This window comes from Rhizobium sp. Root274 (genome assembly GCF_001429245.1).
Taxonomy (GTDB): Bacteria; Pseudomonadota; Alphaproteobacteria; order Rhizobiales; family Rhizobiaceae; genus Allorhizobium.
This window is the reverse complement of sequence record NZ_LMJE01000007.1, coordinates 1,175,755-1,233,147: the sequence shown is the minus strand read 5'-3', so window position 1 is coordinate 1,233,147 and position 57,393 is coordinate 1,175,755. Positions and strand designations below refer to the sequence as shown.

53 protein-coding genes (2 of these 53 cut by a window edge) are annotated in these 57,393 nt (G+C 62.2%); 20 read left to right on the top strand and 33 right to left on the bottom strand.

Going from position 1 to position 57,393, the window contains the following annotated elements; genetic code table 11:
- The 12 genes in view from ASE36_RS14870 to idi are tightly spaced (at most 56 nt apart) and all read left to right on the top strand, a layout consistent with a single transcriptional unit that may run on beyond the window.
- Window positions 1-3,313: the 3' portion of a magnesium chelatase subunit H gene (locus ASE36_RS14870; RefSeq protein ID WP_062280967.1), read on the top strand. 461 nt of this gene lie to the left of the window's left edge; the window shows 3,313 of its 3,774 coding nt (coding positions 462-3,774); its start codon lies beyond the left edge, outside the window; it ends in the stop codon at window positions 3,311-3,313.
- Between the two features lie 41 nt (window positions 3,314-3,354).
- Window positions 3,355-4,239: a ferredoxin:protochlorophyllide reductase (ATP-dependent) iron-sulfur ATP-binding protein gene (gene bchL / locus ASE36_RS14865; RefSeq protein ID WP_156378682.1), complete on the top strand. Its 885-nt coding sequence runs from the start codon at window positions 3,355-3,357 to the stop codon at window positions 4,237-4,239.
- Between the two features lie 10 nt (window positions 4,240-4,249).
- Window positions 4,250-4,963 carry a magnesium protoporphyrin IX methyltransferase gene (gene bchM / locus ASE36_RS14860; protein WP_062280961.1) on the top strand — a complete coding sequence of 238 codons (714 nt, stop codon included), beginning with the start codon at window positions 4,250-4,252 and terminating at the stop codon, window positions 4,961-4,963.
- A 47-nt stretch (window positions 4,964-5,010) separates the two neighbouring features.
- Complete coding sequence (locus ASE36_RS14855; protein WP_062281459.1) at window positions 5,011-6,402, top strand: BCD family MFS transporter; 1,392 nt, start codon at window positions 5,011-5,013, stop codon at window positions 6,400-6,402.
- 36 nt (window positions 6,403-6,438) lie between these two features.
- Complete coding sequence (puhA, locus tag ASE36_RS14850; protein WP_062280958.1) at window positions 6,439-7,218, top strand: photosynthetic reaction center subunit H; 780 nt, start codon at window positions 6,439-6,441, stop codon at window positions 7,216-7,218.
- The gene (gene puhB, locus ASE36_RS14845) at window positions 7,215-7,883 is read left to right on the top strand and encodes a photosynthetic complex putative assembly protein PuhB (protein ID WP_062280955.1); all 669 of its coding nucleotides are present in this window, start codon (window positions 7,215-7,217) and stop codon (window positions 7,881-7,883) included. Before puhA ends, puhB begins: the two co-directional genes overlap by 4 nt.
- Before the next feature lie 9 nt (window positions 7,884-7,892).
- Window positions 7,893-8,387, top strand: a complete 495-nt coding sequence (gene puhC / locus ASE36_RS14840) for a photosynthetic complex assembly protein PuhC (RefSeq protein ID WP_062280952.1) — start codon at window positions 7,893-7,895, stop codon at window positions 8,385-8,387.
- Complete coding sequence (locus tag ASE36_RS14835; protein WP_082511090.1) at window positions 8,384-8,689, top strand: hypothetical protein; 306 nt, start codon at window positions 8,384-8,386, stop codon at window positions 8,687-8,689. Before puhC ends, ASE36_RS14835 begins: the two co-directional genes overlap by 4 nt.
- Window positions 8,690-8,745: 56 nt before the next feature.
- The gene (gene acsF, locus ASE36_RS14830) at window positions 8,746-9,795 is read left to right on the top strand and encodes a magnesium-protoporphyrin IX monomethyl ester (oxidative) cyclase (RefSeq protein WP_156378681.1); all 1,050 of its coding nucleotides are present in this window, start codon (window positions 8,746-8,748) and stop codon (window positions 9,793-9,795) included.
- Window positions 9,796-9,805: 10 nt separating this feature from the next.
- Window positions 9,806-10,702, top strand: a complete 897-nt coding sequence (puhE, locus tag ASE36_RS14825; protein WP_062280946.1) for a putative photosynthetic complex assembly protein PuhE — start codon at window positions 9,806-9,808, stop codon at window positions 10,700-10,702.
- Entirely contained in the window at window positions 10,702-11,919 is a 1,218-nt protein-coding gene (hemA, locus tag ASE36_RS14820; RefSeq protein ID WP_062280945.1) for a 5-aminolevulinate synthase, read from the top strand. Before puhE ends, hemA begins: the two co-directional genes overlap by 1 nt.
- 49 nt (window positions 11,920-11,968) lie before the next feature.
- Window positions 11,969-12,502, top strand: coding sequence for an isopentenyl-diphosphate delta-isomerase (gene idi / locus ASE36_RS14815; RefSeq protein WP_062280942.1), 534 nt, complete (start codon window positions 11,969-11,971; stop codon window positions 12,500-12,502).
- Between the two features lie 268 nt (window positions 12,503-12,770).
- Here idi and pufC read toward each other — a convergent pair whose 3' ends face one another.
- The 12 genes from pufC to ASE36_RS14755 form a co-directional block, all read right to left on the bottom strand.
- Window positions 12,771-13,943 (bottom strand): photosynthetic reaction center cytochrome PufC, encoded by a 1,173-nt coding sequence (pufC, locus tag ASE36_RS14810; protein ID WP_062280940.1) that lies wholly within the window; start codon window positions 13,941-13,943, stop codon window positions 12,771-12,773.
- An 11-nt stretch (window positions 13,944-13,954) separates the two neighbouring features.
- Window positions 13,955-14,914 carry a photosynthetic reaction center subunit M gene (pufM, locus tag ASE36_RS14805; RefSeq protein ID WP_156378680.1) on the bottom strand — a complete coding sequence of 320 codons (960 nt, stop codon included), beginning with the start codon at window positions 14,912-14,914 and terminating at the stop codon, window positions 13,955-13,957.
- Between the two features lie 16 nt (window positions 14,915-14,930).
- On the bottom strand, window positions 14,931-15,776 hold the full coding sequence (pufL, locus tag ASE36_RS14800) for a photosynthetic reaction center subunit L (protein ID WP_062280936.1): 846 nt from the start codon (window positions 15,774-15,776) through the stop codon (window positions 14,931-14,933).
- Between the two features lie 99 nt (window positions 15,777-15,875).
- The gene (gene pufA / locus ASE36_RS14795) at window positions 15,876-16,073 is read right to left on the bottom strand and encodes a light-harvesting antenna LH1, alpha subunit (protein ID WP_062280933.1); all 198 of its coding nucleotides are present in this window, start codon (window positions 16,071-16,073) and stop codon (window positions 15,876-15,878) included.
- Between the two features lie 11 nt (window positions 16,074-16,084).
- The gene (gene pufB / locus ASE36_RS14790; protein ID WP_062280929.1) at window positions 16,085-16,306 is read right to left on the bottom strand and encodes a light-harvesting antenna LH1, beta subunit; all 222 of its coding nucleotides are present in this window, start codon (window positions 16,304-16,306) and stop codon (window positions 16,085-16,087) included.
- Between the two features lie 115 nt (window positions 16,307-16,421).
- A complete protein-coding gene (locus tag ASE36_RS14785) occupies window positions 16,422-16,658 on the bottom strand; it encodes a hypothetical protein (RefSeq protein ID WP_062280926.1) in 237 nt (78 codons plus the stop codon).
- A gap of 46 nt (window positions 16,659-16,704) precedes the next feature.
- Complete coding sequence (bchZ, locus tag ASE36_RS14780) at window positions 16,705-18,156, bottom strand: chlorophyllide a reductase subunit Z (protein WP_062280923.1); 1,452 nt, start codon at window positions 18,154-18,156, stop codon at window positions 16,705-16,707.
- The gene (bchY, locus tag ASE36_RS14775) at window positions 18,150-19,736 is read right to left on the bottom strand and encodes a chlorophyllide a reductase subunit Y (protein WP_082511089.1); all 1,587 of its coding nucleotides are present in this window, start codon (window positions 19,734-19,736) and stop codon (window positions 18,150-18,152) included. Before bchY ends, bchZ begins: the two co-directional genes overlap by 7 nt.
- A gap of 14 nt (window positions 19,737-19,750) precedes the next feature.
- Window positions 19,751-20,758 carry a chlorophyllide a reductase iron protein subunit X gene (locus tag ASE36_RS14770; RefSeq protein WP_062280921.1) on the bottom strand — a complete coding sequence of 336 codons (1,008 nt, stop codon included), beginning with the start codon at window positions 20,756-20,758 and terminating at the stop codon, window positions 19,751-19,753.
- Window positions 20,755-21,699, bottom strand: coding sequence for a chlorophyll synthesis pathway protein BchC (bchC, locus tag ASE36_RS14765; RefSeq protein WP_062280918.1), 945 nt, complete (start codon window positions 21,697-21,699; stop codon window positions 20,755-20,757). Before bchC ends, ASE36_RS14770 begins: the two co-directional genes overlap by 4 nt.
- A gap of 104 nt (window positions 21,700-21,803) precedes the next feature.
- Window positions 21,804-23,000: a methyltransferase gene (locus tag ASE36_RS14760; RefSeq protein ID WP_082511088.1), complete on the bottom strand. Its 1,197-nt coding sequence runs from the start codon at window positions 22,998-23,000 to the stop codon at window positions 21,804-21,806.
- Window positions 23,001-23,005: 5 nt separating this feature from the next.
- On the bottom strand, window positions 23,006-23,875 hold the full coding sequence (locus ASE36_RS14755; RefSeq protein WP_062280915.1) for a polyprenyl synthetase family protein: 870 nt from the start codon (window positions 23,873-23,875) through the stop codon (window positions 23,006-23,008).
- Between the two features lie 108 nt (window positions 23,876-23,983).
- On the opposite strand from ASE36_RS14755, the gene crtD reads away from it, so the two are divergent.
- Window positions 23,984-25,567 (top strand): 1-hydroxycarotenoid 3,4-desaturase CrtD, encoded by a 1,584-nt coding sequence (gene crtD / locus ASE36_RS14750; protein ID WP_274533379.1) that lies wholly within the window; start codon window positions 23,984-23,986, stop codon window positions 25,565-25,567.
- Window positions 25,564-26,415, top strand: a complete 852-nt coding sequence (locus ASE36_RS14745) for a hydroxyneurosporene synthase (protein ID WP_062280912.1) — start codon at window positions 25,564-25,566, stop codon at window positions 26,413-26,415. Before crtD ends, ASE36_RS14745 begins: the two co-directional genes overlap by 4 nt.
- A gap of 44 nt (window positions 26,416-26,459) precedes the next feature.
- Here the strand turns inward: ASE36_RS14745 and ASE36_RS22625 are convergent, their stop codons facing one another.
- The 10 genes from ASE36_RS22625 to ASE36_RS14700 form a co-directional block, all read right to left on the bottom strand.
- Window positions 26,460-26,627 carry a hypothetical protein gene (locus tag ASE36_RS22625; protein WP_156378657.1) on the bottom strand — a complete coding sequence of 56 codons (168 nt, stop codon included), beginning with the start codon at window positions 26,625-26,627 and terminating at the stop codon, window positions 26,460-26,462.
- Window positions 26,620-27,792 (bottom strand): phytoene/squalene synthase family protein, encoded by a 1,173-nt coding sequence (locus ASE36_RS14740; protein WP_082511087.1) that lies wholly within the window; start codon window positions 27,790-27,792, stop codon window positions 26,620-26,622. Before ASE36_RS14740 ends, ASE36_RS22625 begins: the two co-directional genes overlap by 8 nt.
- Window positions 27,789-29,357 (bottom strand): phytoene desaturase, encoded by a 1,569-nt coding sequence (locus ASE36_RS14735; RefSeq protein ID WP_062280909.1) that lies wholly within the window; start codon window positions 29,355-29,357, stop codon window positions 27,789-27,791. Before ASE36_RS14735 ends, ASE36_RS14740 begins: the two co-directional genes overlap by 4 nt.
- Window positions 29,354-30,262: an alpha/beta fold hydrolase BchO gene (gene bchO, locus ASE36_RS14730; RefSeq protein WP_062280906.1), complete on the bottom strand. Its 909-nt coding sequence runs from the start codon at window positions 30,260-30,262 to the stop codon at window positions 29,354-29,356. The genes ASE36_RS14735 and bchO overlap by 4 nt, the downstream gene beginning before the upstream one ends.
- Window positions 30,259-32,151, bottom strand: a complete 1,893-nt coding sequence (locus tag ASE36_RS14725) for a VWA domain-containing protein (protein ID WP_162244220.1) — start codon at window positions 32,149-32,151, stop codon at window positions 30,259-30,261. The genes bchO and ASE36_RS14725 overlap by 4 nt, the downstream gene beginning before the upstream one ends.
- A complete protein-coding gene (gene bchI, locus ASE36_RS14720; RefSeq protein ID WP_062280900.1) occupies window positions 32,144-33,181 on the bottom strand; it encodes a magnesium chelatase ATPase subunit I in 1,038 nt (345 codons plus the stop codon). The genes ASE36_RS14725 and bchI overlap by 8 nt, the downstream gene beginning before the upstream one ends.
- 160 nt (window positions 33,182-33,341) lie before the next feature.
- Window positions 33,342-36,587 (bottom strand): efflux RND transporter permease subunit, encoded by a 3,246-nt coding sequence (locus ASE36_RS14715; protein WP_062280897.1) that lies wholly within the window; start codon window positions 36,585-36,587, stop codon window positions 33,342-33,344.
- On the bottom strand, window positions 36,584-37,504 hold the full coding sequence (locus ASE36_RS14710; RefSeq protein WP_244474752.1) for an efflux RND transporter periplasmic adaptor subunit: 921 nt from the start codon (window positions 37,502-37,504) through the stop codon (window positions 36,584-36,586). The genes ASE36_RS14715 and ASE36_RS14710 overlap by 4 nt, the downstream gene beginning before the upstream one ends.
- Before the next feature lie 67 nt (window positions 37,505-37,571).
- Window positions 37,572-37,772, bottom strand: coding sequence for a DUF2892 domain-containing protein (locus ASE36_RS14705; protein WP_062280891.1), 201 nt, complete (start codon window positions 37,770-37,772; stop codon window positions 37,572-37,574).
- Between the two features lie 108 nt (window positions 37,773-37,880).
- Window positions 37,881-38,177: an ArsR/SmtB family transcription factor gene (locus ASE36_RS14700; protein ID WP_413813656.1), complete on the bottom strand. Its 297-nt coding sequence runs from the start codon at window positions 38,175-38,177 to the stop codon at window positions 37,881-37,883.
- A 248-nt stretch (window positions 38,178-38,425) separates the two neighbouring features.
- On the opposite strand from ASE36_RS14700, the gene ASE36_RS14695 reads away from it, so the two are divergent.
- The 6 genes from ASE36_RS14695 (at window position 38,426) to ASE36_RS14670 (ending at window position 43,411) form a co-directional block, all read left to right on the top strand.
- Window positions 38,426-39,484 (top strand): aromatic ring-hydroxylating dioxygenase subunit alpha, encoded by a 1,059-nt coding sequence (locus ASE36_RS14695; RefSeq protein WP_062280883.1) that lies wholly within the window; start codon window positions 38,426-38,428, stop codon window positions 39,482-39,484.
- Window positions 39,465-40,229, top strand: a complete 765-nt coding sequence (locus ASE36_RS14690; protein WP_062280880.1) for a GntR family transcriptional regulator — start codon at window positions 39,465-39,467, stop codon at window positions 40,227-40,229. The genes ASE36_RS14695 and ASE36_RS14690 overlap by 20 nt, the downstream gene beginning before the upstream one ends.
- Before the next feature lie 48 nt (window positions 40,230-40,277).
- A complete protein-coding gene (locus tag ASE36_RS14685; protein ID WP_062280877.1) occupies window positions 40,278-41,258 on the top strand; it encodes a PDR/VanB family oxidoreductase in 981 nt (326 codons plus the stop codon).
- A 130-nt stretch (window positions 41,259-41,388) separates the two neighbouring features.
- Window positions 41,389-42,294 carry a hypothetical protein gene (locus tag ASE36_RS14680; RefSeq protein ID WP_062280874.1) on the top strand — a complete coding sequence of 302 codons (906 nt, stop codon included), beginning with the start codon at window positions 41,389-41,391 and terminating at the stop codon, window positions 42,292-42,294.
- 185 nt (window positions 42,295-42,479) lie between these two features.
- Entirely contained in the window at window positions 42,480-42,950 is a 471-nt protein-coding gene (locus tag ASE36_RS14675) for a chemotaxis protein CheW (protein ID WP_062280871.1), read from the top strand.
- A gap of 233 nt (window positions 42,951-43,183) precedes the next feature.
- Window positions 43,184-43,411 carry a hypothetical protein gene (locus ASE36_RS14670; protein ID WP_062280868.1) on the top strand — a complete coding sequence of 76 codons (228 nt, stop codon included), beginning with the start codon at window positions 43,184-43,186 and terminating at the stop codon, window positions 43,409-43,411.
- A 9-nt stretch (window positions 43,412-43,420) separates the two neighbouring features.
- Here the strand turns inward: ASE36_RS14670 and ASE36_RS14665 are convergent, their stop codons facing one another.
- The 11 genes in view from ASE36_RS14665 to ASE36_RS14615 are tightly spaced (at most 56 nt apart) and all read right to left on the bottom strand, a layout consistent with a single transcriptional unit that may run on beyond the window.
- Complete coding sequence (locus ASE36_RS14665) at window positions 43,421-44,509, bottom strand: alginate lyase family protein (RefSeq protein ID WP_062280864.1); 1,089 nt, start codon at window positions 44,507-44,509, stop codon at window positions 43,421-43,423.
- A gap of 4 nt (window positions 44,510-44,513) precedes the next feature.
- Entirely contained in the window at window positions 44,514-47,261 is a 2,748-nt protein-coding gene (locus ASE36_RS14660; protein WP_062280861.1) for a tetratricopeptide repeat protein, read from the bottom strand.
- 29 nt (window positions 47,262-47,290) lie between these two features.
- Window positions 47,291-47,926, bottom strand: a complete 636-nt coding sequence (locus ASE36_RS14655; protein ID WP_062280858.1) for an alginate O-acetyltransferase AlgF — start codon at window positions 47,924-47,926, stop codon at window positions 47,291-47,293.
- The gene (locus ASE36_RS14650; RefSeq protein WP_062280848.1) at window positions 47,923-49,308 is read right to left on the bottom strand and encodes an alginate O-acetyltransferase AlgX-related protein; all 1,386 of its coding nucleotides are present in this window, start codon (window positions 49,306-49,308) and stop codon (window positions 47,923-47,925) included. The genes ASE36_RS14655 and ASE36_RS14650 overlap by 4 nt, the downstream gene beginning before the upstream one ends.
- Window positions 49,305-50,090, bottom strand: a complete 786-nt coding sequence (locus ASE36_RS14645; protein WP_062280845.1) for a hypothetical protein — start codon at window positions 50,088-50,090, stop codon at window positions 49,305-49,307. The genes ASE36_RS14650 and ASE36_RS14645 overlap by 4 nt, the downstream gene beginning before the upstream one ends.
- The gene (locus tag ASE36_RS14640) at window positions 50,083-51,225 is read right to left on the bottom strand and encodes an alginate O-acetyltransferase (protein ID WP_062280842.1); all 1,143 of its coding nucleotides are present in this window, start codon (window positions 51,223-51,225) and stop codon (window positions 50,083-50,085) included. Before ASE36_RS14640 ends, ASE36_RS14645 begins: the two co-directional genes overlap by 8 nt.
- A 13-nt stretch (window positions 51,226-51,238) precedes the next feature.
- The gene (locus tag ASE36_RS14635) at window positions 51,239-52,687 is read right to left on the bottom strand and encodes an MBOAT family O-acyltransferase (protein ID WP_062280838.1); all 1,449 of its coding nucleotides are present in this window, start codon (window positions 52,685-52,687) and stop codon (window positions 51,239-51,241) included.
- Window positions 52,688-52,690: 3 nt separating this feature from the next.
- Window positions 52,691-54,211 (bottom strand): right-handed parallel beta-helix repeat-containing protein, encoded by a 1,521-nt coding sequence (locus ASE36_RS14630; protein WP_062280835.1) that lies wholly within the window; start codon window positions 54,209-54,211, stop codon window positions 52,691-52,693.
- A gap of 9 nt (window positions 54,212-54,220) precedes the next feature.
- A complete protein-coding gene (locus tag ASE36_RS14625; RefSeq protein WP_062280832.1) occupies window positions 54,221-55,633 on the bottom strand; it encodes a mannose-1-phosphate guanylyltransferase in 1,413 nt (470 codons plus the stop codon).
- Window positions 55,634-55,689: 56 nt separating this feature from the next.
- On the bottom strand, window positions 55,690-56,811 hold the full coding sequence (locus tag ASE36_RS14620) for an HlyD family efflux transporter periplasmic adaptor subunit (RefSeq protein ID WP_062280830.1): 1,122 nt from the start codon (window positions 56,809-56,811) through the stop codon (window positions 55,690-55,692).
- Window positions 56,812-56,829: 18 nt separating this feature from the next.
- Window positions 56,830-57,393, bottom strand: partial view of a glycosyltransferase gene (locus ASE36_RS14615; protein WP_062280828.1) — the final stretch only. It continues 912 nt past the right edge of the window; 564 of the gene's 1,476 nt are visible here — the last part of the coding sequence; its start codon lies off the right edge, out of view; its stop codon occupies window positions 56,830-56,832.

Sequence of the window (57,393 nt, the reverse complement as noted above, 5' to 3'; positions counted from 1 at the left end):
GCTTGCCATGCTGCGCCGCCTGCCGCAGTTGCTGCGCTTCATTCCAGGCACCGCCCAGGACGTGCGCAACTATTTCCTGACGCTGCAGTATCGCATCGCCGCGTCTGACGAAAACATCGCCAACATGGTGCGGCTGCTGGTCGGCAAATATGCCAAGGGGGAGCGCAAGGCCTTGACCAGCCGGCTGACCGTTGGCGATCCCGTCGACTATCCAGAGGTTGGCGTCTACCATCCTGGCCTCAAGCCAAGAGTGACAACCCGTGTTTCTGATCTGCCCTCTACGCCTGGCGCGCGCGGCACGATCGGCGTGTTGTTGATGCGGACCTATATCCTGTCGGGTGATACCGGGCATTATGACCGCGTCATTCGCGAACTTGAGATCCGTGGCTTCAACGTGGTGCCGGTGTTCTGCAGCGGGCTCGATATGCGCGGCGCGATCGAGCGCTACATGCTGCCGGAAAATGGTGGCGTCGCGATCGATGCGCTCTGTTCGCTCACCGGCTTTTCGCTGGTTGGCGGTCCTGCCTATAGCGATGCTGCGGCTGCTGCCCGGACGCTGGAGGGGCTGGACGTTCCCTATCTCTCGGCTTTCGTCACCGAATTCCAGACCAAGGAAGCCTGGCTTTCCTCGTCGCAGGGCCTGACGCCGATCGAAACCACGCTGATGGTCGCCATTCCGGAACTCGATGGTGCGACCGGCTCCATGGTCTTCGGCGGTCGCTCCGACGGCGGCGGCAAGCCCCAGGCTTGCATCTGCTCGCGGGAGCTTGGTGTCTGTCCGTCTGGTCGTTCCTGCATGCAGCCCGATGCGGAACGCGTCGAGCTTCTGGCTGATAGGCTGGCGGCGATGGTGGATCTCCGCCGCAAGATGCGGTTCGAGCGGCGGATCGTGATCACACTGTTCAACTATCCGCCGAACAGCGGCAGTATCGGGACAGCGGCCTATCTTTCGGTCTTCGAGAGCGTGTTCGAGACCATGCGCCGGCTGAAATCGGAAGGGTACGATGTCGCGCTGCCGGCGGATGCAGAAGCGCTCAAGGTTGCACTGCTTGAAGGCAATGGGCCGCTTTATGGCACGGAAGCCAATGTGCACACGGTCATCCCGGCCGATCAGCATGTGCGTCATGAGCAGCATCTGGCCGAGATCGAAAAGCAGTGGGGTCCGGCGCCGGGTCGGGTGCTGAGCAACGGCCGCGGCATCTTCGTGTTCGGGCAGCAGTTCGGTAAGTTGCTCGTCGCGATCCAGCCGCCCTTCGGCTACGAAGGCGATCCGATGCGGCTGCTGTTCGAAGGTGGCTTTGCGCCGAACCATGCCTTCGCCGCCTTCTATCGTTATCTGCGCGAGAGCTACCGCGCCGACGCTGTGCTGCATTTCGGCACGCATGGCGCTCTCGAATTCATGCCTGGCAAGCAGGTCGGGCTGTCGGGCACCTGCTGGCCGGACCGGCTTTTGGGGTCCCTGCCGAACTTCTATCTCTATGCTGCCAACAATCCATCCGAAGGCACGATCGCCAAGCGCCGTTCGGCTGCGACCCTGATCTCGTATCTGACTCCGCCGATCACCCATTCCGGTCTCTACAAGGGTCTGAGCGACCTCAAGGGCAGCCTCGACCGCTATCGTGGCGCGGCGCCGGAGGCTCTGGTCGAGCGCGAACGGCTGTTCCAGCTCATCCAGGTTCAGGGGCAGCAGTTGGAACTAGGCAAGGATACGCTGGGGCTCGCCGAAGCCGATGTGATCCGGCATCTCGTCGCCGAGGTGGCCGAGGTCGAATATGCGCTTATTCCACATGGCCTGCACATTGCCGGTCACGCCATGGACGAGGCCGAACGGCTGGAGATGATCGAGCATGTTGCCGCCAACATGCCAGCGGTCGGGCGCGATGGTCGTCAGGCGAGCCTTTTGCCCGCCATCGCCCGGATGGATGCAGCCACCATCACCCGGATGGTGAAGGACGCCGATGCCGAGTTGCAGGATTGTGTCGCCAAGCTTTCGACCATGAACCTGGAACTCTCCCGCAATGGCGAGATCGACGGTCTTGTTCGGGCGCTCGATGGCCGCTTCGTGATGCCGTCGCCCTCAGGCGACCTGTTGCGGACGCCGGAACTGCTGCCGACCGGTCGCAACATCCATGGTTTCGATCCCTTCGGCATTCCGAGTGCCTTCGCAATCCAGGACGGAGAGCGCCAGGCAGCCAAGGTGCTCGACCGTTATCTTCTGACCGATGGGCGGCTTCCCGAGACGGTCGCCGTCGTGCTGTGGGGCACCGATAATCTGAAGACCGGCGGCGCGCCGCTCGCTCAGGCCATGGCACTGATGGGGGCGCGTCCGAAGCTCGACGCGTATAACCGTGTCTGTGGTGCGGTTCTGGTGCCACTAGAAGAATTGAAGCGTCCGCGCATCGATGCTGTCATGACGCTGTCTGGCATCTTCCGCGACCTCCTGCCGATCCAGGCCAGCATGCTGGCGGAAGCGAGCTATCTCGCCGCCATTGCCGACGAGCCGGTCGAAATGAACTTCATCCGCAAACATGCGCTCGTCTATTGCGCGGCGCATGGCTGCGACATCGAAGCGTCTGCGTACCGCGTCTTCTCCAATGCCGACGGCGCCTACGGCTCGAATGTGAACATGCTGGTCGCGTCCTCTTCCTGGAGCGACGATGAGGAAATTGCCCAGACCTACAGCAACCGCAAGAGCTTCGCGATCAATCGCCGGGGCAAGACCAGCCAGCAGGTCGATGTCTTCGACGCGATGATCGGGCAGGTCGATATGGCCTATCAGAACCTCGATTCCGTCGAGATCGGGGTCACCACCATCGAGAACTATTTCGATACGCTGGGCGGGCTGACCAAGGCGGTATCACGCGCCAAGGGCGGCGCTTCCCTGCCGGTATTCATTTCCGACCAGACCCAAGGCGAGGGTCGGGTCCGGACGCTCGGCGAGCAGGTGGCGCTTGAAACGCGCACCCGCACGCTGAACCCCAAGTGGTTCGAGGGCATGCTGAAGCATGGCTATGAGGGCGTGCGCAACATCGAGACGCAGGTGACCAACACCTTCGGCTGGTCCGCAACGACGGGTGATGTCGACCCCTGGGTCTACCAGCAGATCACCGAGACCTTCGTGCTCGACGCCGCCATGCGCGAACGGCTGGCGACGCTCAATCCCGCGTCGGCTGCGCGTGTGACCGCGCGTCTGATCGAGGCCCATGAACGCAATTACTGGCAGCCCGATGCAGACACCATCGCTGCTTTGAAACAGGCCGGCGAGGAGCTGGAAGACCGGCTCGAAGGCCTGGTCAGGGAGGCTGCCCAATGAACATCTACACGCACGGCAAGACGGCGGAACGCGATGCGAGGATGGCCGAAACGCTGCGGCAGCGCGCCGATGGCGACGGCAGCGTCCAGGTCCATCTCGATCCGACGATGGAGATCGACGGGGCCAAGGTATTTGCCATCTATGGCAAGGGGGGCATCGGCAAGTCGACGACCTCGTCCAATCTCTCGGTTGCCTTCTCCAAGATCGGCAAGCGTGTCCTGCAGATCGGCTGCGACCCCAAACATGATTCCACGTTCACGCTGACCAAAAGCCTGATCCCGACCGTCATCGACGTCTTGGAAAAGGTCGATTTCCACACCGAGGAATTGCGGCCCGAGGACTATATGGTCGAAGGCTATAACGGGGTTCAGTGCATCGAAGCGGGCGGACCGCCGGCTGGCACCGGCTGCGGCGGCTATGTTGTCGGCCAGACCGTCAAGCTGCTGAAAGAACATCACCTGCTCGACGACACCGATGTGGTGATCTTTGATGTCTTGGGCGACGTCGTTTGCGGCGGGTTCGCCTCGCCCCTGCAACATGCAGAGCGTGCCGTGGTGGTGGCTGCCAACGACTTCGATTCTATCTTCGCGATGAACAGGATCGTCGCTGCGATCAAGGCGAAGTCGAAGAATTACGAAGTGCGGCTCGGTGGCGTCATTGCCAATCGCTCGCGCGAGACCGATCAGATCGATCGTTACAATGATGCGATCGGGCTGAAGCGGCTGGCGCATGTGCCTGACAGCGACCATGTGCGGCTGAGCCGCCTGAAGAAGGCCACCCTTTTCGAGATGGGCGATAGCCCCGAGATCATCGCCATCCAGAATGAATATCTGCGGCTTGCCGAGGTCCTTTGGGCCGGCACGCCGGCGCTGGAAGCCGAGCCGATGAAAGACCGGGATATCTTCGAATTTCTCGGGTTCGAGTGAGGAGCGGGTCATGAGCCAGGCCGATTACATCCGCAGAACCGGTGAAATCGAACACTATTTCGATCGCACCGCACTCGATGCCTGGAAGCGGCTGACCGGTGACCAGCCGGTGAGCGGAATCCGAGCGACCGTGCGCAAGGGGCGTGAAGAGATGCGCCGGACGCTGGTAAACTGGCTGCCGCAGGATCTGACCGGGTGGCGTATTCTCGATGCAGGCTGCGGATCTGGCGTGCTTTCTTTCGAGCTGGTCGATCGCGGCGCCGAGGTGGTCGGCGTCGATCTCTCCGCCCAGATGATCGCCCATGCGCGGCAGCGGGCACAGGAATTTGCCGGTCTTGCGGGGCGTGGTCATGGCTCGCTCACCTTTCACAGCGGTGACATGCTGGATCCGCGTCATGGCCGCTTCGATGCGGTGGTCGCGATGGATGTGCTGATCCACTACCGGCCTGCCGATGCGGTGCGTGCCTTGCACACTCTGGCGGAGCGGACCTCGCGCAGCATGATCTTCACGCTTGCGCCTGGCTCCCGCTTGCTGCGCGCCATGCTTGCCACGGGCAAGATCTTCCCGCGTGGCAATCGGGCGCCGGCCATCTATCCCGTCCAGCCGGAGCGGTTGGTGGCGGAGATGATGCACAATCCAGGATTTGCAGGCTGGACGAGCGGCCGCAGCCATAAGGTTGGCGTCGGCTTCTACACCTCGCAGGCCATGGAGGTGATCCGGTGATCAAGCTCTCCGCCGCCAATCGCAAACTGATCGGCTTCTGGCAGAAGATGGGAACGCGCTACATGCCGTTCGCCGACGCTGCCTCGGTGGAGATGCCTCTGTCACGCCTGCTGCGGCTGTCGCTGTTCCAGGTATCGGCCGGCTTTGTTATGGTATTGCTGACTGGCACGCTCAACCGTGTGCTGATCGTCGAGCTCGGCGTCTCCGTGGCGCTGGTGTCGGCCGTCGTTGCCATCCCGGTGCTGGTCGCACCGCTGCGGCTCTTCTTCGGATACCGGTCTGATACGTACAAGTCCGTGCTCGGCTGGCGGCGTGTGCCCTATATCTGGCTTGGTTCGCTTTTGCAGTTCGGCGGTCTCGCCATCATGCCCTTTGCGCTGCTGGTCCTGCAGTCGCAGACCGTCGGCCCGGAATGGGCGGGAGCCGCCGGCGTCGGGCTTGCCTTCATCCTTACCGGCTTCGGCATGCATATGGCACAGACGGCAGGGCTCGCACTTGCCAGCGATCTCGTGCCGCAGGAAAAGCGGCCGCGCGTCGTGGCGCTCCTCTATTTCATGCTGCTTTTCGGCATGATCGGCGCCTCGACCTTCTACAGCTATTTTCTCGTCGACTTCAGCCCCAAGCTGCTGATCCAGGTCATCCAGGGCACGGCCCTCACGACCATGATCATCAATCTTATCGCCATCTGGAAGCAGGAGGCTCGGGATACCGGCCGCAGCGCGCCGGATCGCGATCTGGTGAGCTTCTTCGACGCCCTGGACGAGTATCGCAGCGATCCGGGCGTGCTGCGCCTGTTGATCGCGGTCGCGATCGGGTCTGCCGCTTTCTCCATGCAGGACATTCTGCTTGAGCCTTATGGCGGTGAAATCCTCGGCCTCAGCGTCGGTGAGACAACACGGCTGACGGGGATCTGGGCTGCCGGCACCATGGCAGGCTTCGCCTGGGCGGCGCACAGCCTGCAGCATGGCGCGCCGATTTTCCGGGTTGCTGCGCGCGGGATCCTGATCGGCATCGTCGCTTTCTCCTGCGTGATCTTTGCCTCGCCGCTGGGGCTGACCGGGCTCTTCTATGCGGGGGCAGCTGGAATTGGGCTCGGCGGCGGATTGTTTGCCGTCGGCACCATGCTGGCGGCCATGGGTGTCTCGGAAAAATCCGACAGCGGCCTCGTGGTCGGTGCCTGGGGCGCCGTTCAGGCGACAGCCATCGGCGCGAGCCTGCTGGCCGGGGGCTTGGTCAAGAACACGATCAATGCGCTGGCCCTCAATGGATCGCTGGGTGAGACCATGATCACACCCGCCTCGGGGTATCTTGTCGTCTACCTTTTTGAAATTGTTCTTCTGTTCCTCTGCCTTGCGGTTCTCGGGCCGCTCACCGGGCGTCGTTACAGACGGGATGAAAACCATGACATGCGTTTTGGATTGGCAGAGCTGCCCGGTTGATCGTCGGCGGCAAAACCTAACACGGGAGGGTCAACCATGACCGGATCGCTTACAAGCAATATGGATGTGGCACAGGTCGTGCTCTATGCCTTCTGGATCTTTTTCGCTGGCCTCATCTGGTATCTGCGCCAGGAAGACCGGCGGGAGGGTTATCCGCTCGAAGAGGATGTCTCCGGCCGCTACAACAAGAGCCCCTGGCTCTTCGTTCCGCCGGCAAAGACATTCGTCCTTCCGCATGGTCAGGGCCTCAAACAGGTCCCTGATTTCAAACGAGATGAGCGCAGTTTCTCGTCGCGCCGGGTCGCACCTGCCCCCGGCTATCCGAGCGAGCCGGTCGGCAATCCGCTGCTCGCCGGCATCGGCCCGGGTTCCTGGGCCGAACGTGTCGATAAGCCCGACATGACTGCCCATGGCGATGCCCGGATCGTGCCGCTCCGTGTCGCAGAGGGCTTCTCCATCGTTGAGGGGCAGCTCGACCCGCGCGGGCGCATTGTCCAAGGCTTCGATGGCCAGACCGCTGGTATCGTGACGGATGTCTGGGTCGATCGGTCCGAGCACCTGATCCGCTACTACGAAGTGAGCTTGGGTGAGGGCTTGCGCACGGTCCTGGTTCCCAACAACTTCGTCGTCTACCGCACCGGCCGCGGCAATGTTCGCTACCTCTATGTCCATGCCGTTTCCGCAGCGCAATTCGCTGATGTGCCGGCGACGGCCCGTCCGGAGCTCATCACACTCCTGGAAGAAGACAAGATCGCCGCCTATTTCGGCGCGGGCCTGCTCTATGCGGACAAGAGCCGTCAGGAGCCACTGCTGTGAGCCAGTTCGTCACTCGAGAACATGAAATCGAACCGGTGCCGGGGCTTCCTGGCCTGCCACCGGCCGGTGAGGTCATCCTCTGGCAGGGGCGCCCCAGGGCAAAGCTGCTCAGCCGGCACCTCTTGAAGGTTCGCTGGATCGGCGGCTATTTTCTCCTGCTTGCCGTATGGGCCGTGGTGTCCGGCCTGCATGACGGTCGCGAGATCGGCGGTCTGCTGTTCTCCATCGCGATCCTCGCCGCCCTTGCCGCCGTGCTTATCGGTATGATCGAGCTGTTCGCCTGGGCCGTCGAGAAGACAACGCTCTACACGATTACCACCGAGCGCGTCGTCATGCGCTTCGGCGTTGCCTTGTCGATGACGCTGAACCTGCCGTTCCGCAAAGTCGAGGCGATCTCGACTGCAAAGCTCGACGACAAGGACGGGATGATTGCGATTGCCGTTGCCGCGGACACGCGGCTCTCCTGGCTGGTGCAGTGGCCGCATGTACGCGGCTGGCGTTTTTCGCGACCTGAGCCGTGCCTCGCCTATCTGCCCGATGTCGAGACGGTCGCCAGCATTTTGTCCGCCGCCTATACGCAGTTTCGCGCCTCGCATGCCAGCCAGCTGCGGATTTTCGTTACCCCGTCCATGCCATCGGCGCCCGCCGCCGTTGCTGCGGAATAGGGGGGCGTCATGGGATCGGCGTCCAGTCTCGGCTATCTCTCGGACCGCAAGGGTCGCGCACCGAACCGCCTTCCAACAGCGCTTCTGGTCGGTTTGCTCGGGCTTCTCGGCTTTACAGCGACTGCCGTCATCGTTGGCCAGACCACGGGCCTGGGCCTCGTCAAGCAGCAGCTCGGCGAACCGGTCGCTGTCCGTGACCTCGTGATCCTGCGGACTGCGGATGATCGTGTCGTCGTGCAGGACGCCGCAACTGCCGCTGAAATCGCAAGCTATGGCCCTGAGGCCGGTGGCTTCGTGCGTGGCTCGCTGCGCGCCTTCGAGCGCATGCGCCAGGTCGCCAAGGTTCCGTTCGACGCGCCCTACCGCCTGATCAAGTGGGAGGCCGGTACTGTCAGCCTCTCCGATACCGGAACGGGCGAGCGCATCTATCTCGCAGCCTTCGGCCGCGACAACGTGGCCGCATTCGAAGCCCTTCTGGGCGAGCAGGGAGGAATTAAGCCATGAACCCGGTCTTCGCGCTGATGCGCCACAAGGAGACGGTCGATTGTACCGTCGAGATCAACAATACCTTCGAGGCGCTGGGCGCTCATCTGCGCTTCGACAATGGCGTCATCGTCCATCCGGGCGACGAGGTTCTGGTGCATGGCGCGCCGGTCTCCATCCCCTATGGCGCGAGCCAGAATTTTCGGCGCAAGGCGACCATTACCCGGGCTGGTTTTCTGGAGCGGGCCTGGATCCGCGCCACCGGCGATCTCGACATGATGGAATTGTGCGAATTCAGCTTCACCGAGAGGGCACTGTCATGAACAATCATGTTTCCCCTGTGGATCTTGCCGATCACGAGCCGACTGTTGAAGAGCGCATGGCCGGCGTCAACGACACGACGCGCAGCGCACTCGTCTCGACCATGCTGACGCCGCGCTTTTATACGACCGACTTCGAAGAGATGGACAAGATCAATGTCGAACCGGTGAGGGCGGAATGGGACGTTCTGATCGCTCAGATGAAGAGCGATCCGAACCGCGGCCATTTCAAGCGCAACGAAGACTGGGACGATATCGACATCGATGCTCTGCCGGATGATCTGCGGGAAGAATTCATCGACTTCCTCGTCTCCTCGCTTACCTCGGAATTTTCGGGCTGCGTGCTCTACAAGGAGATGAAGCGGCGCGGCAAGAACCAGGAAATCTGCGAGCTCTTCGGTTACATGAGCCGGGACGAGTCCCGCCATGCCGGCTTCATCAACGATGCGTTGAAGGAATTCGGCATCGGCGTGAACATGGGCTTTCTAGCCAAGGCGAAGAAATATACCTTCTTCAAGCCGAAGTTCATCTACTACGCCACCTATCTCTCCGAGAAGATCGGTTATGCCCGCTATATCACCATCTTCCGGCATCTCGAAAAGCACCCGGAGCAGCGCTTCCACCCGATCTTCAAGTGGTTTCGTCAGTGGTGCAATGACGAGTTCTCCCATGGAGAGGCCTTCTCGCTGATCATCCGCTCCGACAAGCGGCTGATGGAGGGCATGAACAAATACTGGATCAAGTTCTTTCTGCTCGCGGTCTTTGCGACCATGTATGTGCGCGATCACATGCGACCGGCCTTCCACAAGGGCCTTGGCGTCGATATCGACGACTACGACATGAAGGTCTTTCGGCTGACCAGCGAGATCTCGCGGCAGTGCTTCCCGCTGGTGCTTGATCTCGACAATCCGGCGCTGCATGAGGGTTTTCGCCGGATGGAGCGGATCAACCGCAAGGTCATGGCGGCCAATGCCAGGGGTGGATTGACCGGCCGGATCGCCAAGGGCTTCTGGTCGGCGGCTGCGGCCATCAACTTTGTGCGGATGTATGTGATCCCGACGAAGTCGAATGCCATTCCGGCCACGTCCCGCCTGCAGCCGGTCTGGTGAGGGTGGACCCATGAGCTTCTCGCACCCGCTCGCCGTCGTTGCCATCGCCATCACCGTCTGGTGGGTGTCGACGGGGCTGGTGCTGGCCATGGTCAATCGGCCCGAGCCGAAGGAATGGCGGATCCTGTCGTTGATGCCGGTCATGACCGCCGTTGGCGCTGGCGGATTCCTGCTCATGCTCTTCGGCGCGCGGGAGCAGACCCCGCTCGGCTCCTATGCCGGCTTTTTCGGCGCGCTGCTCGTCTGGGCCTGGCATGAGGCCGCGTTTCTCACCGGGCGGCTGACTGGTCCGCGCAGCGGGGATTGCCCTCCGGGCCTGTCGGGCCCTGCCCGGTTCAAGGCCGCCTGGCAGGCGGTCAGCGACCATGAGATCGCCATTCTAATCACTGCGGTTGTGCTGTGGTTCACGCTGTCGGGTAATCCCAACCGTTTCGGGCTTGCCGCCTTTGGGCTTCTCTGGGGCATGCGTATCTCTGCCAAGCTGTTGATCTTCCTCGGCGCGCCACATGCTGTCAGCGAGTTGATGCCGAAGGGCATCGCGCATCTCAAAAGCTATTTCCGGACAGACCGGCTGACGCCGATCTTCCCGCTGCTGCTTGCCATTGCGGCTGGATTGTTTGCCATCCTCGTCATCGGCGCCAATCGCGCCACCCAGGAACATTCGGTTGTCGGGCATACGTTGCTCGCGACCTTCATGGCGCTTGCCATCATCGAACATCTCATCCTCGTGCTGCCCGTCTCCGATACCGCGCTGTGGCGCTGGGCGATGGCGCGGCCGGGAGCGCCGCTTGCCGCCGGACATCCCCTGGATGGCGGATCACATCTCCAGGGAGCCCGCCCGGCGGTACCGCCCGTTGCCTCCTGGAGCGCATTTGGACAAGACCAGATCGGGAAGAGGAAAGACTGATGGACGTTCTGCAGCACATGGAGTCAGCGCTTGCCGATCTCCGCAAGGCCGGCAATTACCGCGTATTCGCAGAGCTTGAGCGTCATTGCTCGGCCTTCCCCAAGGCAACCTTCTACAATGAGGACAAGACGGTCCGCGAAGTGACGGTCTGGTGTTCCAACGATTATCTCGGAATGGGGCAGAACGAGAAGGTCATGGACCGGATGACAGAGGTCATTCGCAAGTGTGGGGCAGGGGCTGGCGGGACCCGCAACATTTCGGGCACGAACCATTACCACGTGCTCCTGGAGAACGAACTCGCCGACCTTCACGGCAAGGAAGGCGCTCTGATCTTCACCTCCGGCTATGTGTCGAATTGGGCGGCACTTGGCACGCTGCTGTCGAAGATCCCGGGTGTCATCTGCTATTCGGATTCGCTGAACCACGCCTCAATGATCGAAGGCATCCGGCATTCGCGATGCATCAAGCGGCAGTTCCGCCACAACGATCCCAAGCATTTGCGCGAAATGATGGCAGCCGACGATCCGGCGGCGCCCAAGCTGGTTGCCTTCGAAAGCGTTTATTCGATGGATGGCGACATTTCGCCGATCCGCGAGATCTGCGACGTGGCCGATGAATTCGGTGCGCTGACCTATCTCGACGAGGTGCATGCGGTCGGCATGTATGGCCCGCGCGGCGGCGGCGTTGCCGAGCGCGAGGGGCTTATGGATCGCCTGACCGTCATCGAGGGAACGCTCGGCAAGGCCTTTGGCATCATGGGCGGCTATATCACGGGGCCGGCCGTGCTGATCGATTTCGTACGGTCCTTCGCCTCCGGCTTCATCTTCACCACGGCGATCCCGCCGGCACTGGCGGCTGCGGCAACCACGTCGATCCGCCACCTCAAGGAGAGCCAGTTCGAACGCGCCCGGCATCAGGCGGCTGTTGCCAAGGTGCGCGCCGCGCTCGATGCCAGGGGCATTCCCCATATGCGCAATCCAAGCCATATCGTTCCGGTCATGGTCGGCAATGCGGCGAAGTGCAAGTGGATCTCCGACGTGCTGCTCGACGATTTCGGTCTCTATGTCCAGCCGATCAACTATCCCACGGTTGCCGTTGGCAAGGAGCGCCTGCGTATCACGCCGACGCCGCTGCACAGTGATGCCGACATCACTCATCTGGCCGAGGCCCTCTGTTCGCTGTGGTCGAAATGCGCGCTGGCGCGGGCTGTTGCCTGAGACGGCCAAAGGGCTTATCGCCTCAGGGGCGAATGAGCAGAGCGGAGCAATGATGCGCGAGAGCATTGTCATCCCGGCGATCGCGGCCGACGGGTCGCTTTACCCGGTCGAGAAGATGAAGGCCCATATCGAGGGCCTTCAGCATCTCGCCGTGTCCGTTTTCGTCTTCGACGGTGACAAGTTGCTCATCCAGAAGCGTGCTCAGGCCAAGTATCATTGCGGCGGCCTGTGGGCGAATACCTGTTGCACCCATCCGCACTGGGACGAGACGATCGAGGCCTGTGCAGCACGCCGGCTGGAAGAAGAGCTTGGGTTCTCCCTTCCGCTTACCCGCCACCAGACTGTGGATTACTCAGCCGATGTCGGCGACGGACTGCACGAGAACGAGCGTGTGACGCTGTTCAGCGCTCAAGCCGACCGCAGCCAGCTCGCGATCCTTCCGGATGAAGATGAGGTTGAGGCCGTGCGCTGGATCGGCGCCGATGAGCTGCAGCGGGAGATGCGCGAAACACCGCTCTCTTTCACGCCTTGGTTCCGCATCTACCTAGAACGCTTCCCAGATCTCGGATTCGATCGGCTTTAAGGCAATCCTCCTCCTGCGGTCGTGCACGTCCGTTCCGCCTCGATCTGTTCCGGGTGGGGAGATGGGTTGCAAAGGGCTATCGCCGGTGATCGTTTCTCACGTTCGACGCCCTTCGTGGAACTCCCTCACAAGCCATAGTCATCGAAAATTTCAGCGAGCCTTCGTCGGTGAGGCACGGCCGGCGGTGCGCGACATGCGTTCTCCTGGCGCAAAAGAAAAGGGGAGCCCGAAAGCTCCCCTTCCCATTGCGGCCTGCCTTGGGAGGCCGTCAGTTGTCACTGGTTGCCGGTGCCGTCGGCAGGACAGCTTCAGCGGTCTGAGCGGTTGCCGGCTTGGGCAGGATTGCGCTGCTTTGCTCGGCCGGTGCCATCTTCTGCGTCGTGCCCGGCTGATAGGTGGTGTAGTCCGGGACAGCCGTTGGGCCTTTTTTGGCAAGCGCATCGACGTAATCCTGCAGCATAGAGACGCCGTAGAGCGGCTTCTGAACGCCGGCGTGGCAGGTGGCGCATCCGACCTTGAAGACGTCGCCTTCCGGCCCCTTGCGGTGGTCGGGGAAAACAGGTGTCAGCCCCTGGACGTAGTTCGCGTTGATATCGCGGACCATGCGGATGCCGTGCCATGCGGTTACGCGCTGCGGCGGGCTCTGGTCCCACTCGTTGAAGGCGCGGGAGTTGTGGCAGGTCGTGCAGTTGACGCCAAGCGACTCCGACATGTGCATCATCAGCGACCAGGTGGCTTCCGTCTCCTTCGTGGTCGCCATGTTGGTGCCGGTCGGAAGTGCTGTCGTCGAATGCACTCGGATCGGCTTTGCGTCGAGCAGGTAGTCCTTCAGCACATTCTGCGGCAGCGACGACCCGCCGCCGAACTTGGCGACGACGTTTTGGCCCTGGCGGTTCTGCGTCATGTTGCCGGCCGGCTTCGGCTCCAGATCCTCGTACCAGTAATTGGTCGGAATGCCCTGGCCGCGATGGCAGGTGTAGCAGGTAGCACCGGTGGCGCCAACATGCGCCTTCCAGTCTACATTGATTGCCTGGGTCATCTGGATCATCCGTCGAGCGACGACCTTCTGGTAGAGCTCGTCAGACGCCAGATTCTCGGGGTTGTGGCAGTAGTTGCAACCGGCTTCCGGGGCCACCCATTCGGTGATCGAGGCCATGAACTGGTTGAACTGGTCGTCGGAGAGATCGCCCAGAACCTGAACGTTCTCGTAGAGATCGCGGGCCTTGTCGCCACTCGGATCTGCCTCCCAGGGGGCAGGCGGAACGACGTTCGCGGCCTTCAGTGCTTCCTGCTTCTCGATATCCCGATGGATATACATGCCGGTGCCGCGAAAGCCTGTCTGTGTGGTCTCAACCGGGGGCGCGTCCCAACCAGCGCCGACGAAGCTTGCAATCGTCAGCAGCGTGCCGGCGGAGACGGCGAAGGGAATCCAGAGTTTCATCGTCGTTCTCCTCAAAGCGCCGGGTCGACGACGCCGGGATAACCCGGCAGCGGGGACACGATCCCGTGGTTGATGCCCCAGAGATACCAGTTGTCGACCACCGTGCCGGTGAGCAGGATGCCGATGCCGCCGGTGATCGGGGTCAGAATGGCAAACCACCAGGCCCAGCGGTGCACGGACTCCATCGTGGCATTGAAGCCCATGGTCCAGCGCCAGAAGAGGGCGGCGCGCTCGGATGCCGTGCCGCGATCGGTGATTTGTTCCAGCTCACGCTCACCGCCATACTTGCCGACGGCGAGGATCGTTGCGCCATGCATGGCAAAGAGCAGCACCGAGCCATAGAGAAAGACGATCGAGAGGCAGTGGAAGGGATTGTAATAGAGGTTGCCGTAGCGGATCGAGAAGGCGGCGGTCCAGTCGAGGTGCGGGAAAATGCCGAAGGGGACCGCTTCCGAGAAATTGCCCATCAACAGCGGCCGAATGAAGCCGAGCACGAGGAACAGCCAGATCGCGGCGGCAAAGGCCCAGGCGACGTGCATGCCGAGTTCCAGCTGCCGGGCGCGGCGATACACCCTGACCCACCACAAGAGGACCGAGGTCGTCAGGAAGAAGCCGGCGATCAGCCACCACCCGCCTTCGGCCAGCGGTGGCAGGATCTTCAAGCCGTATTTCGCCGGTGGCGGCTCAAGCCCCAGCCAGAAGAGCTGGCGGACGAACTGGATCGGATCCCAGCCGACCGAAGCGAACATGTTGAGACCGATGATCTCGAAGGCGATGAAGCCGAAGAGCAGGGAGAGCGTCCCGAGATAGCCCAGGTAGATCGGGCCGATCTGGGCATTGCCGATCATGCCGAACAGAGTGACGTAAAACGGCTTGCCGACACGGGGGCTGTCGCCTCTGGGGAGGGGCATGCCCTCTTCGAGGGGACCACTCACCTGCACGGGCGTAATAATGTTTTGATATTGCAGCAACATGATCCGGTACCCCTCAGTTCCAGATTGGCAGCTCAAGCCACCAGTTCCACCAGCGCGGCCATCCCTGGTTCCAGAAAGGTCCGCTGATGATGATGCAGACAGCACTCCAGAAGCCGGCATTCAGCGCCAGGATCAGGCCGAGGCGATGGATGCCGAGCGTGCCGATCGAGTAGCCGATGATGTCGCGGAAAAACGTGTCTTCATATTCCGGTGTCTTCACTTCGCCCTGCTTGCCCGGCTCGGTGAGCGAGCTGCCCGGATTGGCCGCCGACAGGATCAGGCCGCCATGCAGCGAAAGGGCGAAGGTCGTGGTGAAGAAGAAAGTCACCGCGAGCATATGGGCCGGATTGTAATGGAAATGCAGGTACTGGTAGCCGACGTTCGAGACCCAATCCAGATGGCTGAAGATGCCATAAGGAAAGCCGTTGCCCCAGGCGCCGAGCAACAGCGGCCTAAAGACGACGAGGGTGGCGTAGGCGAGAATGGCGAAGGAGAAGGCAAAGGGCACGTGATAGCCGATGCCAAGCTTTCGGCAGATTTCCACCTCGCGCAGTGCCCAGGAGATGAAGGCTCCGAGTGCGCAGACGGTGATGATCTGCCAGAGGCCACCCTCCTTCAGCGGTGCCAAGGCCAGTCCGTAGGATAGGTCGGGCGGGGCGATCGAAATCTGCCAGATGTTCCAGGTCGGGCCGATGGCCGCGCCGTAGATGATGAGAGCGGTGCCCAGCGTGGCAAAGAATGCCGTCGTCACGCCGAAGAAGCCGACGTAGAAAGGACCTACCCAGAAATCGAAGAGATCGCCTCCGAGCAGCGTTCCGCCTCGTACGCGATATTTGCGTTCAAAACTCAGCAGCGCCATGTTCGTTTCCTCCAGAGGTGATCAGCCAGGCGGCGTTGTCGGGTCATGCCGTTTGGCGGCGGGCGAGACCGAGGTGCCGCCCGCTGCCGTCTTGGTTCTTCAGCCGATGAGCTTGAGATCCACGCCTTCAGAGAGGGAATGCTCCAGGGCACTGGTCTTGAGGGGCTTGCCCTCCAGCCAGTTGAAGCGTTCCGTGCTCAGCAGGATGAAATGGATCAGGATCGCCAGCGTAAACAGGAATACAGACAGTGCGACCAGCGCTTTGCGCGGATCGAACATAAGCCAGATTCTCCACATATCGCGTCCTCCTAAGCCATCATCGACAGAAGCGAGAGAGCCGTCTGGTTGATGCCCTCGAGAGAGCTGTAACCTTCGGGGCCCGGAATCCAGGGACGCCACATCCAGACCAAGATATGCGCGACGATGGCAATCGCCGTGAATATCATGAAGCCTTGGATGAAGAATCCATGGACCTCGCGCGCTTCGCTTTCGGTCAGACCCGAAAGTGAAACATTTGATGTTTCAGCCATCAAATTCACCTCCTAGTCTCGAACACCGCGGCGCCCCCGCGGCAGGGTTCCGGCCGAGCCGTCTTGCAGCACTGCCGGGTTTTTGTCGGTGTCGAGAACACCGGCAAAGGGAAGGTCACGCCTGAAAGGCGTAACCGGCAGCGGCATAGGCCGAAGAGCGTGCTTCGGCGAAAATGGACTGGGCGGGCTTTTCAGCAGCAGTTCCTGACTGGTCGGTCAGTCTGGCTGCGACCGCCGCCACCAGGCAGAGCGGATACATCAGCAGATAGAGACGGCGCAGGTTGACCCGCTCCGATTGGCGGTCTGCCTGATGGCGGCGCGCGTCCGGTTCGTGTTGCGTTGCAGTGATCATGCCTTCACCTCCAGGTTTCCCCACTTCGGGACTTTTCGCTCGCCGGTCATGCGCGTGCTCCCGCGAGACGGGCAGCCGTTTCGACATGCTGGCGAGTGACTTCAGGCGCTTGCGCGCTGCGGGCCTCGCGTTCGGCGGCGTCGCGCAGGCGCTTGGCGGCCGAAATCCGGACGAGGACCGGTTCGTTGTTGAGACAGGTCTCTAGCGAGGCCTGAGCATCCGCGTTCCAGACGATCGAGACGCGCTGGCGGGCGGTGGTCGGCTCGATCGCATCCAGTTCGCCGGCGCGGGGCAGGATGTCGAAGAGGATGTCGAACAGTGCGTTGCAGACTTCCTGGATCAACCAGGCGGCGCCCGAATAGCCCATGACCGGAGATCCGGTATGGCGCCGCACAATCGCGCCTGGATAGGAGAGTTGGACGAATTTTCCACGGGCGCCGCATTCGGCCATGTACATGCGCTCGTTGAACGAGCCGAACATGATCATCGGCGTCTTGCTCGCGGTCAGTTCCGAGACCTCGATGTTGTCGGTCTTCGTACCCGGCTTGCGCGGGACAGCGAACGTACAGGGAAGCCCCATTTCCTCTTCGAGGAAGTTGCGGATGCCACGCACATAGGTCTCGTTGGCCACGATCGCGAAGCTGGCGGTGGCGAAGAAATCCTGGGTGACGGAGCGCCAGAGATCCCAGAGAGGCTTCAGCGTCGTGTGCTTTTCTCTGACGATGAACGGCTCCGGGTCGAGGCCCAGCATCTCGCCGAGCTGACGCAGGAAAGCGGTTGTCGAATGGATGCCGATCGGCGCCTGCAGATAGGGGCGATCGAGCGCCTCGCAGAGAAGGCGACCGAATTCGCGGTAGAGGCAGATGTTGGCGTCGGCATCGGCCAGTTTGCGGACGTCTTCAAGATGGCTGCCGAGCGGGAAGACCATATTGATCTCGGCGCCCAGGCCTTCGACCAGGCGGCGGATTTCCGCGAGGTCGGATGGCATGTTGTAGGTGCCGTAGATCGGGCCTATGATGTTGACGCGGGGTTTTGCGCCTTCCGGCCGACGACGCGGAGCCGGGACTTTGCCGCCCTTCGGGCCGAATTCGGTCCAGAGCCATTTCATCGCGCGGTCGGCGCTCTGCCACTGATCCTCGTCGATGGTGCGCGGGAGGAACCGGACGATGTTGGAGCCTTCCGGGGTCACACCGCCGCCGATCATTTCGGCGATCGAGCCGGTCACGACGACAGCTGGCAGATCCGGATCAAGCGCCAGACGGGCCCGCTTCATCGCGCCTTCGGTGCCGTGCTGCCCCAGCTCGTCCTCCGACAAGCCTGAGACGACGATCGGCAGCTCATGCGGCGGAAGGGCGTCGGTATAGTGCAGCACCGAGGTGACGGGCAGATTTTCACAGCCAACTGGGCCGTCGATGATCACCTGCAGGCCCTTGATCGCGGTGAAGGCATAGACGCTGCCCCAATAGCCGCCGGCTCGGTCGTGGTCGAGGATCAGCATCCGACACTCTCCCCATTGTCGACGGCGTTGCGGGACTGCTTGACCTTGGCGGCAAACTTCTTGCGATAGGCGCTGCGGTCCTGGGGCGTGTCTTCCCAGATGCCGGCCGTGTCACCCTTGCCGACGCCATCGAAGAAGGCGTTCATGGCGAGGAATCGATCCTTGTTGGCGATTGCCGCATTGATGACGGATGGCAGCGAGGCAACGCCTGCCGGTCCCATCAGGGGGCGGGCCGAAATCAGATTGGTGAAGTAGAGGGCAGGCGTTGCTGCCTCCTTGGCCTTCTGCACCACGGGCGTGGTACCGATGGCAAGGTCGGGCTCGTATTCGACGAAAGCGGCCAGGTCCTGTTCAAGGGAGGCGCGGAAGCGCAGTTGCACGCCATGGGCTTCGAGCCATTCGGCATCGGCCGCATTGTAGGGTGTCTTCGGACAGGCGGTGCCAACGTAACGGAGGTCAGCGCCGAGTTCGACAAGCAGGCGGCCGACGAGCAGTTCGGAGCCTTCGTAACCCGAAAGCGTGATGCGGCCGTTGATGCGGTTGTTGGCAAGGGCGGCCGAAATGGCGCCGCGCATGGCGTTGCGGCTGATGTCGATGCGGACCTGGGGAACGCCACAGCTGTTGCCGATGGCATTCAACCAGGCATCGGTGCCCTCAAGGCCGACCGGAGCTGAGCCGACAATCGGGCGGCCGGCAGCGGAAAACTCACGGAAGCTTGCCGTATAGAAGGGATGGATGGCGGCCACTGCGGCGCAGTCGAGAGCGGCATAAAGGTCGCGCCATTCGCGGACGGGAACCGTGGGACCGACGGCCAGTCCCATAGGTTCGAGCATGCCGCCGATCACCACCGGGTCCGCCGGGAACACTTCACCGACCAGGGTTACCGTCGGCTTGTCCTTGAGACCGCCGCGCGGCCGCTGGACCGGGCCGCTCGCCACTTCCTGTCGAGCATAGGCGAGCATGGCGCCCGAAAGCACATCCTTCGCCTCGGCATGGGTCGGGATGCCGAAGCCCGGCACATCAATACCAACGATGCGTACGCCATCGATCTCGCGCGGCAACATGCGGAGCGGCACGCCAGAGGCTGTCGGCACACAAAGATTGGTGACGATCAAGGCGTCGAATTTGTCCGGATCCGCCATCAGGTGGACGGCCTCCACGATGTCCTCGTACAGCTTGCCCGTGACAAGCGTCTCGGAGTTGAAGGGGACGTAGCCGACCGAGCGTTTGGCGCCGTAGAAATGCGAGGTGAAGGTGAGCCCATAGACGCAGCAGGCTGAACCGGAGAGGATGGTGCCGACGCGTCGCATGCGAAGACCGACGCGCAGCGAGCCGAAGGCCGGGCACATGGATTGCGGCTGGTCGTGCGGGCCCTTGGGATAATCAGCTTCGAAGCGGTCCATTAACTCGCCTTGACCGGCAGCGCGGGCCGCAGCCTTGGAGAGTTCGGTGCCGCCGTGACAGCCGATGCCGCTTGCTGCGGCATCCGTCACCGCATCGGCAAGGATAGCCTGATCTGCTGCAGCGAGAGCGATCCCGCTGGTGTCGTCCGGCTCGAATTCCTTGCGAAGGTCATCCATGGGGCGTTCCGATCTCACACATTGTCGTAGACGACTTCGAGCGACGGCCGATTGAGAGCGCCGGCCGCACACATATCTTCCGGCGTGGCCGGCTGAAGCTTGTAGTCGGCGCCGGTCTCACTGGCATCGAAGAGGCCGAGCAGTCCGTCCTGGTCGAGCGGCTTGGGAAGGATCGGCGGGGCCTCGGCGAGATTGATCGACAGCGCCTCGAAGAGCGGACCCCAGTGCGAGTCGTGTGTGCCAATGATCTGATAGTTGGCGCTCTTGCGGCGGATATCATCATCCTGCGGGATCGAGGCGAGCACCGGGATGCCCACGGCTTCGGCAAAGGCCTGTGCTTCGCCCGTGCCGTCGTCCTTGTTGATCACCAATCCGGCGACGCCGACATTGCCGCCGAGATTGCGGAAGTATTTTACCGCCGAACAGACATTGTTGGCGACATACAGCGACTGCAGGTCGTTCGAGCCAACGACCACGACTTTCTGGCACATGTCGCGGGCAATCGGCAGGCCGAAGCCACCGCAGACCACGTCGCCGAGGAAGTCGAGCAGAATGAAGTCGAAGTCCCATTCGTGAAAGCCGAGTTTTTCCAGCGTCTCGAAGCCGTGGATGATGCCGCGCCCACCGCAACCACGACCGACTTCGGGTCCGCCGAGCTCCATGGCGAAGACGCCGTCACGCTTGAAGCAGACATCGGAGATCGAAACTTCCTGGCCGGCTTCCTTGCGGCGCGAGGCCGTCTGGATAATCGTCGGGCAGGCGCGGCCGCCGAAGAGCAGCGATGTCGTGTCGCTCTTCGGATCGCAGCCAATCAGCAGCACCTTCTTTCCGAGCTGGGCGAGCATGTAGGAGAGATTGGCGAGCGTGAAACTCTTGCCGATGCCGCCCTTGCCGTAGATCGCGATGATCTGCGTTTCCTTGGTGACTTCGCCGGTCGCCGGCGCGTCGGGCTCGATGGCGGCTTCATCGCGCAGGTTCTCCTGCAATCGCTCCAGGCCGTCGGGGGCAAGGTCCAGGCTCATGCGGCGTTCCTCCAGTCGATGATCATTTTCAGGCAGTCGGGGTCTTCAAACGCGGTGCGATAGGCAGCCTCGGCATCTGCCGGAGCGGCGTGGTGCGTGATGAGGCCGTCGAGAGACAGGGCGCCGGTGGCGACGAGGGCGAGCACCGCTTCCACGTCCTGCGCGCTGAACTCTGCGGCGATTGCAAGTGTCACCTCACGCATGAACGCGGGCGCAAAATCGAAGCTGACGCGACCTGGATAGAAGCCGGCGAGGATCAGCTCGCCCCGCTTTTGCAGCATGGAAATGGCGCGGTCGATGACTGCGATATTGCCACTTGCGTCGATGGCGGCACCCATGGGTGGCATGGTTGCCCCTTCCGCAGACGGGTCGACAACCGCGTAGCCGTCACCATCCTGTCTGCGCTGGTTTGCGGTTTCCCAGACGGTCGGCGGCGGGTTGCCGATTGCGAGGATGATGCGGGCGATGAGGCGGCCGAGAACACCGTGACCGATCACCAGGGACACAGGCTGGTTGGTACGGCGAACAGCATGATGGGCGGTTGCGGCAAGCGCCAGCAGAGCCCCTTCTTCCTCGTTGTCGAACTCGAGCCGGGTGGTGCGCCCTCCGGGAACGACTAGCCGTGATGCATTGGCTCCGAAGAGGCCTGCCGCCTCTTCGAAACAGCTGGCGCCGGGGACGAAGACCGAGTCCCCTACCTTGCGGCCCGAGGCGCTGCCTGCTTCGACAACCTTTGCAACCGTCTCATAGCCCGGAACCAGGGGGTAACGCATGCCGGGAAAGCTCGGCATTGTGCCATGAAACAGCATCTTCTCCGTGCCGGTCGAAATCCCGCTGAACATCGTCTCCACGACCACGTCGACCGGCGAGGGCGAAAGCAGCGACAGCCGCTTCAGCGCGAGTGCGCCGGGCTGTTCAAAGACGATGGCTGATGTCTGCATGGATGTGCCCTCCCCGGACACGGAGACTCCCCTGTCTCCAAATGTCATCTTAGTTTTACGATTTATAGTGTCAATTAAAATTTACACTTAGGCACAGGCCGCTGTTAGCGGATCGCTGTGACCAAGGTCGCAATCAGGGGATTGGTCGTGGCCAAAGCCTCTGTTTCGCGAAATCCTGCGGTTCTCAGGAGCGACATGATCTCGTCGGCGGAGCGGCAGCGTCCCGAGCCCATGGCCAGGAAGTAGACACCGAAATAACCTGATGCCAGCCGTGCTCCCTCAGAGGGGTCCGCCATGGCTTCCGCCACGAGAAGGCGCGTGTTCGGCGCGAGATGTCCGTGCAGATTGGTAAGAATGGTGATCACTCTGTCGTCGTCATGGTCGCAAAGAATGCGCAGAAGCGTGACGCAGTCTGCCGATCCCGGCAGCGCGTCTGTCGAGAAGTCGCCGGCGTAGACGCTGCTTCGGGCCATCAAACCAGCCTCTGTCAGATGTTTGCTCGCGCGCTCTGTCACTGCGGGTAGATCGAAGAGGGCGAGCTGAAGGTTGGGGTGTTTCCGTCCAACCGCTGACAGGAAGGCGCCATCGCCGCCCCCGACATCGAGCAGTGAAGCGTGGCGGCCAAAATCGTAAGATGCGAGGATACAATCGGCGAACATCGCCTGGCTTTCGCGCATCAGAAGCGAATATGGAGCCGCCTGCTCGGCCGTCACCGCGCTCGGTGCGTCTCCACGCACATAGGCCCAGTAACGCCGCAGCTCCGTTTCCGGCATTTCCGAGCGCCACAGGGCGACTGGGTCAACCAGATCACGGTAGAGCGCGTCATGATGGCGGATCATGGCGCGAAGGCCTGCATCCGAGGCGATAACGGCGCCAGCATCGTCCAACATCCAGATGTCGCGCGTCGGCTGGAGGACCAGCCCAAGGCATGCGGCATTTTCGAGCAGAAGCCGCATGCGGGGAGTGCTGAGCTGACAAAAGGTTGCGAGCTGATCAGTGGAGAGGATCTGGTCTTCCAAGCGTTGAAAAACGTCCAACTTCACGCAGGCATGGAGCACCTGCGAGTAGACGAAACCTGCCGTCAGCCGGAAAAGCTGGTTCGCCTTTCGCTGCGCAATCCAGCGCGTGAGGGGCAGGCGTGCGATCAGGCTGCGAAACCGTGGAGACGCAATCTGACGATTGCGCCATAGGCGCCAGCGCATGCTGAAGGTTAAATGCGGGGCCTTGCCATTGCTTTCGCCGTCGGCGCGCCAGTTTGCACCCGTATCGGCACCGTTTGTCGGCTCCGCTTGCGTGGCCATCGCCGTCAGGCCGCGCTGGTTGCCAGGGTCTTCGGCATCAGCCGCGTCGCTTCCTGCCGGATCATCGTGCGGAAGGCTTCCGCGCCCGGGCAGTCCGGCACGCAGTTGACGGCTTCGCCAACCAGGTTCTTCAAACGCTGCAGGGCCGCGTCGAGGCCGAGTGTGGCGACAATGTTGGGCTTGGCGTTGCGGCTGTCCTGGCCTGCAGGCTTGCCGACGCCGTCGTCCTGGCCGACAGCATCGTATAGATCGTCGGCAACCTGGTAGGCGGCACCCAAAGCATCGGCAAGACCCAACCAGTCCAGCGGGTTGCCGCCCGAGGCGATGGCGCCGGTCGAGACGGCGCCGCTGAACAGCGAGGCGGTCTTTGCGCGATGATAGATGGCAATGTTGATTTCCGGCTCGCTCTCCCAGGCCTGGCCGGCGACGAGGCCGTAAGGCGCCCCCACAGATTTGGCGATGGTGGCGATGATCGGTGCGGTCAGATCCGGGCGTTGCAGCGTCTCGCGAGCGATCGTCTCGAACGCACTGACGATCAGGCCGTCACCTGTCAGGAGCGCGATCTCCTCACCGAACTCTGCGTGAACGCTGGCCCGGCCGCGTCTCATCATCGCGTTGTCGAAGCAGGGCATGTCGTCATGCACCAGGGAGGCGCAGTGGAGCAATTCGATTGCGGTTGCCGCGGCATCGGCGACGCCGGGTTCCCGGTCGCCACAGGCGGCGGCAACGGCAAGGCAAAGGCGTGGCCTGATCCTGGCACCCCCAGGAAAAACGGCGTGGCGCAGCGCCTTGGCGAGAATGGGAGGGCAGCCATTGGCGGTTGCAAATCGCAGGGCTCGCTGCATTCCATTTTCAATGCGATCAGGAAAATCCATGAGGGTCACCTTCCGGGCCTGCGCAGTTGTAAATATTCTATTACGCGCTATTGTGTAAACAAATATTGACACATGTGATGCAGAAGTCAACGCAGCCGGGAGACATTCTTGAACGGAGCCAACAAGCAGACCGTGGCCATCATTGGAGCGGGGATCGGTGGTCTGTCTGCCGCAATGCGTCTGGCCGCTTCCGGCATCTCCGTGACTGTCATCGAGGCGCAAGCTTCCCCCGGCGGCAAGCTGCGTCAGGTCGAGGTCGGTGGCCGTCCGTTCGATGCTGGGCCGACCGTTCTGACGATGGAATGGGTGTTCGAGGAGTTGATGCAGGTCTGCGGGCGCAGGCTGGAGGACGAGGTTCCGCTGAAGCGGGCCAAGGTTCTCGCGCGTCACTACTGGAATGGCGGTGCCGGCCTCGATCTGCATGGCGATGTCGATGAAAGCCTCCGGGCGATCCGTGATTTTGCCGGGGTGCGCGAGGCGGAGGGGTTTCGACAATTTGCTGAGGATGGCGAGCGGATCTACCGGGTTTTGAAAGACAGCTTCATCGCCGCCTCCCGTCCCAATCCGTATTCCCTGTCGCGCCGGATCGGCCTATCCCGGCCGGGTGACCTTCTGGCGATCAAGCCGTTCTCGACGCTGTGGTCGGCTCTCTCCGGCTATTTTGCCGATCCACGCCTTCGCCAATTGTTTGGCCGTTATGCCACCTATTGCGGGTCCTCGCCCTTTGCAGCACCTGCGACCCTAATGCTCGTCGCGCATGTGGAGCAGGAGGGGGTGTGGATGGTCGAAGGTGGGCTGCACGGGTTGGCGCAGAAGCTGGCGGAGATCGCGCAAGGCCTCGGCGTGACCTTCCTGTGCGGCGATCCTGCGGTGGCCATTACCGTTGACGGTTTTCGCAAGTCGGTTACCGGTGTCGAGACGCAAAGTGGCCGGCGGATCGAGGCAAAGCAGGTCCTTTATAACGGTGACATCGGTGGGCTGCCGAAACTGCTCGGCACATCACTTCGCCCTGCGCAGAAGCCCGCCCGTTCGCTCTCCGCGCTCATTCGATGCAGCCTGGCCGTACCCTCAGGTGTTCCGCTTGCCCACCATACGGTGTTCTTCTCCGACGACTACGAGCGGGAATTCACAGAGATCTTTCGCGAGGGGCGGCCGCCTGCCGATCCGACCATTTACCTCTGCGCGGAGGATCGACGTGATGACGGACAGCTTCGTTCGTCCCTGACCGCCGGAAAACCCGAGCGCATCTACGCATTGATGAACCTGCCGGCCAACGGCGACCGGCAACGGTACGACGAAAGCGAGATCCAGACATGTCTCTACGCGATGGAGCGCCGCCTGGCGCGGAATGGGCTGGAACTGCAGCAGAGCGCGGATCCCCCGCATGTGACGACACCGGAGGATTTTGCGCGGCTTTATCCGGGCAGCGGGGGCGGGCTTTATGGGATGCCGTCGCACGGATGGATGGCCTCGTTCCAGCGCCCGGGGACGCAGGGGCCGGTAGCGGGCCTGTATCTGGCCGGGGGCAGCGTACATCCGGGGCCGGGCATACCGATGGCAGCATTATCGGGCATGCTGGCCGCAGCATTGATCCAGCGGGACAGGGATTTGGCGGGCATGTCCCGGCGGGCGGTTATCGCTGGTGGTATGCCGACGGGACCAGCGATTGCGGGCAATTCGCCTTCACGGTGATCGCCTTCGTCGGTTCGGTCTTCTCGCCCTATTATCACTGGTCCGGGCGAACGGAACCCGAAAACCATGTTGCTTTCAATGTCGCCCTGTACGGACCCGACGGACACGCGTGGGCGATGACCGAGCGGAGCAGGGCGGCGGTGACGCGCAGCACCAGCCACCTGGAGATCGGCAGGAGCAGCCTTTCGCTTGAGGGAGGTGCTTTGCGGATCTCGTTCGACGAAGTTTTCCTGCCCTGGCCCGGCCAGCGGCTTTGGCCCAAACGCATGCGTGGCGAGATGGTGCTGACACCGCGATTTCTGCCGGCGCACGTCTTTCGCCTCGACGAGGACGGTCGCCATCATTGGTCGCCGATCATGCCGTCTGCGCGTGTCGAAGTGACTGGCGATGCCTTTGTAGATGGCGGATGGTCGGGCGAGGGGTATCATGACACGAACTGGGGCGACCGCCCTCTTGAGCAGAATTTCGTTGGATGGGATTGGGCTCGGGGTGCTGCCGCTGATGGCGGCGCCGTTCTGATTTACGATGCCTTGGCTGTCGGCGGTGGTGAGCGACGGCTGGGTCTGCGCTTCTCCCATGAGGGGGATCTGCACGAATTTGAGCTGCCTCGACGCCAGACCTTGCCGCGCGGATTCTGGGGCGTTGGGGGCGGGATCGCCGCGGCGGACGGGTCGCCGGCCCGGTTCGTGCGGCGGCTGGAGGACAGTCCGTTCTATCGCCGTTCTTTGGTCGAAACAGCGCTGGATGGCGAGAGGATCCTGATGATGCACGAGACGCTGGACTGCCGCCGTCTCTCGATGCCGCTCGTGCGCCTGATGCTGCCCTTCCGGATGCCGCGCCGAGGGTAGTGTCCCTCGGAGTTGCCGAAATTAATCAGCCTGGAAGGACTATTTCAGGGGCCTTCGGACCTGTTGTCGCTGTTCTCCGGCGGGCGATCCTTCTCTGCCTTCCGGGCTTTGGCATTCTCTTTCTTCAGGTCGCGCATCTGCCAGATGTAAAATGCAACGGCCAGTCCGAAGACGAAGAGGGCTTCGATCAACCCGAAATAATGCTCAAGCAAGGCTCGCCGCCTTCTCCCGGGCTGCGAGGCGGCGCAGGTCGCGCTCCTCTCTTGCCTGAGTCTGGAGCCGCAGGAGGATTGCGGTCAGCCGCCCGGCAGTGCCCTCGATTTGTTCAGCACTTGCACGCGGAGCGATTGTTGCCGCCGCTGCGCTCGCCAGGGAAACCAGGCGTGCGGAGGCGGGGTCTGCAGGGGATTGCATGGAGACCTGTCCTCCATTCGCCAGGTGGCAATCCGGACGGCGGGCCTTGACCAGGAGCGAGAGCTTGCGGGCAAGTGTCGTGCGCGCCCGATGCGTGATGCTGTCATAGCCGTTGGCGGCAATCGCCGTGCCGATTTCCTCATAGACCAGAGCGGCGGTCCGGATTGCGTGCTGGCAGGCGGGTGGAAGGGAGGCGATGCCAGCATGACCCAGGCGGTAATGACGATCTGCTTCGTGCAGCAGTTTCTTCACGACTTCGCCGAGCGCCGGAGAGAAACCGGGAACTCCGAGGAAAGCGTCGGGATCGATGCCGTGTTGGGAGAGCCAGTCGAGCGGCAGATAGAGCCGACCATTGCGCGCGTCTTCGCCGACGTCGCGGGCGATATTGGTGAGTTGCATCGCAAGACCAAGATCGGCTGCCCGCGCGAGGGCGGAACGATCGCTGACGCCCATGACGGCTGCCATCATCAGACCGACGCTTGCGGCGACACAGGTTGCATAACTCTTCAACTCGTCAAGCGTCTGATAGCGGCGCCCTTCCAGATCCATGGCGAAGCCGTCGAGCAGGGCCTCGACCACGGGCTTGGGAATGCCGTGTTCCTCGACGGCCCTGGCAAAGGCGCGGTCACAGGCAAAGGGGGCGGGATCGCCTGCATAGATTTGATCCAGTCGCTGGCGCAGCCGCTCCAGCGCCGGCAGCCCGCTTCTCGGCGCGTCGATTAGATCGTCGGAATGGCGGCAGAAGGCATAGAGCGCGCGGGCCGCTTGGCGGGTAGGGGAGGGCAACATCAGCGAGGCCAGATGAAAGGATTTGGAGCCACGGCGAATGGCGGCGGAGCAGGCCTTTCCGTCCTCTACCTCTCCGGAAAAGCCATAGTTCAGGATCACCGGTCGCCGGGCAAGCGGGCGGGCAAGGTGCCCACTTTCTCTGCCGACCTGGATTGAAATCTCGGACGCCGTCATGACGCTTGTCCTCTGGTCGCACCCTCAGCGCCTGTCACGAAGGTTTCAGGGGCCGGCACAAGGTCAGCAACGATGCGAGCGGACGAGATGACGCCCGGCAGCCCGGCGCCCGGATGCGTGCCCGCGCCACAGAGGTAGAGATTGTCCAGTTCCTCGCTCTTGTTGTGCGGCCGGAACCAGGCGCTCTGGAACAGTTTCGGCTCAAGCGCAAAGGCGGCGCCCTGCCAGGACAGCAGGCGGTCGCGAAAATCGAGCGGGGTCGCAAGCTGCGAGGAGACGATGTGGCGGGAGAGGCCCGGCAGCATGGTGTGCTCCAGGCGCTTTTCGATGCGTTGCCGGTAGCGTTCGGCTTCGACCGTCCAGTCGGCATCGCCGTCGAGATTGGGCACGGGGCTCAGCACGTAGAAGGCATCACAGCCTGCAGGCGCTAGCGTCGGGTCGCTTGCTGTCGGGCGGTGCAGATAGAGGCTGAAATCCTCCGCCAGCCGGCGCTTGCGGAAGATGTCGTCGAGCAGACCCTTGTAGCGAGGGCCGAAGATCATCGTGTGGTGCTTGACCTCGTCATAGCGGCGATTCGTGCCGAAGTACCAGACGAAGAGGCTCATGGAATAATCGCCTCGGCCGATCTTCGCGTCTGTCCAGCGGCGGCGCGGATAGGTTTTGAGCAGTTTGCCATAGGTGGTTGCCGGGTCGGCATTGGAGATCAAGATGTCGGCGGAGATGCGCTCGCCTGAGGCCAGACGCACGCCGGTGGCGCGGCGCCCCTGCGTTTCGATCTCGGTGACCGTTTCCTGCAGCCGGATCTGCCCGCCATTGCGGGTGACGAGGCTGGCGATCCCTCGCACGAGGGCGTTCGTTCCGCCGATCGCGTGATGCACGCCGTATTTGCCTTCCAGATGCGCGATCAGGCAATAGAAGGAGGTCGCGGAGAAAGGATTGCCGCCGATCAGCAGCGGGTGGAAGGAGAATAGTGTCCGGAGTTTGTCGCTGCGGAAATGACTGGAGACGACGGAGTAGACCGAGCGGTAGCCGCCGAGCTTGACCAGGCGTGCCAGGGTCTTTGCGGTGAACAACAGGCTGTGGAAGGGCTTGTGGGCCAATTGCTCGAAGGCCACTTCGTAGATGCGCCTGCTTTCGTCGAGAAAGCTGCGATAGCCCTGGACATCGCGCGGCTCGATCCTTGCGATCTGCGCCTCCATGGCGACCTTGTCACCGGAATAGTCAAAGATCGTCCCGTCGTCGAAGCGCACCCGGTAAAAAGGCGTGTTCGGTCTCAGGTCGACATCGTCCTCTAGCTTTCCGCCACAGTCGCGCCAGAGATTTTCGAACAGCCAGGGGGCCGTGATGATGGTCGGGCCGGCATCGAAGGTGAAGCCGTCCTGGCGATGGGCGTAGGCTCGTCCGCCCGGCTGGTCGAGCGGGTCGAGGATGGTGACGCGGTAGCCCTTGGCGCCGAGAAGCGCGCCGGTGGCGAGCCCTCCCACGCCGGCGCCGATGATGACGGCATGAGGCCGCATGTCGGCTGGTGGTCGCGGGGATAGGGGGAAGCGGCTGGAGATGTTCATGCTGCATCCACTCCGTTCGAACGTTGTTCCCCGATCGCCTCTTCAATCCACTCAACCACACGTTCCGCCTGGCACTCGTGCAGGAGATGACCGCCGTTTGCGCTTGAGACGAGGCGGCTGCCCTCCGCCAGCTTTGCCGCATGGGTCGAATTCTCTGGCGGCACCATGGGATCGTCCCGGGCGGCGATCAATGTCATGGGAAATGGCAGGCGGCGCAGCGTCGCGTCGAAACGGGATAGGTCCCAGGCCGCCATCATGCCAAGTGCGCCATGGACATGGCCCGACGAACCGAGCAGCATCCGGTAGATGGCCTTTCCGTCCTCGTCGATCCGCGATCCAGTGGCGGAGAGCAGGTTGCTGCCGAGCGGTGTCACGCGCGACAGCAGGGAAAACATGGAAGCGGAAAAAGGATTGGCGAACAGAGCCTTTGCCATCGGGGAAAACAGCGCGTTGCCACGGATGGGCAGATAGGCGCCGTTGATGCCGATGACATGACGGGGCAGGGTCGTCATTTGTCTGGCGGCAAGAGTGACGGCGATCGCCGCCCCTGCGGAATGGCCTATGATCACGGCCGGCCCCCGATGAAGCGTCGCCAGCAGATCAGACAGCGCCTGGACCATGCCGGGCAGGGAGAGGTCGGCATGGCCGCGCGGGCGTGTGAAGCCATGGCAGGGCAGGTCGGGAGCGACGACGCGAAACCGGTTCGATAATCGTGGCAGGAGGTGACGCCAGGAATGCGAGGCGGCACCCGTTCCGTGCAGCATCAGGATCATCGGGGCGTCTTGCGGACCGGCGATCTGAACATGCCAGTGATAGTCCGCAGTGCTGATGAACTGGCTCGCCGATCGGTTCGGCCAGTTGCGTCCGTCGGTTTCCCAGTCGAGCCATTCGCGTCGGCGGTTCATCGACTGGCCTCCCTCATGGAAGTGTCGACAAGGTCGGACATCCCTCTTGCTTCCGCTTGGCGCAGCAGGTGCAGGTCGGCTCCGAGTGCGCTGGCGAGGGCGGACACGCTGTCACGCGGACGCCGAGCGATGTCGATGCAGACGGTCTTTAGCCCGTTCGACTTGTAAAGACCGGCAAGGCGCGTCAGTTCTTCCGCAGCGCGGGCGCGATCAGGCGTTCCGTCAAGCGCAATATTGCCGCTGCCGTCGGTCAGAAGCACCAGTATGGGCGTGCTCCCGCGCCGCCTCACGGCAAGTGCAAGTTCCAGTCCCTTCTGCAGACCGGAGGCCAGCGGTGTCGGACCGCCGCCCGGCAGGGCCGCCAGTTTACGTTTGGCGGCGACCAGCGAGCGGGTCGGCGGCAAGAGCACATCCGCGCTCGTGCCGCGAAAGGCAATGAGCGCGACCTCGTCGCGCCGCACGTAACAGCGCGCCAGCAGATGTTCGATGGCGCCCTTGGTTTCGCCAAGGCGTTCCAGCGCGGTGGAGCCGGATGCGTCGACGACGAAGATGGCGGTGGAGGGGGCGGCATGACGCAGGCGCTGGTAGCGGAAATCGTCGCGGGTGACGTAGGCGCGGTGCGGGGCGGGGGGTGGGGCCGTCGCTGACGCCAGGCCGCCCGCCGCTGTGAGAGTGGCGGTTGCTCCGATATGCGCTCGTTGGGCGGCCCTCGTCCTCTGCCAGGGTGCTGCGGCGCGCAGCGTTGCCACGATATCGGGGCGTGCATCCGGATAGGGCGGTGAAAGACCGATGCCGAAGGGGCGACCGCGCCGGGCATTCTTGCGTTCGCTGCCGGACTTGCCGGAGCGTCCTTCCTGACGCGACGGGCGCTCGGAGGAAAGAAGCAGCGGGTTCCCCGAGAGAGCGCCGGCTTGCACAGCCGCGAGCAGTTCCGTCAGGGCGTCGAGGCGGGAAGGCGCAGGCTCGGCGCTTTTGTCTGCGGGTGGTGCTTCGGCATCCGGTGGTTCGGGCGGTGCAGGTGGCTGGTCCTCTGCGTCCGCCTGTGCTTGCGGTGGAGGCTCAGCACTGTCCGGTTCTGCTTGCTGGTCTTCTGAGGGTGGAGCAAGCCGTAGCCCTAGACAGAGGCGTAGCGCCGTCATCACGTCGGTGTCGCTGACCACATCTCGGCCGTCGATATGGGCAAGAATTTTGGCCACCTGAACGAGGTTGCGCAGGATGCGGAGCGAGCCGTGGCGGCTGGATTGCGCGAGGGCGCTCAGCGATGTCAGTGTCGCGTCACTGATGGTGATCGAGGTCCAGTTTATGCTTGGAAGCCGGGGTGGTGTGGTGAGCGATGCGGCTCCGGCCTTAGATCTCTCCGCCACGTGGTGCCAGGCGACAGCATGCAGGTCAACGCGCAGGGCAAGGCGATCGGCAATCGAAATCGGCAGGATGTGGTCGTCTTCGATCGACTCATCGAGAGCGAGAATGCACATCACGCCGTCTGCATTGCAATCCATGGCCGCCCCGACTGTGGCCGCGAGTGCGGCGTCGAGGCGTTCCGCCATCGGGATCAGCAGGAGGCTGTCCCTCGCACGCGAGAGGAGGCCGGGCTGGCGCACCAGCGTTCCCAGAGCTGCGGTGGCGGCGATATCGACGCCGCCGACGAGATTGCTGAGCGAGCTTCCTGGTGGTAGGCGCGTCCAGCGATCCTGTGACCCAAACATCGACCCGAGATGATCGAGAAAGGCGTCTCTGACGCCACCGGCCCGCGCCGTCAGCCAGATGCCGCCGATCCGGTGGCCTCCCCGGCGCATGACTTCAGCCGCAAGAAGCGCATCGGCCCATTGTTCGGCGCCGTGTTTCGCCAATGCCAGATCAAAGGCTTCGTGGGGGCCGAGTTCAGCCATGGCCGTAGCCGGCATCGACGGTGGCGAGCGCCCTCTCGATGCGTGGTGTGGAACCGGCGTCATCGAGCGGATCGCGGCGCAGACGGTGGCACAGCACCATAGGGGCGATCTCTGCGACGTCGTTCCAGGTGACGGTTGGGGTGCCGGACAGGGCGGCTGCCGCGCGGCAGGCGCGCATCAGGGTCAGTTCGCCGCGCATCCCGTCAATGCCAAGGCGCAGGCAAAGCTGCGACATGCGCATCACGACATTATCGGGGATTTCGACGTCGCGCAGGATCTTGCGGGCGGCAACGACCCGGTTGCCGATGGCGGCATCCCGCTTCGCCCAGCTCTTGCAGAAGGCCTCCGGATCGGTCTCGTAAGCATCGCGTCGCCGGATGACGTCAATGCGCTGCGGCAGGTCCTCGATGGTGCGGACTTCGACGGAGAGACCGAAACGGTCGAGCAATTGTGGGCGCAAATCGCCTTCTTCCGGATTGCCGGAGCCGACGAGGACGAAGCGGGCGGCGTGGCGGATGCTGAGACCTTCGCGCTCCACGACGTTGACGCCGGAAGCGGCTGCGTCGAGCAGGAGGTCGACAAGGTGGTCTTCGAGAAGGTTGACCTCATCGATGTAGAGAAAACCCCTATTCGCTGCTGCCAGCAGTCCCGGCTCGAAATGTTTTTCGCCTGCCACCAGCGCCTTTTCAATGTCGAGCGCGCCGCAGATCCGGTCTTCGGTTGCGCCGAGCGGCAGGTCGATCATCGGGGCGCGGCGTTTGGTGATCGGCGGGCGTTTGCCGTCACCATCCGGAGAACAGATTGGGCAGGCCGCTTGTGGCTCGGCTGGAAGGCAGTTGTAGCGACAACCGGTGCGGGTTTCGATGCGCGGCAGCAGTTCTGCAAGCGCCCGGACAGCCGTCGATTTGCCTGTGCCCCGGTCCCCGAAGATCAGCACTCCACCCAGCAGCGGCTCGACGGCCGCCATCAGCAGGGCCTTCTTCATATCCTCTTGCGCAACGATGGCGGCGAATGGAAACGGTTGAGCCAACGGATCTGCCTCAGCTTTGAGTGTCAACTAATATTTACACTTTTTTGAGGCATGTTGAAGAGGGGCGGATGAATTTATTGAAACCGTCCAGCCAAAACGTCCGCCGGACGCTTGGGCGCGGCATGGCCGCGCCCGCATGATAGCGCTTTGACTGTGTGTGTCAGGTCCGCAAGACACGGTAGATGGCGGGAATGACGAGAACGGTCAGCAGCGTGGAAGAGATCAGGCCGAAGAGCAGCGAGATGGCGAGCCCCTGGAAGATCGGGTCCGTCAGTATCACTGCCGCCCCGATGATCGCGGCGAGTGCGGTCAAGAGGATCGGCTTGAAGCGCACGGCACCGGCTTCGATCAGCACCTCCGTCAGGGTTCGACCTTCATGATCCGCATGGCGGATAAAATCGACGAGCAGAATGGAGTTGCGCACGATGATGCCCGCGAGCGCGATGAAGCCGATCATCGAGGTGGCCGAGAAAGGCGCGCCGAACAACCAGTGTCCGCCGAGGATGCCGATGAAGGTCAGCGGTACCGGCGTCAGGATGACCAGCGGGATCTTAAAGGAACCGAACTGGGCAACGACGAGGATGTAGATGCCCAGCAGCGCGACCATGAATGCGGCGCCCATGTCGCGGAACGTCACCCAGGTCACTTCCCATTCGCCATCCCAGAGCAGCGTCGGCTGGTCTTCAGTCTGGGGCTGGCCGTGCAGGGCGATGACGGGTTTGGGAAGCCCTGTCCAGTCCTGCGCATCGATCGCCTGCTGGACGGCGAGCATACCGTAAAGCGGTGCCTCGAAGCTGCCCGCCAGTTCTGCTGTCACCATCTCTGCATTCATGCCGTTGTGGCGGAAGATCGGCAGCTCCGTCATCTCGTCGGTGACACGGACGACATCGCCCAGCTCGACGACACCCTTGTCGCCGGGAAGAACATTGGCCGGCATCGGGGTCGACAGGTAGCGTTCATCGATCACCTTGTCCTTGCGCGGTCGCTCCAGACGGATCGGGATCGGGGGATGCCCATCGCCGCGATGGGAGTAGCCGATGGTCTTGCCGTTGCTCAGGATGGAGATGGTGTCGAATACGTCGCTTTCTTCAACCCGGTAGAACTCCGCGTCATCGGTCGAGACAGTCAGGCGCTTGCGCGGTGCCTCGACGCCATAGGAATTGTCGATGTCGACGATGAAGGGCACCGAACGGAAAGCGGTTTCCACCTTGGCAGCAACCGCACGCCGAATGGATGGGGTCGGGCCGTAGATCTCGGCCAGCAGGGTTGCCATGACTGGTGGACCCGGCGGCGGTTCAACGACCTTCAGGCTGGTGCCGTCAGGCACCTTGATCGCTTTGATCCGGTTGCGGATCTCCAGCGCGATCTGATGGCTGGTGCGATCGCGGTCGCCCTTGGGGGTCAGATTGATGGCAACGTCACCCTGATAGGATGCCGAGCGCATGTAGGATTGCCGCACGAGGCCGTTGAAGTTGTAGGGCGCTGCCGTCGCGGCATGGGTTTGCACGGATGTTACTTCCGGCAGGTCGAGCACGAGGCGCGCGACGGATTGAGCGACCGCGTCCGTCGCTTCCATGGTCGAGCCTTCGGGCAGGTCGATGCTGACCTGCAGTTCAGACTTGTTGTCGAAGGGCAGAAGCTTGACGGTCACATGCTTCGTGTAGAACAGCGACAGCGAACCGAGCGTGAGCAGGCCGACGACGGCAAGGAAGACCCAGCTGCGGGTCTTGCTGGCGAGGATTGGTCTTGCCACACTCGCATAGAGCCCGCCCAGCCGACCGCCGGTCTCGTGATCGGCACCATGTCCGTGAAGCGGCGCATTGCCGGCCACCTTCAGCATCAGCCAGGGCGTGACGATGACGGCGACGAAGAAGGAAAAAACCATCGCCGCCGAGGCATTGGCCGGAATGGGGCTCATATACGGGCCCATCATGCCGGAGACGAAGAGCATCGGCAGCAGTGCTGCAACCACGGTCAGAGTTGCGACGATGGTCGGGTTGCCGACCTCCGCGACCGCTTCGATGGCGCTGCGGCGGCGCGAGCGTTGGTCGCCCATGCCCCAATGGCGGGCGATGTTTTCGATGACCACAATGGCATCATCGACAAGGATGCCGATCGAGAAGATCAGGGCAAACAGCGAGACGCGATTGAGCGTGTAACCCATCAGCCACGAGGCGAAGAGGGTGAGAAGGATGGTGATTGGAATGACGATCGCCACGACCAGAGCTTCCCGGCGGCCAATCGCCAGCCAGACCAGCGCGATGATCGACACTGTCGCAAGGCCAAGGTGGTAGAGAAGCTCATTCGCCTTGTCGTTCGCGGTCTCACCGTAGTCGCGCGTGACTTCAACAGCCACTTCATCGGGGATCAGCTTGCCCTTCAAGGCCTCGACGCGTTGCATGACGGCTTCGGCGACGACCACGGCATTCGCGCCTGCCCGTTTGGCGATCGCGAGCGTCACGGCAGGTACCCGCTCGATCTTGTCACCGTCCTTGCTGAGCGAGGCGACGAGGGCGTCGCTGGTGTCGGTGGCGAAGGCGATCGTTGCCACGTCCCGAACATAGACGGGCCGGCCATCTCTGGCGGTGAGAAGGAGGTTGCCGATTTCGGCGGGGGTGGACAGTGTTTCGCCGGCCATGACGTCGATCTGCTGGCCGTTGGCCCGAACCTGACCTGCCGGCATCGCGGAATTGGCGCCGCTCACCTTGGCTGCGAGTTGCTGCAGGGTGATACCATGAAGCGCCAGGCGCTCCGGCTGCGGCGAGACGCGGAGAATTTCACTTGTTTCCCCAACCAGATAGGTCAGGCCGACATTGTCCACCTTCGCGATCTCGTTGCGCACTTCCCGCGCGATCCGCGTCAGGTCGTTCGACGAGATCCGGTCGCCCGCGCTGGGGACCGGCTGAAAGGTCAGGGTCGCAATCGCCACATCATCGATCCCACGGCCGACCACCTTCGGCTCAGCGATGCCGACGGGGATGCGGTCGATATTGGCGCGGACCTTGTCGTGAACCCGCAGCACTGCAGCATCCGGCGAAGTGCCGACGAGGAAGCGCGCGGTGACGACGACCTGATTGTCCATCGAGCGGGAATAGATGTGCTCGACGCCGTTGATGCTCTTAACGATGGTTTCAAGCGGCTCGGTGATCAGCTTCTCGGCATCGTCCGCTTTCAGTCCTGGTGCCTGGACGGTGATGTCGACCATCGGTACCGAGATCTGCGGCTCCTCCTCGCGCGGCAGCGACATCAGGGCGACCAAGCCGAAGGCCAAGGCCGCGATCAGAAAGAGGGGCGTGAGCGGGGATTTGATGAAGAAACGCGTGAGATTGCCGGCGATGCCGAGACCGGTCGTCGGTGCGTCATCGGCTGCGGAAGCGCCGGAATTATGCTTGATCGGATCGGTCATGGGGTCACCACGATGTCGCCTGCTGCGAGGCCGGAGAGAATCTCGACTGCCGTTTCTCCTTCGCCTTTCACCGGTTCGCCCGTCAGGACGGCGCGCTGTGCCGTGCCTTCACCCTCCTTGACCGTCACGAAATCGACCCCGGCATGGGTGGTGATGGCTGTCGCAGGCACCAGGATTGCCTGCCGCTCACCAACCGGCACCTCGACCAGGACGCGGCCGCCGACGAACTGCGTGTCGAGGTTTTCGACTTCGACGTCGGCTGTAACCCGCCCTCCTTGGATCAGAGGATAGATCTTTGCCAGCGTGCCGGTCAGGGGCTTGCCGGCCGCATCGATGTGGATTTTTGCACCCTGGCGCAAATCTGCTCCATGGCGCTCGGGAATGGCCAGACGCAGGAAGAAGCCGCCGCCAGCGACTTCGGCGATGGTCTCCCCAGCCATGATGACGGCGCCGGTGGTAGCTGGGACCGAAACGACTCGCCCGGACGCGGGAGCGATCACGGCACCTTCGGCGGACTGTTGCACGATGACCGACCGCTGGGCTTCAGCCGTGCCGATCTGGTTGACGATCACGTCCGCCTGGGTGCGCAACTGGTCGAGGCGTTGCGTGCTCGTCGCGCCGCTGCGAACCAGGCGCTCGGCGCGATCAAGTTCGGCCCGGGCATCCTTGAGAGACGCCTGAAGCCCAAGCAATTGGGCGTCGATCGCCTTGATCTGGAAGTCGAGCTTGTCGTCCTTGATTTCGGCGATCACGTCGCCGGCCTGAACGATGTCCCCTTCGGTCACCTTGACCGCCGTGAGACTGCCGCTCAGGCGGGCGCGGGCGGCCACGCTGTTGCGCGGCTGGATCTGGCCAAAGACAGCCTTCATTTCCGGAACGGTGACGGACTTGATCGTAATCTCTGCCGCCTCGGCCACCCCAACCGTGGTGGCCGAGAGGACGAGGGACAGCAGGACACGGGCGGTGGCATTCGTGAATGATACCTCAGAAGGCCTTGCCCGGTCGGACGCCGAGCTTGCGAAAGACAGCCGCTGCCGGGCAGAAGCCGGTAAAGGCGGACTGGATCAGGTTGAAGCCAATGAAGACTGTCAACCAGACGAATCCGGGATGGACGAAATGGGTCAGAAGCAGGGAGGTCAGGACCATGAAGCCTGCAAAGGCGAGAACGGCGCGATCGATCGACATAGAATTTCTCCGATATTGCGTATCTACGATAGTATGTATATATTGGTGAAATGAAAGTCAATGCTGGCGCTGTGTGATCCCATCATCATGTGCGCCAGCAGGGCAGCGTCAATCGGCGCAGGTGTCAGTCTTGCAGAAGCTCTCGTAGAGGGTGCCAATCACGGCGCGAGCCGGTGCGCTCTCGATGCGATACCAGATCGTCTGCCCGTCACGGCGTCCGGCAATGATCTTTTCCCGCCGTAGAAGGGCCAGATGCTGCGAAACCGTACTGTCGCGAATGCCGAGAAATTCGGCAAGCTGGCCCACCGAATGTTCACCATCGGCGAGGCGGCAGAGAATGAGCAGCCGATAACGGTTGGAGAGCGACTTCAGCAGTTCGCTCGCCATGTCGGCGCCGTTCTTCATGGATTCGGCATCTATCTTCATAGATACGAACATAAAGGTGGCTTCAGGATATTCAAGCCCCTCCTGATCCCGGGGCAGGGGCTTTCGTTCCGGCGGGGCGGCGCAAAACTCTTCCTCCAATGCGTAAGTATGTATACAGGATGTGCGTTTTTTGAGGGTATTCAGCAGCATTATCAGGATTTTTCTCGTATGATTTGACATTCTGTATACATCGTGGCTCACTGTCTTCATCTGAGGAGGAAGCAGATATGTCCAAACCCACATTCCCTTTGAATGCCTGGTACGCGGCGGCCTATGACGTCGAGCTGAAGCGCTCCCTGCTGGCCCGAACGATTTGTAACAAGCCGGTGGTACTCTATCGTAAGGAAAATGGGACCGCCGTGGCGCTGGCGGATGCCTGTTGGCACCGGCTGGTGCCTTTGTCGCTCGGCAGGCTCGAAGGCGACAACGTGATCTGTGGCTATCACGGGCTCGAATATGACGAGACCGGGCGCTGCGTCTACATGCCGTCGCAGGAGACCATCAATCCGTCGGCCTGCGTCAAATCCTATCCGATCGCCGAGAAGCATCGCTTCGTCTGGATCTGGCCGGGTGATCCGGCGCTTGCCGACCCCGCGCTCATCCCCGACATGCATTGGAACCAGGATCCGGACTGGGCCGCCGATGGCAAGCTGATCGAGGTGAAATGCGACTACCGCCTCGTGGTCGACAACCTGATGGACCTGACGCACGAAACCTTCGTGCATGGCTCGTCGATCGGCAACCGGGCCGTGGCAGAGGCACCTTTCGAGGCGAGCCATTCCGATCGCTTCGCCTATATCACCCGCTGGATGGAAGACATCGATCCGCCGCCCTTCTGGCGCAAGCAGTATGGCAAGCCGGGTCGCGTCGATCGCTGGCAGATCATTCGCTTCGAGGCGCCGTGCACTGTGACCATCGATGTCGGCGTTGCCGAAGCCGGGAGCGGTGCGCCGCAGGGGGATCGCTCGAAGGGCGTCAACGGTTACGTGCTCAACACGATCACGCCTTCGACGGACAAGACCTGTCTCTACTTCTGGGCCTTTGCCCGCAATTACGACCTGAAGAACCAGACCCGCACCCACGAACTGCGTGAGGGCGTTGCCGGCGTGTTCCGTGAGGACGAGGAAGTGCTGGAAGCACAGCAGCGGGCCATCGAGGCCAATCCGGATCATCAGTTCTACAATCTCAATATCGACGCCGGTTCGATGTGGGCGCGCAAGCTGATCGACCGGATGATCGAGGCCGAGCAGCAGCCGGCGCGCCTGCATGTCGCGGCGGCGGAGTGACAGGGTGCCAGTGACTGAGACAGCACCGAAACAGCAGACGCTGAAGGCCCTTTCGGGTCTTCGCGATCTGGTGCTGAAGGGTGAGATCGAGCCGGGCGACCGGTTGTCGGAAGTCGCACTTGCCGCACGGCTCAAGGTCTCCCGCACGCCGCTTCGGGCCGCCCTGCAAAAGCTCGAGCAGGAGGGGCTGGTCACACTCATCCCCTCCGGCGGCTATTCGGTTCGGTCTTTCACCCGGCAGGATGTGATTGACGCGATCGAGTTGCGCGGTGTGTTCGAGGGCACAGCCGCGAGGCTGGCTGCCGAACGGGGTGTTGCGCCGGCAAAGCTGAAGGCCATCACGGCCGTCGTCGAAACGCTCGATGGCGTGGTGACGACGGATCCGCTCGCCATGGATTTTCAGCGCTACGAGGCCTTGAACGGGCAGTTCCATACCTTGCTTGCCGATCTCTGCGGCAGCGAGGTCCTGCGGCGGGAGATCGAGCGCATGACGAGCCTGCCCTTCGCCAGCCCGAATGCCTTCGTCAACACCGAGATGGACGTGCCGACCTTCCACCGCAGTCTGCTAGTCGCGCAGGCGCAGCACAAGGCGATCGTGTCGGCCATCGCGCTTCGGGAAGGCGCGCGGGCGGAGGCGCTGGCCCGCGAACATGCGCGCCTTGCACGGCAGAACCTGGATTTCGTGCTGGAGGAACAGCCGGACCTGCGCGGCAAGGTGCTGGCGCTCGCATTGATGTCGGGCTGACCGCCGTTCCGGAGACGGCGGATTGAGAGACTTGGAGGAGGAGGATTTATGCAGTCGAAACTGGAATGGCGTCGGGCGGTGGTTACCGCCATCGAGACACCGGCGGAGGATGTGCGGGCCGTGACCTTTGCGGTCGATGGCCTAAGGGGCGGTTTCGATCCAGGCGCGCACACCAATATCAAGGTCATCATCCGGGGTGAACCGGCACTGCGCACCTATACGGTCATCCCGAGCGCGCCCGGCACGCTGAAAATCGCGGTGAAACTGCATCCCAACAGCCGCGGCGGCTCGGCCTTCGTGTGGCAGTTGCAGCCGGGCGACGAGACGGAAATGACCGAGCCGGAAAACCGATTCGAACTCTCCTGGCGGGCCTCGCATTATCTCCTTATTGCCGGTGGTATCGGGATCACGCCGATCTACGGCATGGCGCAGGCTCTTGCTCGGCGAGGGAAGTCGGTCGACCTGCTCTATGCAGCCCGCAGCCGGGGCCAGATGCCGTTTGTGGAGGAGCTGGAAAATCTGTCAGGCGTCGATCTGCAGACCTTCCTGCAGGACGAAGGACAGGTGCTGGACCTGAAGGCCGAGTTCGAGGCTCTGCCGCCGGAGGGCGAAGCCTATATCTGCGGCCCGCACGGCTTGCTGGAGGCGGCCCGGACTGTCTGGGAGGAGAGCGGACGACCGATGAGCCGGTTGAGGTTCGAAGTCTTCGGTGACAGCGGGCGCTACATCGAGCAGCCTTTCGAGGTGCAGGTCGCTGGCACCGGGCATCGCGTCAGCGTCCGGGCCGACGAGAGCATGCTCGATGCCTTGATGGAAGCCGGCGTCGACATGGTCTACGACTGTCGGCGCGGCGAATGCGGGTTGTGCGCGGTCAGCGTGGTCGAGGCGAGTGCCGCGATCGACCATCGCGACGTGTTCTTCTCGGCCGAGGAGCGCCACGCGGCCGCCAAGATGTGTGCCTGCGTCTCAAGGGTCTGCGGTGGAACGGTGGTGATCGATACGGGCTACCGGCGCGAGGAGGCGGCTTGACAGAGCGTGCTACCGTGCTGTTCCCGGGTTCTATTGGCACCTCCTGTTTGAGCGAGACTGCAAGAACTAGCAATCGACGCCGCCGGCGAATCGGCATGTTATGCCTCTCTCGAATGTAGGGAGTGGATTGATGCACGATGCGGCGGCGGTCGGAAGGCAAGGTCACCGCCCGATCCATCCTACTGTCGAACCGTATCTGACCTTGCCGGTCTGGCAGCAGGCGGTAAAGTTCTTGCAACAGGACGGTTTGAACCAGGCCATGCTGGGCTATTGCCAAAGCATGGCCGCACCCAACAGCTTCCGCTGGCCGGCGAACAAAATTTTTGCCCAGAAGATGCGGTACATCACCTGCTACATGCTGATCGGTCTTGAGACGCGCTTCCGCATGGGCCTCGGACCTTCACCCAGTATGACCGATCTCCAGGCCGTCGTGCCGGGCAGCCCGCGTCAGGTGAGCGATCTCATCGCCGGTTTGCGGATCGGCGGTTATGTCATTGCGGAACGCAATGCCTTAGACCGGCGGTCCGTTCAGTTGCGGGCGACCCCTCCGCTGGTCCAGGAGGTGGCGCGGTCTCCGCTGGCTTTTCTGGAGGCCTCTGAACGTCTCGAGCCAGAAGATGTTACCCTGGTAGAGAAGTTCCGGTCGGATGCAAACAGGATGGCGCGGCTCGTGGGGCATTCGGTGATGCGCTATCAGGAACAGGATGTCCTGTTCGCCCCCTTCGCCACCATCGTCGATTTCACCGGAAGAGACAGCGGCTACCTGATCCTCTGTGCCGTCATGGGCGCGTACCTCGCCGCCTGCACAGGGCAGTCCTGGGACCTTCCGGTCAGCTATGATGCCCTTGCTCAACGCTTTCAGGTCTCGCGGCAACATGTCGGCAATGTTCTCGCGCATGCTGCAGCGAGCGGTCTGTTCGTGACCCGTGCCGGTGTGGTGCAATCGGTGTCAGATGCCTTGCTCACCGAGTTTTCCACCTGGAGTGTCGGGCAGATGTCCCATTTCAGAACACTTGCTCTCGAAGCGCTTGCTTGAGGGTGCAGACTTCGGAAATTCGCCTAATACTGCAGTATTGGAGATCCAATTTAGAAATTCGTTAAGTGCTGGTGAGTAGAGTGGTCGCAGTTGCGCACCACCAAGAATCATCCGGCCGTGTGTCGAGTTGCCGGAGCCATCGATAGACAGGGAAGCGTCCCAAGCTTCCCGCGGGAGGACCCCAGATGAACACGACGTCGAATGCCGCAGATGCCCTCGAAATCATTGCTTTCCGTCTTCACCAACAGGAGTTCTGCGTCAAGACCACCTCCATCCGCGAAATTCGCGGCTGGGCGCCGGTCACGCCGATTCCCCATTCTCCCTACGAAGTTCTTGGCGTCATGAACCTGCGCGGCACGGTTATCCCGATCGTAGACCTTGCCGTGAAGCTCGGCATGCCGGCTGCACAGGCAACCGAGCGTAGCGCGGTGGTGGTGACCGAAGTCAACGGCATGACCGTTGGTCTGCTGGTTGATGGCGTCTCCGACATCCTGACTGTCGCTGGCAATACGCTTCAGCCGCTGCCGGCTGCAACCGGCCCCAGCGCTGCCTTTTCCGACGGCATCATCGCGCACGACAAGAGCATGATCTGCTTCCTCAGCCTGGAGCGGATGTTCGGTGAAGACGATCCGTCATCCTGGGGCATGGCCGCCTGATTCTGCCGGCTGGCGGCATGTCCGCCAGCCTTTGCCGCCCCTCGTCGTCGAGGTGCCACGCTTTTTTCAGCGTTCTTCGTCATACTTCATTTGCCATCGTCGACAAAAGAGCCGCCTCCGAATGAGCGGGCTCACGAAGAATTGCGACTTTTTAAAGATTTCGGGCGCAAATCTCCTCGTATGGCGCTTTCGCAATTCCCATCTTTGGCGCAGGATGATCTCGGAGGAATATCGTGGCTACGCAATCCCCGAATACCCAGACCGAAGAACTACTCGAGCGCCTCAAGGATGCGCTGGCCGGAACCCATGGCCGTGCGTTCTCGCCCGACGCCGTGCGCACGCTCGTGTCGCTCGAAGTGGCCGAGTGGAAGGACGACTGTCAGTCCAGTGGATCGACAGCCGAAACCCGGCGCGCAGAAGCGCCGCTCATCAATCACCGCATCCGGCTTTCCTCGGAATAAGGATGCGCTTTAGTTCTGCGCCGTTATGGTGCAGCTGATCCGGCGCCCGTCATAGAGCGCGGTTTGGTTCCCGCCGAGCTTCGAATTGCTCAGCGGACGCAGCGAGGCAAACTCCTTCTCCAGGTTCACATCATTGCTGAGAGCGACGTACGGCTCCAGCCAGGCGAGTGACGAGGCATTCGTCTTCAGTCCCGGCTTCACTGTCTGGGCCTTGCCGTTGATCTTCTGGACGATCTTGGGATCCTTCACGGCATTCACGGAAAAGCGTGCCATCGATCCCAGCTTGCCAAAGTCCGCGCCCCCCTTGCCGTAACCCGCATCGCAAAGCCTTGCGACGGATGCGACCAGCGGTGTCATGGCATGCAGCTGATAGTGCAGGGCATATTGCATCCGGTTCATTTCGAGAGGGATGCTGCCATCGGGCGAGGCACCTTCGATCATCGTCTTGTTGCTCATGATTGCCCAGTCCACCAGCGCACGGTCTTCCGTCAGGATGCCCACTTCGCCCACGCCAAGGCTTGCCCAGGCACGGAGATTATTGCGGGATGCGCCTTTGGTGGCCTCGTTGTCGAAGAAATAGACCGTTTCGCGTGCGCGCTTGAGAAGCCAGGCCTCGATGGTCCGCTGCTTGTCGCCCAGTCCCGGTACCTGGTTGCGTGCTTCGGCATAGGCAATCGCGATGCCGCCGACGCGGGAGGGAATAGACAGCTTGGCGTTCGGCGTGCGCATGTCGTTCAAGGCGTCGGCCTTGGCCCAGGTGTAGACATTCTCTACGACGCAGCGTTGGTAAAGGCGGCGTGTTGCAACATCTTTCTCCGAACCGGCCTTGCTGATCTGCTTGGCAAGATCCTGGATGAACTCGTCGATCGGTTTCAGCGCTTTCGTGACTTTTGCGTCCGATTCTTCGTCGAGGTCCGAGCGAGACTTCGATGCTGCCTCATACCGGCTGCCGAAGCCGAGGCTCATCACAGGTTTCGGCGCAGTAAAACACGTCTGCTGTGCAGCCTCGGCTGTGGAGGCACCGCCAATGGCGGTGCCGACGAAGAGGAGCGACGTTGTCGCGATCAGGGCAAGCCTGGTTCGATTGCAATAGGTCAAATGATCAACCCTCCGTTCCTGACTTGTTGAGCTTCAGCACATAGGCTGCCTGGGCGTAGCCAGCCTCTGCAGCCTTGGCCATCCAGTGTTGTGCGGCATCCAGTGCCGGCTTGGTTCCCGAGCCATAGGCATAGGCCTGCGACAGGAGGAACATGGCCTCACCATCTCCTGCTTCCGCGGCTTTTTTCAGCCAATCGAACGACGCAAATACGGCCTTGCTGTCCTTCGGGTCGTCACGCAGGAGCTTTGCCAATTCGCGCATGGCAACCGGTTGGCCGAGTTCGGCCGATTTGCGATAGAGATCCTTGATGTCGATGCGCTGCGAGACGATGCGGCGGATTTCGGGCTTCATGTTCGACAGCATGACCAACTTGTCTGTTACCGTTTCCGGCTCAGAACGGGCCACCAGATCGACGAAGATGTCGCTCGCCTTGTTCGGATCGTAAGCCTTGCCGGTATTGTCGGCGTAGTGTTTGACGAGGCGGTAGAAGGCTGCGGCTTCGCCACCCTCACGCGCTTCGGCATAGAGTTTGAGGGCAGTGTTCTCCGTTTCCGGCGTCTTCAGGGCCATATACATGTCGCCGATCTTCACCTTGCGCCAGGAATCGTCACCGGCAATGTGCGAGGCGATGTTCAGCCAATGCTGGGTGTCCTCAGGCTCGTGACGCAGAGCGAATTCCGCCAGTGCCATGCTATCGTCGTAGTCGCAACGCTGCGTGCTGATCGCCCGATCATAGTAGAGCTTGCGGTCGGCATCGCTCTTGGCATTTTCCGCGAGCAGAAGCTGGGCGGCCATATCGCCACGGTCCCGCATGATTTCGGCATAGTTGTCGAGCGGCGAGGACAGCGGATTGAGATCAGACCCACTCACCTCCTCGAGCAGTTTTACCGCACGGCCGGAGCCGCTTTCAGCAAGAGGAGCGAGGATTTCGCGGGCGAGTTCCATGCTTTCCGCATCGTTCGAATAATTCTTGACTAGAAAGCGGGCAAAGCTCAGGCCGGCATCCACCGTCATGCCTTCGCCCGACATCTGAATTGTCCGTCTTGCTTCGTTGACCTGCCCCTTTTCGAGGTTCTGCTTGAACTCGAGCAGGGCCGCCTCGACGGTTGCGCCACGACGAACTTCGGCGCGTTCCGCCCAGAATTTCAGAACCTGATCGGAATAGCCGGCACCCTTCAGATAACGCTGATAGAGCGCCAGCGCACTCGCGCGACCGTAGAGCGCCTGGGTCTGGATCGCGGCAATGACGAGCGGATCCTTCAGAGCCGGCAACTGATCGATCTGGTCAGGGGCGAGGTCGAGCGTCTTGTTGCCGGCGCCTGCCTCAATGTTGGACCAATAATCGGCCGACGCGAAGTCGGGGCCGGTCGGGTCGACGCAGAGATAGACGCGCTGGAGCTTGGCAATGGCGTTGATGTCGCCATTGATATGGGTCGCGCTGGTGAGCAGATCGGCAGAACGGGCAATCGTTGCCGGCTTCAGATCCGCTCGCACGAGAAGTTCGGCAAGGTCGATGCCGCCTTCGATGTCGCCGCGCTTGACGGCTTCCTCAAGGAGCGGGCGGACGGCGGACGCCGATTTCCAAAGACCGTCCCGGGCCTGGATGACGCGGGCAAGGCGGGTGAACGCCCAGGCCGGAGGATCATCCCGGTCGATCAGCTTGTGCAGGATCTCCTCATAGGCTGCCGCATCCTTCGGCGAGGTGTCCTTAGTCTGCTCCAGCAACTGGGCCTGTTTGATCAGGCCAGCCTGGTTGCCCAGCTTTTCCGCGGCCTGGAAGTAAGCAAAAGCCTTCTTACGATCCTGCGGCACAAGTGCACCTTCGGCATAGAGACGGCCCATTTCCAGGATCGCGGACATGTTGCCGCCATCTGCGGCCATCTTGAGATATTTGATCAGGACGTCGTTGTCCTTGACGACCTTCTCGCTGAGAAGATTGTATTCCGCTACTTTCCAGGCGGCTGTCGTGTCGCCGAGATCGGCTGCAAAGCGATACCAGGCCAGGCTCAGGCTGGGGTCCTGAACAACGATCTCGCCACCGTCATATTCGCGTGCAACGCGGCTGATGCGATCGCAGATCCCTTCGTCGAGGACACCGACGAGCGTGCCGAAGGCCATGTTGACGGCCAGTTCCGGCTCGATCTGCCAGCCCTCGATTGTTTCACCATCCTTGCTCATCCGGGCAAGGTCGAGAATGGCGTCGGAATTTCCGCCATAGGCAGCTTCGACCTTCAGCTTCAGGCCCGCCTTGCGGTCGGCAGCGATGCCTTTTCCGTCGATCAGGAAATCGGCCAGCGTGTTCAGCGAGCCGGCAGGGTGTCCGCCCATGTCCAGCAGCTTTTGCACCAGACCTTCCTGGCTTACCTTGTCGCTCTGTCCCATGGCGATCATCAGCTTGACCTTGTCGAACAATGCGTCCTTCTCGCCATAGCCGGGCTTCACGGTCGGAAGCAGTTCCTGGACGCGCGTGATGATCGGCTCGAAGCGGCGGGCGTCGATGTCGCGCAACCGGTTCATGTCGCGCGTGATGGTATAAACTTCCCGCTTGGGAAGCTTCTTTTTATCCCAGGCGGTCCAGTCGGCGATCATATCCTCATCGCGCACGGGGGCGCTGCAGATTGGTGCCTTTGGTAGTGCGACGTCCGGCGGCGTGAACCGGACGTCGATGGGCTCACTTCTCCCAGGCGTTCCGGTGGCTATCGTCATCACGCCTGCCATCAGCAGCGATTTCGCCAGTCTTGCAATCGTCATGATAAACCTCCGGAACTTGTCTTTACGAATTAGCGAGAAATGGTGCTGGGCACGGCGACGGCATCGACCTTGTCGCCTGTGCCGGTGACGACGACGGTGACGCCGGCGAGCCGCTTGAACTCGATCTTGTCGAGCTTGGCGATCTCCTTGTCCCCCTCGCGCACAACGAGGTCGACATTGAGCGGGGCTCGGAGCGCAACTGACTTCGAAGCGCCACTGTCGACGTCGGAGACCGCTTCGGCGCCCGCCTGTGGCACGAAGAGGTCGATGTCGGCCTTTTCCGTCAGATTGTAGAGGCTGAGCGTCGCCTTGGACGGGTTCTTGGTCATGTCGTCTTCGATGGTCACCAGACCGCTTTCGGTCAGGATGGCGGAGTAGAATTTGCCGGCCGCGGCCTTTACGCTGCCCTGGCCGCCGCTGGCTGTCACGGCGATGTCACCGGGTGCAACAGCGACATAAGGGGAGACGCCGTCGGAAAGCTGGTTGAACGAGCTGGAGTTGACGGTGGCACTCGACGCGCCGGGGGCAATCACACGGACGAAGGCCGAGTTCGGATCCAGAGGCTTGGCATAGAGGCCGCCATCGTCAGCAAATGCGGGCGCGCCGAAGGCGAGCGTCGTTGCAATCGAAGCGAGAGCCAGAATGGGGGAATTGAAGGTCTTCATGATTGTTCTCCTGTTTTGGTCTTGCAGACCGAAAGGGCGGTCGTATCGCCGACCGGGGCGTCGAAGGAGACGGAAACCTTGCCGAATGCATCAGCCGGAATTCCGCCAAGTGAGAGGAAGTAGCGACCGGTCGCCCGCAAGCGATCGCCGCGTTCCATGGAGCGCGTGCGGACGGTGCCGTCCGCGCTGGTGAAGGTGAAGGTGACGTTTCGGCTGACATCGCTGCCGATATCGGCGAGCAGCACATCGTCAGCACCAAGTTTCAGCGAAGAAAGGTCGCCGGCGACGGTTTTCTCGTCGACCGTTTTGACATTGACGCTGGTGCCGCAGTCGCCGAGCGATGCTGCGACGATCTCTGCCCAGGGAGCCGCTCCATACTGACCAAGGTTGTTGTAGATCGGGTTCTCCCAGATCATGAAGCGCGGGCGCTGCTCCTGGAATTCCCGTGAGGTGATGTAGGAGAGGATCGAGCCGAACTGGTTACCGCCAGAAATCGAATAATTGTCGACCGGGACGCCGGTCCAGTGTTCGAGATAGCCGGCAAAGTTACTGATCGGCTTGTCGGAGTAACTGGTGCCGATCAGGGCAATGGTGGCCTCGTCGCCGCCGCCGAAGATATCCATGGAGCCGGCATCGGCGCTCGCTTCTTCGCGCACCGCTTCATAAGCGTGGGCCGTGACCGTCGGGACATTTGATATGCAATGCTTTTGCAGCAGTTCGCGCATGCTGGAAAATTCAGGCTCTGGCTTAATCTCCTGCATGGTGAAGCCCACCGGCTTGACACCTTCATACGCCGGCAGCGCCTTCATCTTGTCCGCTATCGCCTTGGCCGCGATGCCGGCGCCATGGGCCGTCCAGTGAAAGTCGGCCTGGAAGAAGGCGTACTCGCCGAACTCGTTCTTGTTGTTCTGTCGCATCGGCGTTGCGATATCCACGGATGCGACGCCCTTGGCCTCAAGGCGGCGCACGACGTCGTCGTAGATTTCGGCAGCAATGTTGGCGTCGAAACCGTAGAGCGAGGCGCGGGCCGGAACCAGTTCCGGCAGAACCTGCGACTTGGTCGGGAGGGGCACATAGATCAGCGTCGTACCGCTCTTTTCCAGCGCCTTTGCCATGGCTGCCAGATGGTCCACCGTCTGGTCGGTGAAGGCGTGCTGCAAGCGCATGTCGGCGAGGATACGGAAGAACATCCCGTCCTTGCCCTCGATCATCTGCAGTTCCGAGACATCTTCCAGCCCGCTGCAGCCGTAACCGGATTCGACCTTCCCAGCATCCTTGCCCGTTGTTTCGGGGCCGGCTGCGAAAGCATCCATCGTCATGCCGAGGCTCAGCACGGACAGGGCCGTGCCGAAGAGATAGGCGTTTTTGCGTGTTCTGGTCATTGTTGAACCTCCGCGTTGGTGCCGGTGGCCGGCTCAGTCAGTTGCGCAAGCAGATTGCTCGCTGCTGCCTTCATTCCGACGCTGCCCTTGTGGCGGGCGATGCCGAGATAGCGGGCGGCCTGCTCGGTCTGTTCGGGTGTGCGGCTGGGTTGGGACAGCAGCATCACAGCCATGCGAAAGGCGGTGTCGCCGTTCTTCTTGCCGGCGCCGGAGGCGAGCAGGGCTTCCAGTTCGCCACGCTTCTCGCCAAAGGGGCGGCCCTGGCTGTAAAGCTTGATGAGACCATCGACCGCGATCTCGTTGCCCTTCTTCGCCTGGTTTCGAAGTGCGGCCTCGGCGCTTGCCAGATGCGATGGTGACAATTGCACCTGGTCGTCGGCAAGGATGTTCAGCATGTGGCGCACTGCGTAGCCACGGCCGTCAAAGGCAGCGAGCGAGTAGTAGTGCAGCGCATCGGTGGCCAGCTTCGGGTCGCCTTGCTGCTGGATCCGTTCCGCCAGCTTGAAGGCACCGACGCCATCCCCGGCATCGGCCAGCGCCTGAAGCTGGCGGTAGGTCACGCGCTTTCCGGCGAGCAGGTTCTTGCGCGTCGCCTGCAGCGCGAGCGGCAGATGCGAGGCAGGCCCCATGGTCTTTTTCCTGACCGGCTTCACCTTTTCAATCTTCTTCGTCGGAAACAAAGGTGTGACGGCTTCTGCCGGAGCGGCTGCGACGAGCAGCCCGCCAAACACGGCCAGGAGCAAGGTGCTGCGGAGCGAGCGTTTCTGGGTGCGATCAGACATTGCTGTCTCCCACGCCGCCGTGATGGCCGCCGCCACTCTGGCTCTTGCGCTCCCAGAGCGTCGAGGTGCCGAGATAGCGAATGGGGAACTCCCAGACGACGACGCTCGGCTGCGTATCCTCCAGCGCTGTGCCTTCCAGGAGATCCATCATCGGCACGCCAGGACCAAGACCCTCTTTCGCGACGTTGACGACGTCTGCCGTCAACGACTGGCGCAGGAAATCAACGAACGACCAGTTCTCATTGGCGCTGTAGCTGGTGCCGACCAGCATGACCGGGACCTTCGTCTCGTCGCCGAAAAGATCCGTGCCTGCCGCATCAGCGTTCACCGCAGTGCGGTAGATCGGGATGTTCTCCTGCTTGAGGCCAACACGTGGCGCATAGGCCGGCGAGGTGATGTAGGTGGTCAAGTCGCCCCAGATGTCGACCGGCGCCTCCCAGCTTTCCGTAACCGTTGCGGAGGGCAGCGAGATTCCGGATTTCTGAATCGTCGACTGGACGGCCTCTGCCGTGATCTTGGCACCGGTGGGTGTCCAGTGCGTGTCAGACTTCAGGAAGAGTTCGCCGAACGGCTTGGCGGCGAGCATGGCTTCGCGAGTATCGACAACAGTCATACCCTTTGCCTTCAAGGCAGTTGAGAAGTCCGAGTATGCGACTTGCATCGCGTCGGAACGCATGACGTCCGGCAGGTGCTCGGCGTAAACGTCGGACTTTGCCGGCAGGGGGACCATGACCAACTGGACGCCGGCTTCTGCCAGCTTTGCCCTGACTTCGTCGATCTTCGCGACGGCGCTGTCGATATCTGCCGGTTTGACCCGCTTGAACTCTTCGCCGGTAAAGAACCAGCCCTCGTCGCCGACGATAACGCCCTTGCGGCCGGAATTGAGCAACGCATAGCGGGCATTGCCGATCACGCCGACGGCGGGATCGCGGTGCGGCAGTTCGCTCTTGTAGAGCGCGTCCAGATCCCGGGTCGCCTCGCCGTCAATGACATAGGAGAGCGACAGGTCGTTGATCTTGCCGCCCTTGGCGTCTGTCGGCGGGGCAAAGAGCATGGTCGAGTTGGCATAGATCGCATAACCGAAGAAGACGGTCGGTAGCAGCAGGCTTGCGGTATGCTGGCGAAGGTTGGCCATGTTCAATCTCCCGTCAGAATTGGAAGTAGAGGAAGGGCGAGACCGATTGCTCGGAGAGCCGGGCGACGGTGACCACGAGCAAGAGGCTCATGGCGATCGGGTAGGCGAGCGAGGGGCGGGCAACCGCCACGCCGTTGCCGGTGACCTCGAAGCCATGGGCTTCCGCCGAGATCTCGGCATCGGTCAGCTTCTTGAAGTAGGGCTCGCCGCAGACCGCGATGATCGCCAGGACCAGGAAGAGGATGTTCTCGCGGGTGACGTTGGCCAGGAATTCGATGCCGGGCGCGATCCCGTTCAGACCAAGCATGCCGCCATAGACCGTGAACGCTCCCTCGACGCTTGCTGCCCGGAACATCACCCAGCCGATCAGCACCAGCAGGAGAGTGAAGGGCAGGGAGATCATGCGCGGCGGTGCCTTCTTGGCCCAGCCGGTGTAGCGTTCGATCGCGAGCCAGCCACCGTGCCATGCACCCCAGATGACATAGGTCCAGGCGGCGCCGTGCCACAGGCCACCGAGCAGCATGACCAGGAAGAGGTTGACGTAGGTGCGTGCCGAGCCTTTGCGGTTCCCACCAAGCGGGATGTAGAGGTAGTCGCGCAGCCAGGTGGAGAGGCTAATGTGCCAACGCTGCCAGAACTCGGTGATCGACAGGCTGAGATAGGGCGTGTTGAAATTCTGCTTGAAGCGGAAGCCCATCATCAGCGCGAGGCCGATTGCCATGTCGGAATAGCCAGAGAAGTCGAAATAGAGCTGCAGCATGTAAGCGATGGCGCCGAGCCAGGATTCAACCGCCGTCGGGTTGGCCATCGAGAAGGCCTGGTCGGCGATCGGAGCGACGGTGTCGGCGATCAGCACTTTCTTGGCGAGGCCGATGGTGAAGATGTAGAGGCCGGAGGTGAAGATCGGCAGCGAATGCTCGCGCTTGATGAACTGGTCAGTCAAGTCACGGAAACGCAGGACGGGGCCGGCAATCATGTGCGGGAAGAGGGCCATGAAGGCGGCGAAATCGACGAAGCTGCGTGTTGCCGGGGTATCCTTGCGGTAGACGTCGACGATGTAACCGATGGCATGAAAGACGTAGAAGGATACGCCGATCGGCAGGATGAGCTGCCAATGGTAGCCGAGCTTTTCCGGCGTGGTGCCGATCAGAGCAGCGAAGCTGTCCATGAAGAAGTTCAGGTACTTGAAGATGCCGAGCACAATCAGGCAGCCGATGACGCCGACGACGAGTGTCGTCTTGGCGCGGGCCTGCCCTTCCCATCGGTGTATCAGCAGGCCACAGCCATAGGCCCAGGCGGTGACGGCGATGAAGAGGAGCAGGAAATCGGCGCGCCACCAGCAATAGAAGATGTAGGAGCCGATGAGGATCGTCCATGACCGCAGGCGTTCCGGCGTCAGATAATAGGCCGACAGGAACAGGGGCAGAAAGAGGAAGAGGAAAGTCTCGGAGGAGAAGACCATGAACTAGCTCCCAGTCTTGCAGTCAGGCCGGGACGTCTGCCCGGTCGTCGACTTTGCGTTGGGGTGGATGGTGAAAGCTTGTGGCGCACCCTCGGGCGAGGAGGACATGCGGAGAAGTTCCGGCACGTAAGCGGCGAATTCGCCGTCGAGCAGGATGGGTGACTGGCCGGCGAAATCATTGGCATTCAGCGCCACTTCGCTGGCGGCGCCGCCGTAGAGGCCGGATTTGTTGGCCGAAAAGGCGTTGTCGGCGACGGATATCAGGGCGCCTTTCTGCTGGTCGAGGACCGAGATGCCGGCGCCGGCATTGGCGATCAGGTCGTTGCCGGAGAGGCTGAGCGCATCGCTTGCCCGGATCTTGATGCCAACCTGAGCATTGGAAACAATGACATTGTCGGAGATGTCGATGCAGGCGCTGCGCACCACGGAGACGCCGCCGCGACCGTTACCGGAGAGAAGGTTCGCCTCAATGGTCACATCCCGCGCGTCATTGGCAATAAAGATGCCGCTGCCGCGATTGTTGAGAACCACATTGCCGGTGATCTCGATGTCAGAGGTGCGGTTCTGCACGTCGATGGCCTGCGCCATTCGGGTGCCCATCATCACATTGCCGAGGATCTGGCTGTTCGTGACACCGCTCATGGCGATGGCCGGCCCCACCATTTTCTGGAAACGATTGCCGACGATGGCGATGTCGCGGGCATTTTCCAGGCTTACGGCATTTAGCCCGACGAAGCTGCTGTCGCTGAAGCTCGAGCGCATCTTCGCAGGGTAGAGTGCCGCTCCGACAATCGAAAGACCGCTTGTCACGCCGGTCTCGCCATAGCCGAGATTGGAGAAGCGCGCTTCGCGGGCCTGCACGGCTCCGGTCATGGCGGTTGCGAGGAACGGTCGGAATTCCGGCAGGATGGCGTTTTTCTCTGGGGTCGAGCTGAGGCTTGCCCGGTCGATGGTGAAGAGCCCGGAATTCAGCACGAAAGCGCCTTCGCCGGTGGAGAGTTCCAGCTGCTGACCTGCGCTCAGGACGAGACCGGCATCGGACCAGATGACGATCGGCCAATGGGCGATAAAGGATTGACCTCGCTGTTCGATTGCGCCCGGATGCTGTGTGGCCGCTAGCTTCGCCAGCTCGTCGAGCGACATGACTCCGCCGCGAATGAAGAGCGCGGGTGCTGCCCCGTTGGCAATCGCCTTATGGGCGTTCGGAGCAAACTTGCCGCCGGTCTGCAGGCGCAGTTGCGCCAGCATGAAATCGACCGGTATCGTGTGCAGCGTCGGCTTTCCCGCAAGGGTGTCGAAGGTCGGAACCTGCCATTGACCCTTGGCACCGATGCCGGCCAGACGACCGGTCAGAAGCGCGCTGGCATCTGACTTGCGGGCATCCGTATCGGCCAGACGACGACCGATCGCGCCCACCGTCTCGTTGAGACGCGCGAGATCCGCATGCCCGATGCTTTCGGCGCGGGCGCCGACAGCGGTCGACGCCATCATGAGCGCCAGGAGAATGGGAAGGCCCTTTCGCATCGGTTTTCCTCAGCTATGGACGAGTTGCAGGGTCAAGGGAGCGTCGGCGGTTTCCTCGGCGACCTCGCAGACCACTTCGACCAGCTGCATTTCGACCTCCGGGCCGCAATAGATGACGGCGTTGTGGCCGACTGCGACTTCAAAGTTATCTCCGACACGCAGGGGCCGGGTCACGGCGCCGGTCTTCAGCAGACCCGAGCCGGCGGTGACCGTCACCATGCGGTGCGCCACAAGGTTCTCAGTCATGGGCAGCATGGTGCCGGGACGCAGCGTCATCATCCGCAACTCGTAGCCGGGGCCGCTCTGGACGCGGCGAACTTCGCCCCAGGACATCTGGTTGCGCATGTGCTGCGCGAGTTCGCGGCGCTTGATCGTTTCGAGCTTCTTGACGATCTGCTTGACCTGCTGAGCCTTGTCACGGGTGGTGATCAGGAGCGCGTCATCGGTATCGACAACGACCACGTCGTCCATCCCCACGACCGCGACCAGCTTGCCGGAGGCGCGGACATAGGAATTGCGGGTGTCGATGCTGATCACGTCGCCGCTGAGCACGTTGCCCTCGTCATCCTTTTCGGCGATGTGGTGCAGGGCGTTCCATGCGCCGACATCGCTCCAGGCGACGAGCAGTGGCGCGATCACGGTCCGCGGTGAATGTTCGAAGACGATGGATTCGGTCGGCAGGTTGGCTGCCGGCATCAGCGCCTCGGCATTCAGATAAATGGCGTATTCCGACTGGCGGGCGAGTTCGAGCGAGGACTTGACCGCGTCGTAGGTGGTCGGATCGAGGCGCTTGAATTCCTCGATGAGCACATCGGCGCGGAACAGGCTGATGCCGGAGGCCCAATAGGCACCACCCGCGTCGATGAGCGCGGTTGCTACTTCGACCGGCGGTTTCTCGATGAAGCTCGACACCTTGCGGGCGCAGGTCAGCGTTTCCAGTTCTCCGCCATCAACAATGTAGCCGTAACCGGTTTCCGGATATTCCGGCGGAACGCCGAAGAGCACGATGTGACCCTGTTCGGCCGCCTTGCGAGCGGCAAGCACGTTCGCTGGCAGGTCGCCCTTGACGATGTGGTCAGAGGGGATGACGCAGATCAGCGAGGCCGGATCGGTCTTGGCGAGCGTCAGCGCTGCCGCAAGAACGGCGGGGCCGGTGTTGCGGGAGATCGGCTCGGCAATGACCCGCGCCGAGCATTTGAGATCATCCAGCTGCTGCAGGACGGTCGCGACATGGGCGCTGCTGACAGCAACGATCGGATCGGCGAAGCCGGGGGCGCGGTGGCGCTCGACGGTGGCGTGGAAAAACGTCGTTTCCGAGTTGCCATCGATGCGCTGGAACTGCTTGGGGTGCTCCGTCCGCGAGAGTGGCCATAACCTCGTGCCGATGCCGCCGCAGAGAATGAGTGGATGAACGTCTTGCATGGCTGCTCCTGAAAACTCGTTGGAGTGATTGCGGATAGTCTGCCTCGACGGGCCGATCAGCTTGTCGACTTTGTGTCGAACCACTGAGCGACCTTCTGCCTGACGGAGAAGATGTGCCTGTTGATGATGCGGACGGAGACTGGCGCACCGATTGCCGCTTCGCCGAGATCGGCCTGGGGTGCGATCAGGGCTCGAACTTCACCCTGATTGCCCACCGGCTTCAGTGCCTGAGCGTCACGGGCGAGCGTGCCGAAGGCAACCTGTCCGTCAGCAAGGCTGAGTTCGGCGATGTCGCCGGCGACGAGCTGTTTTGCCTGCTCTGAGGTCACGACGGCCTGAACCACCGGAGCGGTTGCCCGGTCGATGATTTCGACGATGGTATCGCCGGCCATGACCGTCGAGCCTTCACCGGCATTCATCGGCAGGACCTTGCAGTCGCAGGGCATGTTGATGCTGAGCGTGGTACCGGAGATGGACTGCAGCGTGTAGAGCACTTCGCCGCGCTTGGCGCCGAGGTTGAGATAAGAGATCTGGCCGCTCGCTACGGCTCGAAGGGCCTGGCCTCCGGTGGAGAGGACAGCCAGCTGCTGCACTTCCTTAGAGAAAACGCGCTCGTATACCAGCTTGGCGGCAACGACGGCGAGCGTCAGGCTGAGCGCAACCGTCGCCACCACCTTGACCGTGCGGCCGATGAAGTTGCCGAAGGTGACCGGACCTGTCTGCTTCTTACCGCCTGCAACTGCTGCTCGTTCGCGCAGGCTGATGATGCCGTCGAGCGAGGTGATATCACCTGCGATGTAGCTATTGAGTAGATAGCGCAGCGTCGGAAGATGCTCGCCGGTCGGCTCAAGGAAATCCAGTCGAAGTTCACCGGTTTCCGCGTGGGTGCGATTGATGCGGACATCAACCTGCAGAGAGACGGTATAGCCGTCGAAATCGAAGCGGAGGACAGCGATGCGTTCCTTGCCTTCAAGCTCGGGGCCGGCAAGACCGGAGACCGTGGCGGAGACGAGAGAGATGCTCTGGCCGCTGAAATGACGCCCGTCGATGATGGCTGCGAAGGGAATATTGGTCTTCGGGTGTTCGGTTCCATTGTCCAGCAGGACCGGGAAATTGCCGGGCTGCTGCGCAATAGGCTTAGAAGCGGTGTCGCGGGCGGCTTTCGTATCGATGTCCATGATCTCGATCTTTCGCGGTTAGATGATATTGCCGACATAGGCCACGCCGAGGATGAGCCATCCGAGGGCAAGGCAGTGCATGTAGGTGGAGCTGAGGGCGCGCCAGCGCTGGCCGACGGGGACGGGCTTGCCGCTGCCGGAGGTGGTTTGACGGGTCCATTTCTGACGGTCGAGGCGGAAAAGGATGAAGCTTTTGACCACCGCACCGCCGACCTGGCTGAAATAGAGCAGGAAGGGGAAGGTGACGGGGAAGCTGCGGCCGCGAAACGCCATGATGATGGTGCAGAAGCTGTAGCGGGTGAACATGACCCAGGCGAAGTAGATGGGCAGGATCCACGGGCTGACGAAGAAGGCGGCGAGCAGGATGCTGGCAGGGCCGGCAAGCGTCGTCCAGATCGACAGCGCCTGATCGAAGACCGACCACCAGGTAAAGTAACCGATCTGCGAGGCCGGCAGTGCAAGCGCGCGGCCATTGGTGCGCAGCATGTTGCCGAACCAACGTGTCATCAGCACGATCGCCGAGCCGAAGAAGCTTGGATAAGGTTGCGTCTCGATCGACAGGGTGCAGAGGTCCGGCAGGTA

Coding starts and splice junctions, on each gene's coding strand:
- acsF (WP_156378681.1), top strand. CDS start 8,746: ATGGCCGGCGTCAACGACACGACGCGCAGCGCACTCGTCTCGACCATG.
- ASE36_RS14680 (WP_062280874.1), top strand. CDS start 41,389: ATGCACGATGCGGCGGCGGTCGGAAGGCAAGGTCACCGCCCGATCCAT.
- bchM (WP_062280961.1), top strand. CDS start 4,250: ATGAGCCAGGCCGATTACATCCGCAGAACCGGTGAAATCGAACACTAT.
- ASE36_RS14735 (WP_062280909.1), bottom strand. CDS start 29,357: ATGAACATCTCCAGCCGCTTCCCCCTATCCCCGCGACCACCAGCCGAC.
- puhC (WP_062280952.1), top strand. CDS start 7,893: ATGGGATCGGCGTCCAGTCTCGGCTATCTCTCGGACCGCAAGGGTCGC.
- ASE36_RS14785 (WP_062280926.1), bottom strand. CDS start 16,658: ATGATCACTGCAACGCAACACGAACCGGACGCGCGCCGCCATCAGGCA.
- idi (WP_062280942.1), top strand. CDS start 11,969: ATGATGCGCGAGAGCATTGTCATCCCGGCGATCGCGGCCGACGGGTCG.
- ASE36_RS14740 (WP_082511087.1), bottom strand. CDS start 27,792: ATGACGGCGTCCGAGATTTCAATCCAGGTCGGCAGAGAAAGTGGGCAC.
- puhE (WP_062280946.1), top strand. CDS start 9,806: ATGAGCTTCTCGCACCCGCTCGCCGTCGTTGCCATCGCCATCACCGTC.
- ASE36_RS14620 (WP_062280830.1), bottom strand. CDS start 56,811: ATGGACATCGATACGAAAGCCGCCCGCGACACCGCTTCTAAGCCTATT.
- ASE36_RS14685 (WP_062280877.1), top strand. CDS start 40,278: ATGCAGTCGAAACTGGAATGGCGTCGGGCGGTGGTTACCGCCATCGAG.
- bchL (WP_156378682.1), top strand. CDS start 3,355: ATGGCCGAAACGCTGCGGCAGCGCGCCGATGGCGACGGCAGCGTCCAG.
- hemA (WP_062280945.1), top strand. CDS start 10,702: ATGGACGTTCTGCAGCACATGGAGTCAGCGCTTGCCGATCTCCGCAAG.
- ASE36_RS14835 (WP_082511090.1), top strand. CDS start 8,384: ATGAACCCGGTCTTCGCGCTGATGCGCCACAAGGAGACGGTCGATTGT.
- bchC (WP_062280918.1), bottom strand. CDS start 21,699: ATGCAGACATCAGCCATCGTCTTTGAACAGCCCGGCGCACTCGCGCTG.
- bchZ (WP_062280923.1), bottom strand. CDS start 18,156: ATGCTGATCCTCGACCACGACCGAGCCGGCGGCTATTGGGGCAGCGTC.
- ASE36_RS14635 (WP_062280838.1), bottom strand. CDS start 52,687: ATGGTCTTCTCCTCCGAGACTTTCCTCTTCCTCTTTCTGCCCCTGTTC.
- pufL (WP_062280936.1), bottom strand. CDS start 15,776: ATGGCGCTGCTGAGTTTTGAACGCAAATATCGCGTACGAGGCGGAACG.
- pufC (WP_062280940.1), bottom strand. CDS start 13,943: ATGAAACTCTGGATTCCCTTCGCCGTCTCCGCCGGCACGCTGCTGACG.
- ASE36_RS14675 (WP_062280871.1), top strand. CDS start 42,480: ATGAACACGACGTCGAATGCCGCAGATGCCCTCGAAATCATTGCTTTC.
- ASE36_RS14760 (WP_082511088.1), bottom strand. CDS start 23,000: ATGGCCACGCAAGCGGAGCCGACAAACGGTGCCGATACGGGTGCAAAC.
- bchO (WP_062280906.1), bottom strand. CDS start 30,262: ATGAACCGCCGACGCGAATGGCTCGACTGGGAAACCGACGGACGCAAC.
- ASE36_RS14700 (WP_413813656.1), bottom strand. CDS start 38,177: ATGAAGAACGGCGCCGACATGGCGAGCGAACTGCTGAAGTCGCTCTCC.
- ASE36_RS14625 (WP_062280832.1), bottom strand. CDS start 55,633: ATGCAAGACGTTCATCCACTCATTCTCTGCGGCGGCATCGGCACGAGG.
- ASE36_RS14650 (WP_062280848.1), bottom strand. CDS start 49,308: ATGACCAGAACACGCAAAAACGCCTATCTCTTCGGCACGGCCCTGTCC.
- ASE36_RS14695 (WP_062280883.1), top strand. CDS start 38,426: ATGTCCAAACCCACATTCCCTTTGAATGCCTGGTACGCGGCGGCCTAT.
- ASE36_RS14630 (WP_062280835.1), bottom strand. CDS start 54,211: ATGCGAAAGGGCCTTCCCATTCTCCTGGCGCTCATGATGGCGTCGACC.
- bchY (WP_082511089.1), bottom strand. CDS start 19,736: ATGGATGACCTTCGCAAGGAATTCGAGCCGGACGACACCAGCGGGATC.
- ASE36_RS14855 (WP_062281459.1), top strand. CDS start 5,011: ATGGGAACGCGCTACATGCCGTTCGCCGACGCTGCCTCGGTGGAGATG.
- ASE36_RS14725 (WP_162244220.1), bottom strand. CDS start 32,151: ATGGCTGAACTCGGCCCCCACGAAGCCTTTGATCTGGCATTGGCGAAA.
- ASE36_RS14715 (WP_062280897.1), bottom strand. CDS start 36,587: ATGACCGATCCGATCAAGCATAATTCCGGCGCTTCCGCAGCCGATGAC.
- ASE36_RS14645 (WP_062280845.1), bottom strand. CDS start 50,090: ATGTCTGATCGCACCCAGAAACGCTCGCTCCGCAGCACCTTGCTCCTG.
- pufA (WP_062280933.1), bottom strand. CDS start 16,073: ATGTGGAGAATCTGGCTTATGTTCGATCCGCGCAAAGCGCTGGTCGCA.
- ASE36_RS14660 (WP_062280861.1), bottom strand. CDS start 47,261: ATGACGATTGCAAGACTGGCGAAATCGCTGCTGATGGCAGGCGTGATG.
- ASE36_RS14655 (WP_062280858.1), bottom strand. CDS start 47,926: ATGAAGACCTTCAATTCCCCCATTCTGGCTCTCGCTTCGATTGCAACG.
- ASE36_RS14640 (WP_062280842.1), bottom strand. CDS start 51,225: ATGGCCAACCTTCGCCAGCATACCGCAAGCCTGCTGCTACCGACCGTC.
- ASE36_RS14690 (WP_062280880.1), top strand. CDS start 39,465: ATGTCGCGGCGGCGGAGTGACAGGGTGCCAGTGACTGAGACAGCACCG.
- puhA (WP_062280958.1), top strand. CDS start 6,439: ATGACCGGATCGCTTACAAGCAATATGGATGTGGCACAGGTCGTGCTC.
- pufB (WP_062280929.1), bottom strand. CDS start 16,306: ATGGCTGAAACATCAAATGTTTCACTTTCGGGTCTGACCGAAAGCGAA.
- ASE36_RS14770 (WP_062280921.1), bottom strand. CDS start 20,758: ATGAGCCTGGACCTTGCCCCCGACGGCCTGGAGCGATTGCAGGAGAAC.
- ASE36_RS14755 (WP_062280915.1), bottom strand. CDS start 23,875: ATGGATTTTCCTGATCGCATTGAAAATGGAATGCAGCGAGCCCTGCGA.
- ASE36_RS14705 (WP_062280891.1), bottom strand. CDS start 37,772: ATGTCGATCGATCGCGCCGTTCTCGCCTTTGCAGGCTTCATGGTCCTG.